Here is a 57671-nt window from a genome sequence, read left to right as displayed (position 1 = left end):
CATTTACATTCTGTTTTAAAGAATCTGTTTTATAGTGAATTCTGCTGTCTGCGAAATCATTCTTTTTCATCAGGCTGTCTCTTACAAGAGGAGAGAGGCTGTTCATAGGCTGGGATGCAATCTTCACTGTATCACCTCCTTTTCCTACCACCATATCATTGAAGATGGTTTTGTAGTGACCTGACGATACGTATTTTATACTGGCAATGGCAATGGCAATGATAATGAAAGCCGACCAAATTCTGCTGAGAACCATCTGATTGATTTAATTGGTTAAACTTATCAAAAATACTTCAAACCACAAAAATAACTAAAGTCTTTTGTTATTCTTTTGCGAAATAGAATTAATGATAGTTTTAGACCTTAAAGCCATTTTAACGCAATGCACGCAAAGGTTTTTAATGATAAAGTATGATTTTTTCGTTCGCGAAGACGTTAGCACTAAGCAAAAGGCCTTGATTTAAGGAATATTGCTGAATGAAATGCCCTTGCGACCGAAAATATGCATTAAGTTTTTAAATTTTCCTTGCGATCTTTAGCGTTTAAAATAAAAATAATTTACTCTTCCAGGTAAACAAGATGTCCTTCAAAATCATCATCGAGATTTTTCAGCACTTTAGCATCATCCATTTTTTTGATTAACGCATCTACAAAGAAGCTTTTTTCAAAAAACTGGCGGTGAATTCCCGGGAGAATTTCCATAAAATAATCCATTCCGATTTTATTATTATGGAGATCCATTTTGGTTTCCAAAGGTTCATTAGGGAAAAGTTCTTCGTGCATATCTGTTATTCTTTTGCAGAAATCCAGCACTTTTTTAGGAGAAGAAATTTTACAGCAGTACATCATAATAAAGCAGCACCAAAGTGCGTGTCTGAAAGCGTTTCCAATTCCGTTATTGGAGGCTGTTTCAGGAAATTTTTTCTGTGCAATGGTAAATGCTTTTACCGTGGCATAAAAACTGAGTAAAGCGAAAAGAGGATGGGGAAGGACAAGTGATAAAAGACGGATAATCTTTTTAAAACTCATACTTCTGATGGTATTGAAAAATATCTTAAAAGTCCTCATAAATAAAAATCTCTCCCTAATTAGAGAGAGATTGTATTGTTTTTGTTACAGATACTATGCTTTTACAGCTAATAAATTGACTGTTTTTGCTACAGTATCCTGAATTTCAGTTCTTTTTACGATGAAATCTACAAATCCTTTTTCCTGTAAGAATTCTGATGTCTGGAATCCTTCCGGTAAGTCTCTACCGATTGTTTCACGGATGACTCTTGGTCCTGCGAAACCGATCAGTGCTCCCGGCTCTGCCATAATGATATCGGCAGTCATTGCGAAAGAAGCTGTAATTCCTCCGAATGTAGGATCACAAAGGTAAGCGATGTATAAAAGTCCAGCTTCAGAAAGCTGAGCTAATTTAGCCTGAACTTTTGCCAGCTGCATCAACGAGTAAGTGGCTTCCTGCATTCTTGCTCCTCCGGACTGACAGATGATCATATACGGAAGTTTATGCTTGATACAGTAGTCTACTGCTCTTCTGATCTTTTCTCCCATTACAGAACCCAAAGATCCACCGATGAAAGCAAAATCCATACAAGAAACTACCATTTCAGTTCCTTTTACGGTTCCTACAGCATTTCTGATAGAATCTGTAAGCTTTGTTTTAGCTTTTACTTCTTTCAAACGGTCTTTGTAAGGCTTTGTATCTTTGAAGTTTAAGATATCAATACTTTCAACATTGGCATCCAGTTCGGTAAATTTACCACCGTCAAAAAGGATGTCAAAAAATTCTGCACTTCCTATTCTCACATGAAATCCATCTTCAGGAGAAACATAGTTATTCCTCTTTAGTTCATCATGTTCCACTACTTTTCCGGATGGAGTCTGATGCCAAAGCCCTTTGGGAACGTCCTTTTTCTCATCAGTAGAAGTGGTAATGTTTTTTGCTTTTCTTTTAAACCAGTCGAATGCCATTTTTGTTTGTATTAATGTATAAATGTAAAATGTACCAATGTAAATGTATTTCTATGAATACTTTTTACATTGGTACAAATTTACAGTTCTTATTTTAAAGTATTTACGTTATTTAAATCTTCAAATGCTTTCACCAATCTTGTAGAGAATGTATCCTCACCTTTTCTTACCCAGACTCTTGGGTCGTAGAATTTCTTGTTAGGTTTTTCTTCTCCTTCAGGGTTTCCGATTTGAGCTCTTAAATATTCAATATTGTTAACCATATAATCTCTTACCCCTTCTGTGTAAGCAAACTGAAGGTCAGTGTCGATATTCATTTTGATTACTCCATAATCGATAGCTTCTCTGATCTCTTCTAAAGTAGATCCTGAACCTCCGTGGAATACAAAGTTGATAGGTTTAGCAGATGTTCCGAATTTTTCCTGAACATATTTTTGAGAATTGTCAAGGATTTTCGGGGTAAGAACTACGTTACCAGGCTTGTAAACTCCGTGTACGTTACCGAAGGCAGCAGCGATTGTGAAGTTATCAGAAATAGCTTTTAATTTTTCATAAGTATAAGCTACGTCTTCAGGCTGGGTATATAATTTAGAATTATCAACGTCTGAGTTGTCAACACCATCTTCTTCACCTCCTGTAACCCCGATTTCTACTTCAAGAGTCATCTGAAGCTTAGCCATTCTCTCGAAATACTGAGCTGAAATCTCAAGATTTTCTTCTAAAGATTCTTCAGAAAGGTCTAACATGTGAGAAGAGTAAAGAGATTTTCCTGTCTGCTTGAAGAATTCTTCGTTAGCATCCATCAATCCGTCAATCCAGGGAAGTAATTTCTTTGCACAGTGGTCTGTGTGTAGGATTACAGTTGCTCCGTAAGCTTCAGCCAGAGTGTGAATATGCTTTGCACCGGCAATTGCTCCTAAGATTGCAGACTTTTGCCCGTCATTGTTTAATCCTTTCCCTGCATTAAAAGCAGCTCCTCCATTTGAAAACTGAATAATGACAGGAGCGTTTAATTTTGCTGCAGTTTCCATTGTAGCATTTACGTTGCTGGATCCAATTACGTTTACTGCAGGTAATGCAAATTTGTTTTCTTTAGCATACTGAAAGATATCAGTAACTAACTGACCTGTGGCAACTCCTGCCGGAAAAATTCTGCTCATGTTTTACTTTTTATTATAAATTTATTAGGTGTTTTAATTTCGTGTAAAGGTAATCATTTTTAAGAAATTACTAGTTTCTTTTATCTCGGCCCCATAGAAGCTTCTGACGGATGGTTTCATAGAAACTCAAACTGTTGGGCTGCACCAGAAGAAGCTGGAATTTTGCCTTTTTAATGATGATTTCCTTATCGGTTTCTATGTGTATCAGCCGGGAGTCTAAAGAAAGAGAGTATTGTGGTACACGGCTTTCCACCCTGAATTTTATTTCTACTTTATCGTTTACTACTAAAGGTCTCACATTCAGATTGTGTGGAGCGATGGGAGTAATGACAAAATTTTCGTTATTAGGAGAAATGATTGGTCCTCCGCAGCTCAGAGAGTAAGCAGTAGAACCTGTAGGTGTTGAAATAATCACACCGTCACCCCAGAATACATTCAGAAACTCATCATTGATATAAGAATCTACTGTAATCATTGATGTTGTTTCTTTTCTGGAAACAGTAACGTCGTTTAGTGCATAAGGGAAAGCTCCTTCCAGTTTGGGCGAAACAACCTCAATTACAGCACGGCGGCTTGTTTTTACATCGCCTTTTAAAATGGAATCCAGTTCTTTAAAAGCTTCTTCTTTTGTGAAAAAGGCCAAAAATCCAAGTCTTCCTGTATTTACTCCTACCACCGGAATTTCAAGATCCTCAATGAAGGTTAAAGAATTTACAATCGTTCCGTCTCCACCGAAAGTGAAGAAAAGATCCACTTCTTTATCCAGAAGATCCTGCTTAGAGTTGAAAGTTTCGAATATTTTTGAAAACTGAAGAGCTTCAGCCATTTCATCATACAGAACAGATTTTACATCTCTTGCTTCAAGTTCAGAGATAAACTTACTTAAATATAAAAAAGTATCAAGATCTTTTTTCTGAGAATATATGGCTGCCTTCATGTTATATTTCTATGAATTTTTGTAAAAAACCATAACGGTCTTTAAACAGATCGGATTTCTCATCAGAATAATATTTTTCAACAATTCTGTAATCATACCGGTCAAATGTAGCATCTATCGAGGCCAGATTTTCATTACTGATCTTTATTGTGACCTGAACTACCTCCTCAGACATAAAGCTTATAAATCCTCCGTAAAACTTTGAGTTGTTGCTTTCTACAATATTGGTGATTTCCGTCATTGAATATTTTCTGGCCGGAGTTTCTACGGTAAGAATGGCTCCTGTTTCTGAAAATAAAGGATAACGGGAAAGGTCCTGAAAAACATCTTCACAGGTAATATACCCCAGATATTTTTCATTTTTATTAATCACAGGAATCACATTGGAGCTGAAAGTATAAAACAGACGGATGCTGTCCATAACATTGTTGTCCTCCAGAATCGCAAACCGTTCAATCTGGTGCTCCAGATCCTTCAGTGTTCCGCCATCTTCCTCATACAGAAAGTCCATTGCAATAGCTCCGTAGAAGTGATGAGATTTTTTGATGAAAACATGGGAATATCCGAAATCTTCCAATATGTTTCTGGCCGACTCTATGGAGTCAGAAAGGCTAAAACATGGAAAGTCTTTTGAGATATAGTCCTTGATAAACATTGTGCTAATTTATAAAAAATTAAACGAAACTTTTTCTGAAAACCCGACTTTTTTTAAGATGAAACAAAAAAAATGCTGTCAAAATTTGTTTGTAAAAAAAAATAAAGTACCTTTGTCGCCTTTCATTTTTACTTTTTATTAGATTTATTTCAAACTGCACTGTCTACTAAGGACATATGCAGTTTTTTTATTTTAATGCTTTTGCAAATTCCCACATCACAATTCCGGCGCACACACTTACATTAAGAGAATGCTTTGTTCCAAGCTGAGGAATTTCTAAAAATACATCAATATTGGGAAGTACTTCATCACTAATTCCTTCCACTTCGTTTCCTAAGATCAAAGCATATTTTTTTGACCGGTCAATGGTAAAATCCGTAATAAGCTGGCTGCCGGTAGTCTGCTCAATCCCGATGATTTCATACCCATTGCTTTTCAGGTCTGCAATAGCTGTATTGGTTTCAGTTTCATGAGACCAGTCTACGCTTTCCGTTGCTCCCAATGCCGCTTTATGAATTTCACGGTGGGGTGGCTGTGGTGTAATTCCGCAAAGGATTATTTTTTCAATTAAAAAAGCGTCTGCTGTTCTGAAGGCCGCACCTACATTGTGCATACTTCTGATGTTATCTAAAATGATGACCAACGGAATTTTTTCAACCTTCTTAAATGTTTCTACATCTATTCTGTTAAGTTCTTCCAGTTTTAGTTTCTGTACCAATTGTATATTATTTGTGAGATTATTTTTTCTTTTTACTGACCTTTGTCTTTGCTATTTTTATAAGTATTAAGACATTTTCCGGTATCTTAATTCAAAAGTAGTAAATAGTTTTTTGGGGTCAAAATATAGACAGAAACATTTAGACAAGGTTTTATTTTCTGTTCATAATCTGATGCACATTCTTCTCAATATTCTGAGCTAAAGCCTCCATAGGAATATCATTTTCATCATTGTTGAAAGGGTCTTCAATTTCTTCTGCAATAAGCTCAAGACTCATCAAAACATAATAGACAAAAACAGTAAGCGGAATCATAAAAAGGCCAATCGTAATAACGTAAGCAATGGGCAGCGCAAAAACATACAGAATAATGAACTTTTTGATGAAAGAAGAATAGGAGTAAGGAATCGGGGTGTTTTTAATTCTCTCACAGCCTCCGCAAACATCTAAAAACCCGGAAAGCTGGGTATCTAAGTACAGCATTTCAACTTCAGAAATTTTCCCTTCTTTTTTTAATTGATTCAGTTTATGGCTTAGCAGGATAATGATTTCGCTTGGACCATGGTTTTTTAATGAACTTTCAATTTCAGAATAATCTTCATCCAAAGCCAGCCTTGTAGATTCCTTGGAAAGGTGTTTGGCTAAAAAGTGCGGGAAATATTTTAAATATCTAGCAATCTGCTCAGCATCCTGGCGGTTATCACCAAGAATAGTATTGATTTTTATGGCAAAGTTTCTGGTATCGTTGACCAGTTTTCCCCAAAGTTTTCGTCCTTCCCACCATCTGTCATAAGCGGTATTGGTCCTGAAAACAAGTAAAAGCGAAAGCACAAAGCCCAGCAGAGAATGAATCATACCTACATTGCTCACTCCTGATTTTGTGGTAAGGTGCAAATATTCAACTTCCAGATACTGAATTCCCCAGGAGTACAATCCTACAAGAATCATACTCGGAAAAAGAATTTTTAAGGTATCGCTTTTGTGTAAACTGAAAAGGATTTTAATGAAATGTTTGGTATTGTAGACTCTCATAAATTCACTTATTACCACAAATATAAATTTTTCATCTGAGCTTTGCTAATAAAGTATGGAAGTCTGAAGCTATTGAAGCAGATGAAGTCTAAGTTTTCTGTAAAAAGGTTTTATGGATTGATCTACAGACGTTTGCAGGCAAATCTTAACTCCCGGCATCGTTCCCCCAGCTTCCGGCTCTTTTAATCTTATTTTCTCAGGTTTCAAAAAAACACTATTTTTATTTCGCATTAAATACAAAATACATGATCCTCGAAAACGTAGATATTGTAAATGATATCAGTAAAGAAGATTTTCAGAACAATTATTTTAAAAAGCAGAAACCTCTTTTGATTAAGAATTTTGCCAGCCGATGGGATGCTTTTGATAAATGGAATCTTGCCTATATCAAAGAAAAGGCAGGAGATCAGGAAGTTCCGTTGTATGACAACAAACCGGCTGATGCTGCCAAAAGTTCCGATGCTCCGGTTACCCGTATGAAAATGAAGGACTATATTGATACCATCAAAAGCAAACCTTCAGATCTGCGAATCTTCTTTTATATCATTACGGACAGGCTTCCTGAGCTTCTTAAAAACTTCACTTATCCTGATCTTGGAATAAAGTTCTTTAAAAGGCTTCCTACATTATTCTTCGGGGGAAGTGAGGCACATGTTTTAATGCATTATGATGTGGATCTTGGTGATTTTATGCATATTCATTTCGAAGGAAAGAAAAGAATTTTATTATTTGACCAGAAACAGTCTCCTTTTTTATATAAAGTGCCTTTGTCTGTACACACCGTTTACGAGATCGATTATGAAAATCCGGATTACGAAAAGTTTCCGGCACTGAAATATGCCAGGGGATACGAAATTTTCATGGAGCATGGCGACGCCCTCTTTATTCCAGGTGCATTCTGGCATTTCAACAGATATCTGGAACCTGGCTTTTCTCTTTCACTAAGAGCGCTTCCCAATAAACCCAATGTTTTTGCCAGTATGCTGTATCATGTCTTTATTATGAGGTATACGGATAAGCTGATGCGAAAACTTTTCAAAGCCAAATGGGTAAATTACAAACAGAAATGGGCCTATAGGAAAAGTTCAGAGGCTTTGGAAAAACACCTTTCGAAAAAATAAACATTATACATTTGATAATTTTAACGCATTGAGCGCAAAGCTTAGGGATAGGTGCTGATAAAGGTTCGCAAGGGCGTTTCACTCAGCGAAGAAATTTCGCCAATTGCTAAGTGAAACGCCCCTGCGAACGAAAATAAGAAGAGCTAATATCAATTGTCTTTGCATCTTAGCGTTAGATTTTGGATTTATTTATTAATAAGCCCGAAGATGGTTGCATCCACGAATTTTCCTTTTTCAAAAAAATAATCTTTCAACGTTCCTTCTTTGCTGAAATTTAAAGAAGATAGCAGCCTTTCGGAAGAAATATTGGAAGGGTCTATGAAAGCATCTATACGGTGAAGCCGCATGGTTTCAAATCCATAGGTTAAAATGGGAAGAATGGCTTCTTTCATATAAGACCGCTGCCAGAATTTGGGATTGAGTTCGTATCCTATTTCAGCCCGGAAATGCCCTCTGTACCAGTTATGATAGCCGCAGGTTCCGATAACTTTTCCATTGCATTTCAGCTCCAGAGCCCATCTTAAACCCTTTCCTTGCTCGAATTCACTATTAAAATGCCTGATAATGTGTATTGAGTCTTCTTCTGTTTTGAAGGTTTCCAGATCATAATATTCCATAACTTCATCCAGAGAAAAATATTCAAACAGGTCCTGGGTATCATTAAAAGTTAGCTGGCGTAAAATAAGCCTTTCAGTCTCTAAGACAGGAAATTCCATAAATAATGTGATTTGATGGGTGAAAAGTACAATTAATTACTGATAAAGAAAAACCGGGAAGATTAACCTGCAAACAATTCCCTTACCCTGAATTTATTTTTTTAAATTTGGGGTTCATTTTTTACTATGGCAAAAACGAAGAAGGAAACTCCACTAATGACTCAGTATAATACCATCAAGGGTAAATATCCGGATGCGCTTTTACTTTTCAGAGTGGGAGACTTTTATGAAACTTTTGGGCAGGATGCCGTGAAAACATCCCAGATTCTGGGTATTGTTCTTACCAAAAGAAATAATGGAGAAGGCAGTGTAGAACTTGCAGGATTTCCACATCATTCCATAGATTCTTATCTTCCCAAGCTGGTAAGAGCAGGAATGAGGGTTGCAATTTGTGACCAGCTGGAGGATCCTAAGATGGTGAAGGGAATTGTGAAACGTGGTGTTACTGAGTTGGTTACACCTGGTGTTACCTTCAATGATCAGGTTTTAAATTCTAAAAAGAACAACTTCCTTCTATCATTACACAAAGAAAAAGAGAAGTATGGGATTGCTTTAGTGGATATTTCTACAGGAGAGTTTCTGGTAAGTGAAGGAAACCTGGAAAAGCTTTTGCACATTATCAATACCTTTGATCCGAGTGAGATTATTTTCCAGAGAAGCACACAGATTCCGGATCAGATCAAAAATAAAAATGCCTTTAAGCTTGAAGACTGGGCTTTCCAGTATAATTTTGCCTACGAAAAACTAACCAATCACTTTAAAACCAATTCTTTAAAAGGTTTTGGTGTGGAAAATCTTCCCTTGGCGATTACAGCTGCAGGAGCTATTTTTGCGTATCTGGTAGAAGATACCCATCATAATCTGCTTGCCCATATTACCAAACTGCAGATCATTCCGCAGGAAGATTATCTGATGATGGATAATTTCACCCTGAGAAATCTTGAAATCGTTTATCCAAGCAACCCACAAGGGAAATCTCTGCTGGATATCATTGATAAGACTTCTACTCCAATGGGAGGAAGATTATTGAGAAGGAGAATCATTCTTCCTTTAAAATCTGTGGACGAGATTATGAGAAGACTTTCCCTGATTGACTTCTTAAATGAAAATGATGCTCTTAAATATGAAATCTGCCAGCTTCTGAAATCCATTTCTGATCTTGACAGATTGATGGGAAAACTGGCCGCAGAAAAAATTTCACCTAAAGAACTGGGATATTTACGCCAAAGTTTAATTAATATTCATAAAATCAAGGCGTTATTGCACCCTTATGCAGATGTGCTGGCTTGGTTAGAGCCTTTATTTGATCTTGAAGAACTGATTAAATTTTTGCAGAATCACCTTAATGAAGAGCTTCCGGTAAGTATTGCGAAAGGAAATATCATTAAAGAAGGGGTTTCTGAAGAGCTTGACAGATTGAGAAACCTTCAGAGTAAAGGACGCGGTTTCCTGGATGAAATGTGCCAGAGAGAGATTGAAAGAACAGGGATTACCAGCCTTAAAATTGATTTTAACAACGTTTTCGGATACTATATTGAAGTCAGGAATACCCATAAAGATAAAGTACCTGATGACTGGGTGAGAAAGCAAACCTTAGTAAATGCCGAAAGGTACATTACCGAAGAACTGAAGGAATACGAAAATCAGATCTTAGGAGCCGAGGAAAAAATAGGCGTTCTGGAAACTTCCCTATATAGAAATGTATGTGCGGAAACCATGGTTTATATTGATCAGATTCAAGGGAATTCCAATATCATTGCCCAACTTGATGTGGCTGCAGGATTGTCTGAACTGGCTGTTTCTGAGAGTTATACAAAGCCTGTTCTGAATGACGGCTATGCTATAGATTTAAAAGAAGCCAGACACCCGATTATAGAAAATGCCCTTCCGTTAGGAGAAAAATACATCCCGAATGATATCTTCCTGGATAAAGATTCCCAGCAGATTATCATGGTAACAGGACCTAACATGGCCGGAAAATCGGCTATCTTGCGTCAGACGGCTATTGTATGCCTTTTGGCTCAGATCGGAAGTTTTGTGCCTGCAAAACATGCGGAGATCGGATTGCTGGATAAAATCTTTACAAGGGTAGGAGCTACCGATAATATCTCTGCCGGAGAATCTACTTTCATGGTAGAAATGAACGAGGCAGCCAATATTTTGAATAATATTTCAGAACGAAGCCTGATCTTATTGGATGAAATCGGCCGTGGAACTTCCACGTATGACGGGGTTTCTATTGCATGGGCCATTGCAGAATATCTTCACCAGCATCCAACGCAGGCTAAAACTCTATTTGCAACACATTATCATGAACTGAATGAAATGACAGTGAATTTCGAAAGGGTGAAAAATTTCCACGTTTCTATTCAGGAAAACAAAGGAAATATCATTTTCCTGAGAAAATTAGTTCCGGGTGGAAGCGAGCACAGTTTTGGTATTCATGTTGCCAAACTGGCCGGAATGCCTGCCAAAGTGGTCAACAGAGCGAATGAGATTCTTAAAACTCTTGAAGCAAGCAGAACGCAGGGAAGCGGTAGTACTTCTGAGAGTATCAAAAGAGTGACAGAAGAGAATATGCAGCTTTCATTCTTTCAGCTGGATGATCCTGTTCTGGAGAATATCCGTGAAGAACTGACGAAAATAGATATCAATACTTTAACACCCATTGAAGCTTTAATGAAGCTGAATGCGATAAAAAAAATGATTGGAGGATAATCCAATCATTTTTTTTACGGTTATTCTGTATTAGCAGCAAAATCCATCCTGCATCCCTGGAACTCCATACCGTTCTTCTCCGGTATTAGGATCTGTACAGCTTATTACTCTTGGGCAGACAGGCCTGTTAGCGCCGCCGCTGATTTTTTTCAGCTCCATTTTGTTTAATTTTCTTTTCTGAATGTTTGATTTTTTCATGGTAATTTAGTTTTTGATTCAACCCAAATATACAAAATCATTCATATAATTCTATTCATCGTGATAAAATTAATACAATATATTAATGGAAATAAAAAGAGTGCTTTAAGCGCTTACCTGTATTACAATGATTATATTCGTAAGTATACATTTCAATATTTGTAATACCCGTTCCTGCCTTTATTACAGCACGTTTTGACATTGTTTGTCTATTATTCATAAAAATATATAAAGGTTTCCCATTCAGTACTTCCGGCTCCGGTAGTAGCTATCTATCCGAATGATGTATCAGAATATTATGTACAGGATGTCTTAAATGCTCTGTCTGATGAAGGGAGAAATGTAAAACGACGGAAACTGCAGGCATAAGGTGTACAATCAAAGTAAAGAAATAATATATTTGCTCTTATAAAAATAAAATTGGCGTTCCTTAAATACCGATTTTTTATCCCTAATCCCAACTTGAAATGAAATTCCAGTTCAGCCTGAAGTATCTGCTTCTCACCGTATTTATTTTTCTTGTAGAAGTGTTGATTGCCAATAAACTAAGTGATATTTTCTTCGTGAGAGCTTATCTTGGGGATGTGATTGTGGTTATGCTTCTTTACACGTTTGTAAAAAGTTTTATAAAAGTAAATGATCAGAAACTGATTCTGGGAATTCTGATTTTTTCCTTTGCGGTAGAATTTGCACAATATTTCCATATCGCAGAAAAACTAGGCTTCCGTCCTGGAAGCCTGATGTATATTGTCATCGGAAATTCTTTCTCGTGGATTGATAATCTGTGCTACGCTGTAGGATGTCTGATTCTCTATCTTATCGTAAGAATGACAAACAGTGATGGCTTAACCTCAACCCCTAATCCCTAATTCCTGCTACCTAAAACCTATTCTCTATCTCCCAAAACTATCATATTTATCCTCAGCATATTGGGTAAAGCGGTTCAGTAAAGCTACATTTTCTTTTTCCAGAGGAGAAAGATCATTGTCTACATTATTAGAAACAGGAATATACCAGTCTGTTTGTTCAAAGAAATTCCTGTAGGTTTCTTTTTTAAAGGAATATCCATGTCTTGCAAATACTGAGTTTTTGATGATCTCAAGATCCAGCTTTCTTAAGTTTTTAAGGTCTTTTTCCGTCAGTTTTTGCTTCGATGCATTCAGTTTGAAGATGGCTTCCGATGCGAAACGGTTTTTAGTCGTTTTATAACTTTCCGTTTTTCCGGTTTCTTCATCTGTATATTTTTCGGTAAACTCTTTAGAATTTGACCAGTCTACCAGATCAGAATCCTTATCCAGCATAAAGTTAGGGTTATAAACAAATTCTTTTTTGGTAAGTTTAAGCGTTTTTGAAGGGGCTTTTACGGAAGTTTTATCAAAAGCGTTCCATTTTCCGGTTAAGCTGTCTCCTTTTAATTTTACTTCAAATCTTCCGTCAGTTTTATCGTTTCCTGGTTCATCCAGTACAAAAGAAGCGGTTGATTCATTGAAAACTCCTCTGAACGGACGCTGGTTACCATTAACGATACTTTGTCCGTAAACACTGTCTTTGGTGATTCTGTTGATCTTTAAAGAAATTCTTTTGTAGTTATTGACATCATATTCTGAGCCGTCCGTTTGGTCCACTACCTTTTCCATTCCGGCAAATTCACCAGTATAAATTCCGTAATATTCTTTGTGAACCTCGGGGATTACCACAGAGTCCTTCTTTGCGGTCAGAGAATCTTTTCCCGATTCAGTAGTCTTTCCCTCTTTTTTACAGCTTAACAGAGAAACTGTCAGCAAGGAAATCAGGGTGTAATTTAGAATTTTCATATAAGTTTTTTTGTGATTAAATATTCAATAATAAGGATGTTGGGAATCCAGCCCAGCCAGGCAATGATCTGATAAACGTCCATTGGGTTGGGATGAAATAAATATACAATAATTACTTTCCACATTCTCAGGGTAATAGCAGATAAAGTAAAAGCAAAACTCCGCCACATCCACTGCTTATGTTCTTTAAACCTTTTCTGTCTGGCCAGCTGATAGGCTTTCAATGTTGAAAACCACCATAAAAACCCTAAAATAACAAAGGAAATCTTCGACAGAAGGCCTCCATTGGCAAATATGCCCATATAAATACCTGAAGGTGCAGCAAAAATCAGAATGAGAATAATATATACTGTTCCCATATTCCTGTGGAAATTTTTTAAACCAAAATTCTTTCTGAGGAGGGCAATAAAACCTGAAAGAAGCACAAAAATACTCGTATAAACATGAGTATAGAAAAACGAAAGATATTCCGGTCTTTCTACCACTTCCGTCTGTTTGATCATCAGAAAGCTGACTTCAGGATTAAAAGGAATATATTCTAAGGTGATTTTCAGCATCAGCCAAAAGAAATACGCGAACCCTAAAACTAAAAGGATTTTAAAGAAAAAGGCAGTATTTCTTTTGGCGGATAACATTGTCCGTTATTCAAAGTTTATATTAAGAGGAAAGGTATAATAGCTGCGGACAATTATACCATTGGATTTTGCTGGTTTCCATTGGGCTTTCAAAGACTTTAAAGCTCTTTCTGTTTCTTTATTGAAATCGGCATTATCTCCGGTTACTATGATGCCATCTATTTTACCTTCAATATTAACTGTAAACTTTGCCCTCGCAGTGATTATTCCTTTACCTTTTATTCTTCTCATTCTTATTTTGTCAGCAATATCTTTTCGAAGTGCCATTAGTCCTCCAGGATATTCTGCAGATTTTATGTCTTTTGACAAAACAGGTTCTTCAGACTGATCTTTAGCCGGTAGAGTTTCAGTTTCCTTTACCTGAGAAAATGCGAGTCCAAAACCAAGACACAAAGCGAAGGTTATTATTTTTTTCATAGTTTATTTTGTATTCAGATTATTTATTTTCAAAGAAATCAATCACTAATTCATTAAACAATTCCGGTTTTTCTTCAGGAACATAATGGCTTGAATTAGGTATAATAGCCAATTGCCCATTGGGTATCGATTCTGCTATTTTTACAGTATGCTCTGTTTTTATAAGGTCTTTATCACCCGCAATAATCAATGATGGGCACTGAATTTTATTCAAGTCTTCATACTTCCATTGAGGATACTTCAAATCCAGATTCAGAAGATCAATAAAGATATCATTTTTGTGGTCTTTATTGTCTTTAGTAAGGTTCACGAGCATTTCTTTCATGGATTTTAAATCATGATCTTTGACTCCTTCCGGAAAAATATTGGCTCCTGAACAGGCAATTTTGTCTACCATTTCGGGATATTTCATTGCCATAGACAGTGCAAGAATTCCTCCGTCACTCCAGCCAAGAATTTTTGTTTTTTTGATGTTCAGCTTCTCTAAAAACTGTTTAAGATCCTCTGTCTGAATATCAAAAGTAAGTTCTTTCGTTTTGTCATAAGTAGACCTTCCCCGTTCACGGCAATCTACAATGATGACTTTATATTTTTTAGCAAAGGTGTCTTTCTGGTTCATAAAGGCACTGATAGATTGGCCATTGCCATGAAGCATAAGCACGGGTTCACCTTCTCCATAAACTTCATAATACAATTTGATGCCGTTAACATCCATAAATTTTCCATGCGGCATTGTACCGATAATGTCATGCCCCTTGATCAGTAATGACTTATTGCCGCTGAATGGCTTATAATCCGAAGCTTCAATGGTAAAATGTTTTACGTGCTTTATGTTCTGAGAATGGATTCCTTCAAACCAGCCACCGGATGTAATATCTTTCTCAAAACCTGAATTTTCCAGAGGGATTTCAATCCATTTTTTTGATTTTCCATCATTGATTTCCAGCTTAAAATCGTCAAAATAAAAATCACCGTTGTTTTGGGCAAATGCACCAATATTCATGGTCTTCGCAGAGGGGCTGATGGTTCCTTTTATTTCGTAGGGTTTCCATTCATGGGTAACTTTGATTCCGTAATATTGATTTTCAAAGAAACTAGTAGACTCGTCTTTATTGTCTATTCTGCACCATAGCCCGCAATTGGAACCATTATCCTCATTATCTTTCCTGATTTTTGCCGTTATACGGAAGTTCCAGTTTGGTTTATTCTCTACATTGACAGCTTGTGTAAAGGAAGTCCAGTCAGAAATAATTGTTCTTTCCTGATTATATCCTAAAAAGAACCAGAATAAAAAGAAAAAGGCGAAATTTTTTTTCATGTATTTAGTTTTTATTAAAAGTAATAATTTTTTTACAAGCTGTTGAGATCCTGTGCAATCAGCCATCCTTCACTCCAGCAAGCCTGGAAATTGAATCCTCCCGTCACGGCATCGATATTCAAAACTTCTCCGGCGATATAGAAATTAGGAAGTAGTTTTGAAGACATGTTTTTAAAGTTAATTTCCTTTAAATCAATACCTCCAGCTGTTACGAACTCATCTTTGAAAGTAGATTTTCCGGTTACCTGAAACTTTTTTCTACAAAGATTTTCCAGTATTTTCTGCATCTCTTTTCCGGAAATATTAGCCACCTGTTTATGAAGATCAATTTTAGAACTCTCTAAAATTTTCTGCCAGAATCGGTTGGTAATATCAAAGATCTTAGATTGCCCGATCGTTTTTTTAGGATTGCTTTGCTTGAAATTCTGGAACATTTCTTCCGCTTCATCTATTTCAACAGAAACGAAATTCACTTCAATTTCAAAGTTGTATTTCAACTTTGCCAGGCTTATCGCTTCCCACGCAGAGATTTTCAGAACAGCCGGTCCGGAAAGACCCCAATGCGTAATAAGCAATGGTCCGCTTTCTTCTGTTTTAAGCTTTGGAATTGAAATGCCAGCGTTTTCAAAACTGGTTCCAGGAAGATCTTTCAGCAATTCATCTTTAATATTGAATGTAAAAAGGGAAGGAACAAGGTCTACAATCTTATGACCGAGATTTTCGATAATTTTCAACGATTTTGGAGAACTTCCGGTTGTGTATACAATGTAATCTGCTTCAAAATCTCCGGAATTGGTTTTCACAATATACTTTGTATCCTGTTTTTCAATCTCTTTTACCGTACATTTTGTCTGCACAGTGACATTTTTCTTTTGAGTTTCATTCAGAAAAGTATTGATGATCGTTTGGGAAGAGTTGCTTTCAGGAAAAGTTCTGTTATCATTTTCAATTTTCAAAGGAACGTTACGCTGATCGAACCATTCCATTGTATCACCGGGCTGAAATTTAGTAAAGACACTTAGCAGTTCCTTGTTTCCACGGGGATAAAACTGAACAAGTTCCCTTGGATCAAAGCATGCGTGAGTCACATTGCATCGTCCGCCTCCGGAAATTTTAACTTTCTGAAGGACATCTGAGTTCTGCTCTAAAATCGTAATGGTATATTTCTTTTCGTCAAGATTAGATGCGCAGAAAAAGCCTGCAGCACCGCCTCCGATAATAATGATCTGTTTCATGTATATGTAATCCTATGCGGAAGATTATTTTTTCAAAAGTACAATTTTTATAAACCATCTTATTTGAGTATTTTTGAAGATTATTATTTTATAATACCCAAAAACGATTTTCAAATGATTTTCTACCATAAATTTGAAGTAAGATGGAGCGATCTTGATGCCAACAAGCACCTGGCTAATTCATCCTATGTACAATATTGTGCACAAGCCAGAATGGCTTTTATGACTAAAGAGAAAATGGGAGTTACCCAGCTGAGCAGATGGGGAATAGGCCCGGTAATCCTGCATGAAAGATATTCTTTCTTCAAAGAAATCTATGCAGATCAGATTGTCATTGTAAGTGTTGAAATAGACGGATGTGCAGAGGATTCTTCCATCTACCGTTTCGTACACAAATTCTATACTCCGGACGGAATGCACTGCGCTACAGCAGAAGCTACAGGGGTATGGATTGATATGATGCTTAGAAAAATGACCACTCCACCGGATGATGTAGTGGAAGCAATGAATAAATATAAAACCCCGGATACTGTTGTATTATCGAAAGAAGACTTCAAAAAGTTTCCTTTCCACCCACACAATATTGACCCGGCAGAAATTAATATATAAATGATGAATGATGGTTGATGCAGAATAAAAATCTGTATTCATGAATATCAATTATCATTTATCAATCATCACTTATAAAAAGAAATTTATGTTTGAAGATAAATCACAGGAGCTGACGCCCATTTCAAAATTAGGAGAATTTGGTCTTATTAAACATTTGACAGAACATTTTCCTTTATCCAATGAATCTTCAGAACTTGGAGTAGGAGATGACGCGGCAGTAATTAATCCGGACAACAAAAAAGTAGTTCTTACAACAGATGTACTGGCGGAAGGAGTACATTTTAACCTGGGCTATGTTCCTTTAAAGCATTTAGGATATAAAGCGGTGGTCGTGAACCTAAGTGATATTGCTGCGATGAATGCGACACCTACACAGATATTGGTTTCCCTTGCGGTATCCAACCGTTTTCCTGTAGAAGCTTTAGAAGAAATCTATTCCGGAATTCAGGCTGCTTGCGGAAGATACAAAGTTGATCTGATAGGAGGAGATACCACAAGTTCCAATTCTGGGCTGGTCATGAGCATTACGGCTGTAGGAATTGAAAATGAAGAAAATATCGTAAAAAGAAGCGGAGCAAAACCAAACGATCTTCTTGTAGTAACAGGAGATTTAGGCGGAGCCTATATGGGTTTACAGATTCTGGAAAGAGAGCACGCTGTTTATCTTGCTGATCCGAATATGCAGCCTGAAATGGAAGGCTATGATTATATCCTTGAAAGGCAGTTGAAGCCTGAAGCCAGAACAGATGTTAAAACAATTCTGGAAGGGTTGGATATTAAACCAACGTCTATGATTGATATTTCAGATGGTCTGGCTTCAGAAATCCTTCACCTTTCAGATCAGTCAAAGGTAGGTTTCAGATTGTATGAAGAGAAAGTTCCATTGGATAATCTTACCATCTCTACGGCAGATGAAATGAATTTAAATCCGGTAATGACTGCTTTAAGCGGTGGTGAAGATTATGAACTTCTGTTCACGATTTCACCGGGTGATTTTGATAAAATTAAAAACCATCCGGATTTTACTATTATAGGACATGCCGTAGAAAAAGAAGATGGGAACTTTATGGTAGCAAGAGGATCTAACCAGCTGATAGCGCTCACCGCTCAGGGATGGGATGCTTTTTTAAACCAATAAAACCGAAAAATTATATTTAGTTTTAAATATTGTAAGAGAACCGCAGCATTTTTTTGCTGTGGTTTTTGTTTCCAGTTAATTATTTTACACTTTAGTGATGACTACGCCTGAAAAAGAAATCCCCATTCACCATTTGACTTCTGAAGAATTTCAGATGAGTACACTAAGTGCAGCAGGTCCTGAAAATTTTCATGATGTTCACCGGCATAATTTTTTTGAAATTATCTGGTTCAGACAAGTGTATGAAAACAGCCGCTTAGAACTGGATTTTGAAAGCTATCAACTTGAAAACAACCAGATCTGCATCATTGCACCCGGACAGGCATTCAATATGAAACTGGAAGGAGAAGAAGGCTATGCAATGGCAATAAGCAGAGAAATTTTCAACGAAGTATGTGAAATCGAATCAGTACTTAACGGAGGTGAGCTTCCCTTTTTTTTAAATCCGGAAAATGAAAAAACCTGCAGTACCATCATATCACTGATGGAGCAGGAATATGAAACAGCTTCCAGGACAGACCTTTTAAAGGCTTATCTGAAAGCATTTTGCATCATCATCGGGGAGCAGATTATCCCTCAGGAACCTTTATTGAATGACCGCCAGCGTATTCAGGAACTGGTGGGATTTATTGACAGACACTATATAGTGCATAAAGAGACTGGTTTTTATGCCGATCAGTTAAAGATAAGTACCCATCATCTTAATGATATTGTGCGTATTTTGAGAGGAACGACTGTAAAAAAGATGATTTCTCAGCGTATTATCCTTGAGGCTAAAAGAGAGCTTAGCTTTGGAGCACTCACGGTGAAGGAAATTGCTTTTAAACTCGGGTTTAACGATGCTTCATATTTTTCAAGGTTTTTCAAGAAACATACAGGTCGGAATCCTGATAATTTTAAGAATAATGAAAAAAGATAATCCTCAATATTTACCATAATAATAGGGTTAAAATAATATTTTTATCTTTTATTGCATTTTTAATCTTCAGTTTGTCCTATACTTCCTTCAGTTCTTTTATTGAAAAACGATGCTTTTTACAGCAATTTTGCAGCTGAAAAAATCGCCTGCGAAGGCTTATCGTTATTTATGAAGAAGAATTTAAGTATAGTAGTGTTTATTCTTGCACTGCTCAACACGCTGGAGTCGTTAAGTATAGATCTTTATCTTCCCGCTTTCCCAAGCATGGCCGAAATCTTTAAAACGGATATCGGGCATATTCAGATATCTATTTCGGTGTTCTTTGCCGGATTTGCTTTCGGACAGCTTTTATGGGGTCCTTTATCGGACAAAAAAGGAAGGAAACCCATGTTGTACTGTGGGCTTTTACTTTTCATTATAGGAGCTACAGCCATCTACTTTACATCGGATATTTATGTATTATGGGCGATGCGTTTTGTGCAGGCGTTCGGAGGAAGCGCCGGGATTGTGATAGGAAGAGCAATCATTATAGACCTGTATGATAAGCATAAAGCAGTCACTATCTTTTCGCAACAGTCGCAGATCAGTGGAATTGCACCCATTGTAGCCCCGTTACTGGGAAGTGTATTTCTTAAATTCTGGGGCTGGAACAGTTCTTTTGCTTTTTTATGTATCATGGGACTGATCACATTTTTCATGGTCTACAAATATGTACCGGAAACCAATACCAGAATTAATCTTTCTGATGATGAGATACTGGATGAAAAAGGATTAAAAGACCAGTTGAAAATGATCATTTCCAACAGAGATTTTATCAATAGTACGATGGTAGGAAGCATTGCGTTTGCTTCTTTGATTATTTACATCTCCAATGCTCCGTTTTTATTCATGGAGATCCATGGGTTTTCGAGCAGTACATTCAGTTTTATTTTTGCCTTCAACTCATTGGCCTTGATAACGGCTGCTTATATTACGCCCAAACTGATCAAAAGAATAAGCAATGCCACCCTTTTATTCGCTGCTACCATTGTTTTGCTGATCGTATGTACACTTCATATTCTGATTGCTGCTGAAAACCTTTCTGTAGCATTGGAAATTGCTATGCTGTATCTGTCATTGCTGGCTATTGGTATTTTGTTTCCCATCACGTCTGCCCATGCCTTATCACCTTTCAAGGAAGGAAGAGGAACCGCTGCGGCATTACTTGGGTTTATGCAGCTGATGGTTACATTTTTAATGTCAGCACTGCTGGGCTTTTTGGAAGCGGATTCTATTATTCCGATGGTGGTAACACGTTCTGCAATGGCATTGATTGCAGTGTGGTTCGGGTATCATATTGCTAAGAAAACAAAAAAGAGTAAAAAATAAATTGAAAATATAAAGAAATAAAAAATGTATTAGTAATAAATGATGTTTGATGACCTTCATTCAAACGAACTTTATTCTCATATGAGGGTACAGGAATTAATAAAAGAGATGTTTTCATGAGCCGCCGGAAGAGGAGGACATTTTAGTATTTTCATATATTATGCTATGCATATATTATTACAAAAATATTTCCCTCATGTAAGATATTTTTATTTAATTTCACGATATAAAAACACAAATAAAATAAAACCAACAGATGAAAACAAATTACTATCTCCACCAACAAATCTCATAGTGGGGATTTTTCAGGATTTTCATATCCACAGATTTCACGAATTTTTCGGGACAAGATGCTTATAATTTTGGTAATAAAAATAAATAAGACCAAAAAATAAGGATATTTTAAATTAGAATTGCCATGAAATTGGACAATGATGTAAATTTAAAATATTCTGCAGATCTTACGAGTTGAAGCCATTAATGAAGCCTTAACTTTGAAGATTTCAGACATTTTATACACATAGGATAGCTGTTCCGAAGATCAGATAATGCATATCAGTCTAAAAATATAGGATTGTTGATTCTTCCTGTTTCATCCCTAATGATCAATATTAGCGGAGAGACTTTTATCATTTTATTTAATAAAAACTTTTTCTTTTTAGTGGTCAGATTGTAATCAATTTGAATTATTACTAGTAAAAAAATCCACCTGAATTACTACCTAATTCTCTAAAAGAGAAATATATATTATAATTTAATTATCAACAAAAACATAGATAATGAAAAAAATGCTATTATTGGCTTTAGCCTCTTTTTCCAATTTTTATTTTTCCCAATCCTGGAATATAACCGGAAATTCGGGCACAAATCCTCCGACCAATTTTATAGGTACAATTGATGATAAAGACCTTGTCTTTAAAACTAATAACAAGGAAAGGCTGAGGTTTCTTTCAGGTCCCTATGGTAATGGTATTGTGATAGGAAATGTTAATGCAACAGGGACGGCAAGTGGAAGATTAGAAATTTCGAGTGTGCTTTGTGATCATTGTGCATCTAACTGGTCTACAGCGTCTGATATTGTAATGAGGAATCTGAACAGCAGAAATATGGAGTTCCATATGCCAAACAATAATGCAATTGATCCTAATTCGGATGTAACTACTCCTAACTCATCGGGAATTACAAAAATAAAATTTTCAGATAGTGTTCATAAAAGTAATCTTGTTGTATTCAATACAGGAAAAGTAACAGTAGGTACAGATCAGTATGATAATGACCCTAATTATATTTTCTATGTAAGAAAAGGGATAAAGGCAGAGCAAGTCAAAGTTGAAAGTCCTGCTGCAAATGGCTGGGCCGACTACGTATTCAACAGAGATTATAAACTTAATAGTTTGGAAACAGTTGAAAAGCATATTGAAGAAAAAGGGCACTTACCCAATATTCCGTCTGCTAAAGAAGTGAAGGAAAACGGTATTAATCTGGGAGAAATGGATGCAAAGCTTCTGGAGAAAATTGAAGAACTTACGTTATACGTCATTCAATTAAACAAAGAAGTGAAGGAGCTTAGAGCCGAGAATGCACACCTTAAGACAAAAATGGGTACGGTATCCAGATAAGAGATCCGGAACGTTGATGAAATTATGAGGATACATTTTGCCGACTAGAGCACTGCGTATTTTTTCATAATACAGAATCTTTAATCCAACTGAAACATTTTATATCAGATGCAGAAAATCTATCATAAATCTATATTGGCAGCTTCTGTTTTTTTCTTTCTGTTATCCCAAGCTCAAATACGAGATACCATAAAGGCAAAACAAAAAGAAAGAGACCTATTGGCTTTTAAAAATAAAATCAGTCAATATGAAGACTATCAAAAAAAAGAAGTTCAAAGACTTAAAAGCTTAGGACATAAAGAATTCATCTCCGCAAACGGGAATGAAAAACAACTTATAGGGTCAGATGAAAATAAGAGACCCATGTATTACACTACTCTTAATGCGGGTGCTGCAAAGATGACAAAAGCAGACAATCTTTATACCGGTGGTGGTTTAGGGCTCAATATCACCGGAAGTGGTATGAAAATAGGGCAGTGGGATTATTCAAAGCCAAGAACATCACACGAATTATTGGCAGGAAAGATAAGCTATGATGCTTTACAAAATCAAACTATTTCGAGGCACAGTACGAATATAGCAGGAACACTTGCGGGAAATAACGGAGATCCGGATGCAAGGGGAATCGCTTATGGGGCTGCCATCAATGCTTATGACTGGAATAATGATGTTAATGAAATGCTGTCAGAGGCTTATGTGCCGGGAAACAATGGGGTATTAGTGGCCAATAACAGCTATGGTTTTGATCCTATGTATCTTCAGCCGTATCAGTTTGGTAAATATAATATGACTGCACAATCCTGGGATAATCTGATGTATCTGAAACCTTATCTGCAAATAGTAAAAGCTGCGGGAAATGCAAGGGAGATAGATCCTGCCATTGTGCCTCAGGTTTCTATCAAAAACGGATATGATTTACTTGAAGGAGCAGGAATTGCCAAAAATGTTTTGGTTGTGGCATCAGCAAAGAAAAATGTGAACATGAATTCTGATGAAGCATTTGATGTTTCATCATTCAGCAGCTATGGACCTACGGATGATGGAAGAATAAAACCCGATATCTGCGCTCCCGGAGAAAATATGTATTCATCCATTGAAACTTATGACGCTGCATATGGTACTTATAGGGGAACCTCCTCTTCAGCGGCTGTAGTTTCAGGTATTATCACACTGCTTCAACAGTATTATAAATCTGTAAGTCCTTCCCAAAGTTATATGCGTTCTTCCACAGTACGCGCATTGCTTGCTCATACTGCAAATGATAAAGGTTCTGAAGGACCGGATTATATATATGGCTGGGGACTGGTGGATGCAAAAAGAGCATCTGAAGCCATTCATGATAATATTGAGGGAATTATTAATAATGAAAAAAAATCGACTTTAATAAAAGAAGTTACTTTAAATCAGGGAAATAAATATACTCTGTATGTAGTTCCTTATGAAACTTCTCAGCCTTTATCTGCTACCATTTCATGGACAGACCCTCAGGGAAATATTGTAAATAATATAGTAGATTTCAGCAATCCGGACGTAGTTAATGATCTGGATTTAAAGATCGTAAAAATAAATGCTAATGGAACGGAAAGTACTTACTACCCATGGAAATTAGGAGGAATGAGCAATCTGACGGGAGCCGCTACCAATACATCAACAAACAATGTAGATACTATTGAAAGAGTTGATATTAAAAATCCTGAAAAAGTAACTTATAAAATTATTGTTTCACCAAAGACAAATACAACTCCTTTGTTACCAAATGGAAATCAGGCATTTTCAATTGTAGTTTCAAATGTCGATTTCTGTTACAAAGAAGATTTGAAAACATTAGTAAATCCAACACATAATATTACGACAACTCAAACAATTTTAGCAAAACAAATTGTTGCAAGTAATAAGGTTATAGCACCAGTACAGAATGTTGAATATATTGCCTCAAAGGATATTGTTTTAATTCCTGGCTTTCATGCTGAGCTGGGAACGGACTTTCATGCTTTTATAACACCATGTTTTGATGTTATTTCTGTCTTTACATACAGGGCACAGCAAAGGGTTGGGACAGAGGTTCTTTCGGTGTTAGAAAATTCTTCGGCAATTGATCATTTTACTTTATTTCCAAATCCAGCAAAAGAAGAAGTGAATATCAGATTCTTCTTAAAGAATGAATCAGCAATTACAATTTCTGTGTACGACGCTTCAGGTAAGCTGATATCCACTAGACAGAGTTCAACTCAATTTCCCAAAGGAGAGTTTATAAAGACAATAGATACAAGGAATTATTCTAAAGGAATTTATATGATTTCAATAGACACTGATGAATATAAGGAAACCAAAAAACTCATTATAAAATAAAAAACGCTCAATACATGAAAAAAATATTTACAGTCCTCAGCGTTTTACTGGCCTGCATATCAAATGCCCAGTCTCCCGGCGGGGTAGGTGGTATAAGAGTCTGGTATAAAACCAATTCTCTTCAGACTCCTTCTTTACTGTATCAGGATTATAGCGGTAATCAGCATCAAATACAGGCCTTAACAGCAGTTAATAAGCCCACTTATTCATTACTTAATTATAATGAATGTTTAAATTTTGACGGGACAGATGATTTTTTGAAGTTCCCTTTTGTCATAGAAACAATGGATAAGCTGAACTTTTTTACCGCTTATCAAAACAAGACAGCAAATGTTGAAACAGCACTGTTTACAACGGATAATACTGATGAAAAAGAACTGTTTTACGGAACGAAAAATGTGTTCAGATATAATAATGATCAGATCAATTACATCAATACTGCTACCATTGATACATTGGCATCATTCAGCCTATATTCTAAATTCGGAATGCCTTCAACTAAGATTACAAAAGTGATCGGAAAAACAGGGCTTTCATCTATGTATGTTGGCAAAGACGCCGGAAGTCATCAATGGCAGAATTTCAAAGGAAAGCTTCCTGAGTTTTTTGTATATAAAAAAATACTTACCCAGAACGAAAGAAACAGGGTAAATTCCTATATGGCTGTTAAATATGCCATTACAATGCCTTATACAGAATATTTAAGTTCTAAAAATAAAAAAATCTGGAAACAGGAAGATTTTACAGATTATCCTGCAAGAGTTACAGGAATAGCCAGAGATGGATATTCAGATTTATATCAGAAGCAGGCTACCAGTTCATCAGAAGAAAAAAGACTGGTCATTGCAGCCCAAAAATTAGCGTTGAATAACAGGTCCAATGATGCTCAGTTCCCGGATCAGAGTTTTTTGATTTGGGGTGATAATAAAAAGCCGCTGGAATTGGATAATATTACTTTTGGGTATAGACTTTTGAAAAGAAAATGGAAAATAAGATATACTTCTGAAACCTCTCAGACCATTCCTACAGAAGTGGTTTTCTCGATTAAAAATATCATTACGCAGATCCCTGCAGATAAAAAGCTGTGGCTTTTGGTGGATAAAACCGGACAGGGAAATTTCAGTTCTGCCAATATGGATGCTTATCCGATGGATCACATTGACGGACAGCAGAATGTCTATTTCAAAGATGTGATTTTTGACAAAGATCTCTCCGGAACTGATGTGTTTTCATTTGCTTTAGGAGACAAAATCCTTTCCGTGTATGATTTGATTCAGCCTACTTGTACCATTTTAAAAGGGACACTTGATTTAAATATAAAAGGAGGAAAAGCTCCCTTTAATGTTGTGCTTTCCGGAAATGGAACATCACAGAACATTACGGTGCAAACGTCACAAATATCATTTCCTAATTTAACAATTGGTAACTATCATCTTAATATTAAGGATGCGGATAATAATGTGACTTCTTATGACTTTACCGTAAATGATTTCAATTCGATCAACTTAGATCTGGGACCTGATGTGACCCTTTCCTCAGGAAATCCCGCACAGTTTAATGCATCTTCCCAGATTACAGATCCGAATGCAGCCTATTCATGGACTTCTGATAACGGCTTTACAAGTAATTCTCCGTCGATATCTGTATATGAACCGGGTGAATATACTGTAACGGTAACAACCTCGGATAATTGTATTAAAACAGATACAGTAAAAGTAACCAGAAAAAGAGAAAACGGAATTGGGATTTATCCTAATCCGGTACCGAAAGGACAGCCTTTCACCATTAGAATTGTTTCAGATAAAAAGGAAAACGTTGATATCAAAATACACGATGCTTCCGGAAGATTAGTAAAAGTCATTCAGGATAACGGTAAGGATTATTATGAAATCCAGGATACTTTACCAACAGAAGGAGTATATCTGATTATTGTAAAAACCTCATCAGAAATTAAAGTTTTCAAACTGATCGTAACCAGCTAAATAGCCATCTGAGGTTTCCTGAAAATCATCAGAAAATCTTGGGTTTAAAAAAAACACATCAATAATGAGAAAGCCACTATTAAGTGTTTTGAGACAAAACACAAAATTGCTTAATTCAATTATATTTTTTACCTGTTGGTCTCAATTACACGCTCATGCCAATTCAATTTTTCTGAATAAAGGAGACCATGTAACTCCTATTATGGAGGTATCATCCTCTCCGGATAGAAAGATTAAAAATAAAGAGCCGGAAAAAAGCAAAGATATACCAGACTCTTCTAATCCAAAGAGAAAAACGGGACACGGAAATAAAATTCAACCAGCCAATATAGCTCCTGCAATTACCACATTACATGAAAATGATATTGCTCATGCAGGAACATCCGGGAAAACAAGATATTACCTTTCAGATATTAAAGAAGGAATTATCGGAACAGATGCAGATCATCCGATAGACCAGGTGTATGATAATATCTTTACCATTTCGCTAAATGAAAAAATCAATCCAGCTTACCAATATACCCTAGAATATGATTTATATGGAGCCGCGAGTTATAAAGAAGTAAGTAAAGTTGTCAATGATGAATTGGCGGCAGGCGGAAATAACCTTCAAAAGGGTGAAGGATGGATGCATCAGTCAGAACCTATATCGGTAAGTTCTGTTCGTCATGGAATTAATACAATTATCTTTACCATACCTCATCTGTCGAAATACAGCTATAAAGTAAGGAATCTTCAAATAGGGGTTTCTGAAAAAAAACAAAATCTTGGAAGTATTGATGAAAAATATAATGCTGCCATTATTTCAAAGTTTATAGCGAATATAGGAGGAGCAGAAAAAATGAGCTTGGGTTCGGCAGAGCTTGTCATTCCTCAAGGAGCGTTGAAGAGTTCGGAAAGCTTTTCTATTACTGCCCTCAGAGATATAGATATGCCCGCCTTGTCACCGGAAATGGTGAATGTAACCTCACAAAATGCAGGATATCGGTTTCTTCCTCATGGTGAGCATTTCTCGGTTCCTGCAAAAGTGGCAATAGGATATGATAAAAGTAAGATCCCAACCGGATATACTGAACAGGATGTACGAACCTATTATTTTGACAAGCAGCAAAAAAAATGGATTGCTTTGGAAAAAGATACTTTGAATCACCAGCAAAGTGCTTTAATTTCAAAGACCACCCATTTCACCGATATGGTCAACGGAATTCTGAAAGTTCCTGAGTCTCCTGAAACAGGCAGCTATGCTCCCAATTCTATTAAAGATATAAAAGCGGCAAACCCCTCAGAAGGAATTGTAAGCATTGCTCCCCCTGCACCCAACAGTATGGGAAGCGTAACCACAAATTTTCCCATTAAACTTCCTGCGGGAAGAGCAGGAATGCAGCCCTCATTAAATGTAAGTTATAGCAGTGAAAGCGGAAATGGCTGGATGGGAATGGGATGGGATATGTCGATACCTGCCGTTTCTATTGATACCCGGTGGGGAGTGCCAAGATATGATAGCGGAAAGGAAACTGAAATTTATTCTTTAGGAGGCGAACAGCTGACTTTTGAAGTAAGTCCTGGTGTTTTTGCGATGCCGAACAGAAACGAAGGCTTTGAAAAAGGAAGACTGTCAGACAGACAGTTTTATCCTAGAATCGAGGGCGCTTATAACAGGATTATAAGAAAAGGGACTAACCCTACAAATTATGTGTGGGTGATAACTTCAAAAGATGGGACAATATCTTATTTCGGAGGGGATGAAACCGGAGTAAAAGATAATGCGGTTCTTAAAGACGCTAACGGAAATATCGGATATTGGGCATTGTATAAAACTATTGATACCAATGGAAACTATGTAAAATATAATTATGATAAATCTATCTATACAGGAACTCCGGGAAATGGAGGGCAGGAACTGCATATTTCCCAAATAGATTATACATTACACACTACACAGAATCCGGCAAAAAAATACAGCGTTTTATTTACAACAACATCTGGAAGAGAAGATGTCCAGATTAACGGAAGACTTGGTTTTCTTCAGGTTGAATCAAAAAGATTAAACAAGATAGACGTTAAATATGGCGATGAAAATGTGAGAAGTTATGAATTTGGATACAAAAGTGATGATAAAACTTTTAGAAAATCTTTATTAAAAAGTATTACAGAAAAAGATGCTTCAGGTGCCGATTTTTATACCAACATAATAGAATACAATGAAGCGCCGGATGCCGCAAATATGTTTGGGAAACCTCTACCATGGAAGGCACCAGATCAAGCTGGTTTTCCAGGCTTACTTTCTTCAGGACAATTGCTTCAGGGATATACTATGCTTTCAGGAAGTCAGGGTAAATCTACAGGAACAAATTTTGGAATTAGTGTAGGAGCATATAATTTATCCTCTCCTCCTACAAGTGAGACGAGCTTGTTTAGTTTTAGAAAAGGAACTGTAGGGGCACATGGCTCTATTAGTAACTCAACCTCGGAAAGTAAAATCACCTTAATAGATATAGATGGGGATAATCTGGCAGACAGAGTCTATCAGAATAATGGGGTTATTTCCTATTCTAAAAACCTGGCAACTGCAACCAATGGGATTCAGGCATTTGGTCCTCAGGTTACCGTTGGAAATTTACAGGATATAGGGAAATCTAAGAACTCATCTTGGGGAGTAGGAATTGATGCTAATTTTGGGGGAGGAAGCCTTGGATTCGACTATTCTAACAGTACCAATACGACGTCATCTTATTTTATGGATTTTAATAATGATGGATTGGTAGACTTTGTGAAAAATGGAAAAGTATACTTTAACAGCATTGTTGGAAATGTACCTTCATTTGATCCTAATAGCGGTTTGACGCCATATCCTATTAATGTTACTTCCATTGGCACACAACCATCAATTTCATTATTTGATGATCAGGATAAGGCAGAGAAAAAAATGATGTTGGAACAGAATCCATTACATGATGCTGTACGTGTATGGGTAGCTCCAAAGTCTGGAACTATCACGGTTAAGAATACTTTCAAGCTAAACCAAACAGTATGTAATCCGGAAGAAGACTGTAGTAAAGCAGACGGTGTTGCCATTTCTTTTCAATATAAGAATAATAATCCATTAGTAAATAATATTAATGCAGGAGACTATAGCCAGCATTCCTTTGCGAATCAAGTAATTAATATTAGCAAAGGTGAAAAACTTTATTTTAGAGTATCTTCTAAATATGATGGAACATTAGATCAGGTAACATGGAATCCTGAAATTACCTATTCAACATCAAACCTGCCGAATCTTGATAGTGATAACAGGGATTTGTCAGTATACAAATCTCAGGAAGATTTTGTGAATTCCGCGGCCAGTCCTTATGTTGTTGGAAATGCAGGAACTTTAAATTTATACTTAGATAAGACAATTCCATTGTCTGATGATGCTAAAATATTTCTTACGGTCAATGATGTAGATTACGCTCAATACCCAATGACAATAGCATCAGCATCTACTTATAATAATGCTGTTATTGGCTCACCTATAAATTTGAATCTGAACGATAAAGTATCCGTAAAGGTTTACGCAGATACTCAAATAGATTGGGCAAAATTTAAATTAATCCCTGAATTTACTGAGACTTCATCTGGAGAAAAGACCTACTTGCATGTAGAATATAGTATGTATAATGACAGAGGAAGTTTTGTAACCTACCCAGTTCAATCTGGAGATCTGGGGAAAAAGATTTCTGTAAAAGCATCATCTCTTCCCAACTTCAATGGGAAAAGTGGAAGAGTTACAATTTCAGCAAAAACTAAAAACAAATTATTAACTAAAACAGTTTATAATGTAATTAACGGTAATGCAACTCCAAATTTTGGTGCACCATATACTATAGTATCTCAGGATTTAAATGAGAACATCTATTTAGAAACAACAGTGGGGAGTGATGATAGGGACTTTATAAACAACATAACAAGTATTAGCGGGACTTTAATAAATAATGGTCTTAATTATATAAACAATCCGACTAACTTATCAGTACAGTTATCAGGTTCAAATACAGTACAGCAAACAGGAACAATTGTAATTAGCCAGGCTACAATGCTGAAATTTCAACTAGGAAATTATGTTGCAGGAACATCAGCTACGCTTGGTATCAATACATATTTCCCTAACGGAACCTTGTCCGGACAATCGGGAATGCCTGTGTATTCGGAAACAATGCTGAATCCAGGAACCTATACCTTTGTTTTAACATTTTCTCCTGGCGGAGCTCCTTCAGCTTTTACAAAACTATATATTGAAAATGCAGGTAGTGAAAATACTATAATAAGTTTTACCAACTCACCGCCACATAAACCAATATTAAGTTCACAAACACCAACATCTGCATTAAATTCAAATAAATACGACAGTAGATTTGGAATACTATATCGTGGTTGGGGTGGGTTTATTTTAAATGGAAATAATTTAAATAAGAATACCATTGTAGAAGCTTATGACATCAACAATAACTTCGCTAACGGAGGTACTGTTGCTGAAATGAAAGTGGATGAAACACTTTTGAAGTTAAATAATGCATATGGCACAGATCCAGGTACCAACCCTACCATTAATAATCCTACCATTGATCCTAATGGAAATGTTACAATCGTAGATAATGGTGGATCATTATCGAAGAATTACTTCCTAATGATCAATTCTAATGTTAATAATACCGACAAGGGAAGATTGGTAGATGTTGATCCAAGTATATACATTTCTCAAAATACGATCAATGCTTCACGTTTGGGAATACATAATATAGATTCTAATTTTGATAATCATTCGTTAAGCCAGGCAGTAGGATCTGAGCTGAATGCACCAAATATTCAGTTGAAAAATCAAAGTGTAAGTGTAGGTGCAGGAGTTAGTGCAGGACTTGCCGGAGTGAACTTCTCACAAACTATTTTCTCTGAAGCTAAATCTGTCCGAAACGTATTAGATTATAACGGAGATGGATTCCCGGATGATTTCAATAAAACCAATGTGAAAATAACATATCCGGTAGGGTTTTTATCAGGAAGTTCTTTAAACGTGGGAAGTCAGTCAATTTCAAAAGCCAGTTCAACGGGACTTTCGTCAAGTTATTCATTTGTGCATGGTGAATCCAGAAGAATGGCTTTTATACAAACAACAGGAGAAAAATCTGATAGTAGAGCCTTTAATGATAATTTAATAAGTAGTTCAGTTGACAGTAAGGTAGCTGCCACAAAGTTATCTGTAGGGTTAAATGGAGAAACTTCTTCTGAGAATTCAAAGCAAACATTCTTAGACATTAATGGAGACGGTCTTCCGGATAAATTTAATACAAATAGCTTTGCACTAAATGTGGGGAATAGTTTTGCCGGGAATAGTTCTTGGGGAACAGATTTTACTTCTGAAGGAGTAGGAAACGGATTTGGATTGGGCGGAGGAGTCAGTTTATTCAGAGGAAGTTTTGAGTTTGGAGTTAACTTTAGCTCTAATACAGGTACAACCACAAAAGAGCTGGTGGATATTAATGGAGATGGATTGGCAGATAAAGTTTTGTATGCAGGAAATAGCGCAACAGTATATCTTAACTTAGGAGATAAAATGTCCAGCACTCCATTAAACTTAAACTTTCAAAATGGAAATGATATTCATAAAGATGTATCTATCAGTGTTGGAGGAAATGCAGCAGGAACGATTTTAATTCCTATTCCTATTGTTGCAGGAGTAAGCGGATTGAAGCTGAATGTAACTTTAGGTGTTTCAAAAGGCAATTCAACTTCAAGGTCTCATGCTACATTTAAAGATATGAATGGAGATGGATATCCTGATTTTGTAACGTCTGATGATACGGATAAGGTTACTGTTCAGCTTAACCAAATCGGTATTACAAACCTCCTGAAAAAAGTGACAACTCCAATGGGAGGCTCATGGGAAGTTTCTTATGAAAGGAAAGGGAATACCTATGATATGCCTCAAAGTAAATATGTTTTGAAAAGCGTAGTTACTAACGACGGATTTAAGGGAGATAATGCATTGAGTCCGGATATTTCAAAAGTTACTGTGGATTATGAAAGCCCATTTTACAGCCGTAGAGAAAGGACTTTCTATGGTTTCAAACAGGTTATGGTGAATCAGATTGATACCAAACAGGGAGGAGCTTCTTCTAATACAATTTACAGAAAGACAAGACAAATATTCCATAACGATAGTTATTATTTAAAAGGATTAATGCTTTCAGAAGAGCTTCTTGACGTAAACGGAAAAATCTGGACTGTGAAGACGAATAAGTATGGGCTAAGGACTATAAAAAACACCAATACTGATTTTGTTGTCCAATACGGAGAAAAAGAAAAGTTAAATGTAAATTATGCTTGTTTTGTAGCTTTGCTCAACGTGGAATCTCTTTTCACAGAAGGAGGAACAGGATCAAAAAAATCATCCACAAGCTTCAAGACATTTGACCAATGGGGAAATGCGATAAAGGTAGAAGATACCGGAGACCTGGATATTGGTGCTTCTGAAGCATTAATCAGCACTATTGGTTATACATTAGTTAACCCATCTCTATACATCATCATGCCTACCTCTGTGAAAAATACAGCACAGGGCGTAACCAGAGAGAAAAAAGCGGAGTATGATTCCAAAGGAAATCTTTCAAAAATGACCATTCTTAGCCAGGGGACTAATTATTCAGTTTACGATTTTGAATATGATGCCTATGGAAATATAACAAAATCTACAGGGCCTGCAAATGCTCAGAACCAAAGATTCTTCCATCAGTATACCTATGATGATAATGTGAAAACGTATCCGGTAAAAGTTCAGGACGCCTTTGGGTACAGCAGCAAAACGAAGTATGACTTCCGTTTCGGAATACCTACCTATACTGAAGATATGAATCTGCAGCCTATGAAGTATGTATATGACGCCAAAGCAAGAACTACGGAAATCACCGGGCCATATGAACTCTTTAACAATATTCCGTGGACGATTAAGTTCGAGTACAACCCGATTACCAATGCACCGCTTAATGCTTCCAATGCACAGTCTTTTGCCGTTACGAAACATTATGACCCGGAATATACGGACAGCACCATCAATACCATTACCATCGCAGATGGTTTCGGAGGAGCCGTTCAGGTGAAGAAAACCGGAGATGTTCATAATCAGGGATTGAAATATATTGTAACAGGTAAAGTAGAAGAGGATGCGTTCGGAAGAGCATTAAAAACATACTACCCAACGGTGGAAAATGTCAGCTCATCTAATACGCTGTATAATGCTGGCGTAGATACTATTGAGCCAACCATCAGTCAGTATGATATTTTAGACAGGGTAGTGTATACAAAACTGCCGGGAGAAAATCTGTTCTCAACCATTAAGTATGGTTTCGGAACGGATGTTCAGGGAAGAAATATGTTTGAAACTATTTTCACAGATGAATTGGGAGGCGTTAAGAAAACCTTTACAGATATCAAAGGAAGAACAACCTCTGTTCATGAAGTTTCCAATACCGGAGATATTAAAACCCAATTCACCCATGATGCTATAGGAGAGATCCTTCAGGTAAAAGATGTAAATAATAATATTACAACATCAGTTTATGATGATTTGGGAAGAAGAATTACTTATACCCATCCGGACAGTGGAGTTACCACTTATAAGTATGATCCGGCCAATAATATGACTTCCAAAACCAATGCGGCTAATGAAACCTTAGAATATAAATATGATTATTCAAGGCTCAAAGAAGTTACCTATCCTTTATATCCTGAAAACAATGTAAAATATTATTACGGAAACGCATTGGATGCTTCAGCGATGGATAATAATGCGGTAGGAAGATTATGGTATCAGACAGACGCTACAGGAACACAGTACCTGAAATACGGAAGACTGGGAGAACTTACCTACCAGAGACGTTCAGTGGCGGTGCCGGGAGCAGGAGTGTATTGGTTTGGAACCGAATGGAAGTACGATACATGGAACCGTGTGAAGTCTATTATCTATCCTGATGGTGAAGTGGTGAATTATAAATATAACAAAGCCGGTAACCTGAATAATGTTTCTTCTGATAAGGATGGAAATCATTATAAAATGATCAATGGAATTGGCTATGATAAATTTGAGCAAAGAGTATACCTGGCTAACGGAAACGGAACGGAAACTACTTACGAATATGAAACCAACCGCAGAAGGCTGCTTAAAATGTATGCGAAAAACAGCAGCAGGTACTTTATGCAGAATACCTATCAGTATGATGTGATTTCCAATGTGATGCAGGTGCATAATAACGCACCTATTGTCAACGGATTATTAGGAGGAGGCACAAACTATGCCTATGGCTATGATGACCTGTACCGTCTTACTTCTGCTTCAGGAAACTGGAGAGGAATCAATACCCAGGCGCAGGAAGAACGCCATCGCTATACGGTTACCATGTCTTATGATAATATGCATAATATCATGAGCAAAACCCAGAAGCACGAATGGACTACCGGTGCAACCAATAATAACTGGGCCGCATTAGAACCCACCTCTTACAGATTGAATTATAAGTATGAGAATGCAGCACATCCGCATGCACCATCAAGAATTATTGATGAACCGAATATTGTACCGAATGCGACATGCTGTAATCCGGACGATCCAGGGGTTAAGTTTCAGAATTATCAATATGATGCGAAAGGAAATCCAACAGCTGTTTCACAGGAAACATGTACTTTTGCAGAAGAAAAGACTGTTTATCAATGGGATGAAGAAAATCGTTTACGTTTTGTAGATACCAACCCTTCCACTCCTGAAGTTGACGGAGCAGCAATCTACACCTACGACGCAGGGGGTGAAAGAATTATAAAAGACGTCCTGTCTTCAGGAGTTCTGTTTAGAACAGGAGGAGAGCAAACCAGCACCTGGCCTCAGCCGTTATATACCTCTCATTCTGCAACGATCTATCCTAACGGACTGGTAACGGTAAACTTTATATTTGATAATTCTCAGCTTGGAACGACAGCACCACGTTACACCAAACATTATTATGCAGGAAGCCAGAGAATCGTAAGTAAAATTGGAACCAGCCCGAATATCGGGATGTTTGATTGTAATTGGCTGATCATTCCTTTAGGCGGAACGACCCCACCGATAAACCCGGTGAATGTATCCAATACTATTCTGCAGACCGCTACCCAAAGCAGCCTGAATGTCATGCAGCTGAACAGCATTACTCCACCGCCAAATTATGGTCAAAATGCGGGGTATACCGGAAGTTGTGTCAATAATTACACAGGACCAAAAGAAGAACAGATCTATTGGTTTCACCCAGATCACTTAGGTTCCAGCAGCTATATCACCGGAGCAGATGGTGAAGTAACCCAGAATATAGAATACTTTCCAAGTGGCGAGGTTTTTGTAGAGAATCATAATAAGGCAAGTAATAATAGTCCATATAAATTTAATGGCAAGGAACTTGATGCTGAAACAGGGTATTACTATTATGGAGCTAGGTATTATAATCCGAGGGTGAGTTTATGGTTGAATGTGGATCCGCTGGCAGAGAAATTCGCAGAAAGATCACCATACGAATATACCTTTAGTAATCCAATAAAGTTTATTGATCCATTAGGTTTGGAAAGTAAAGGGGTTATAGAGGTAAAAAATGGTAAAGAAACAAAAATAAGCAATGTCGGAGATGATATAGGGGTAGACTTTTTAATCTATAGAGATGGAAAAAACAAAGGAAAGGTTGGGGTTAGAGATCAAAACACAGGAAAAATTAATTTAAATTTTAACCCAGGTATAAATTTAAATGTTGCTAAAAGAGGAAATAGTGTAGACTGGAACACAATTACAGATGAGTTTTTTGATGGAACAGGCCCTACACGATCATTATTTTCAGGGAATCATCCAGCCATTCAAGAACTTTCTTCTGATGAGTCTAATTTTGCTTATGAAGGCAGGTCCAATTTTATGGAAAAAGGCGGTGATTTTGGAGGGGTCTATATTAATTATACTCCAATTATTTGGAATCTTGAATCTGGACATAGAATGTGGGAACAAATGATGGGATCCACAGGAGTAGAATGGTACCGTTTAGGAGATAACATTTTATATATTATGACAGATCAAAAAAATAAAAGATCTTGGTTTCTTCATTTACCAGTAGATAATATTGAACGAACAAAAAGTAAAAACGGATCTTGGAAATATCCTGATTACTCTACTACGCATCAACTTTATATGTGGGTAGAACCAATTAATGTAACAGAAAAAAAATATAAAATTCGTGGAAGGAGTAATCGTTAAAAGAATATTTTTTTTAGGACTTATATCCACACTTGCGAGTTGTGGGTATAAGGACAATATAAATGGGACTTATGTAGGAAATTTTGAAAAACTGAAAGATACTATTAAGATTATTGATACATTATATAGTAGAAAAGTATATGATGAAAATAATAAATTAATATTTAAGCAGTCTGGAAAAATGGATTATTCTAAGAAACATAATAATGTTTGTTTTTATGGATTAAATTATGTAATAAAAAATCCTGATGAGCAATTGTCTAATGTGGATGGAAGGGGAAGTATAACAATGGCAAAAGAGGGACTTTTTACAATTAAATTAAGAAATACTGATGATACCTATTATGAGAAAATAAAATAGCCGTTGCGTAAATTTTGTGACTTTTAGCCACAATAAAAAAAGGCTGTCCTTTTGAGACAGCCTCTTTTTTATATCCCCCTTGGCGCGAGCGTCCCGCTCGTGCCAATAAATAAAAGCAAAACGCTAACTTTTCGGGTTAGCGTTTTGCTTTTATTATAAAGCGGCTACATTTTTATTAAAAAAGTCTTTAAATTTTTTGGTGGTAAGCATTTTGTCTACCATTTTAAAAATCATTGATTTATCATCTTCATCAAGTTGATTAATCAAATGCAACTTCTCAAAATCGGGTTTATCTTCAATAGAAATCTCTTTGGGAACGATATTCTCGTAGTTCAATATCTTGTCTGTAGTAAAGTTAAACAATTTAGATAGCTTAGAAGTTCTCTAAGGTATGCAAAGTTTGCAACTTTGAGCACTTTACACCAAACATTATTATGCAGGAAGCCAGAGAATAGTTACTAAAAATGGAACAAGCGATAATATTGGAGTTTTTGATTGTAACTGGCTGATCATTCCGTTTGGAGGAAGTACGCCACCTATTAATCCTGTCACCGTATCCAATACTATTCTGCAGACGGCAACACAAAGCAGCCTGATAGTAATGCAGCAGAACAATATTACCCCACCGCCAAATTATGGTCAGAATGCAGGATACACTGGAAATTGTGTCAATAATTACACAGGGCCGAAAGAAGAACAGATCTATTGGTTCCACCCGGATCACTTAGGCTCAAGCAGCTATATCACCGGAGCAGATGGAGAAGTAACCCAGAATATAGAATACTTCCCAAGTGGCGAGGTTTTTGTAGAGAATCATAATAAGGCGAGTAATAACAGTCCGTATAAGTTTAATGGCAAGGAACTTGATGCTGAAACAGGGTACTACTATTATGGAGCTAGGTATTATAATCCTAGGGTGAGTTTATGGTTGAATGTGGATCCGTTGGCAGAAGAATTTCCGGAATGGTCTCCGTACGTTTATACATTTAATAATCCTATCAATTTGGTGGATCCTGATGGTGTGGCACCGGTAGATCCTAAGCCTGGTTTTTGGAAAAGTTTTTTTGGATCTGTAGGAAGAGGGATTGTAGCAATTGGAAAGCATATAATTAATAATCCGAATCATGCAGGCTATGGATATTCTCCTAGTATGAAGACTCCTAGGGTTAGTGATTTTAAAGCTTATCAAATTAGTTGGAGTCAGCAGTTAGATCCTTACTATCAAATTAATAGCTTTTCTATGTCTTTAATTGGTGGAACTGTTAATTTTGTGGGAGGATTGTACACATTAGATGGAGCAAGAACTGCAAGAGCAATACCTGATGTTGCTTCCTCTTGGGGAGTTCTTTTTGGTTTTTCTAAGGCATTCTCTGTCAATAGTACGGGTGTTGCAAGAAGAGCATTGCTAGATAAAGCAAATGATATTTTATCATCTTCAGGTAAAAAACCGTATGTTATTTCAGCTGTTATAGATTCAGAAACAGGGAGAGTATTTTATGGAACGAATAGAACGATAAAGTCAATGGATGATGTGAATCCAAAACTAAAATCACACTTACCAAAACAGAGTTTAGAGGAATGGTCTACATTTAATTGTGCAGAATGTGATGCTTTTAACAATGCCTTAAATTCTGGAGCAAAATGGAAAAATTTGAAAGATATGCATACTATGCAGTTTAAAAATGGTAAATATATTGATTTTACAAGATGTAAAAATTGTCAACAAACATTTAAAAACAAAAAGCCAACCAGTGAATAAAAATATGAAAATTTCTGATTTTGAAAACATCTCAATTAGAGGTAGATATATTTATGGATATTTATGTCTAAATAAATATATAAGAGAGAAAAAATATCAAGCTTTACCCAATAAATTAGAAAGAAATATTGAAGATTTTGTGAGTTCAGGTCAATTAGATTTGTGGCATGAGAGTATTGAAGAAGTTTTGCCAGCAATAATTCTCAATAATAATTATAATTCTGGGTATTATGAGATAGTAGATTTTGACTATTATAATGAGCTTTTGAAATACTATTTAAGTTTGAGTCATGAATGTCTGATTTTAATAGATAATTTATTATATATTGGAATTAATAATTTGTATGGACAATTTAAATCGGAATTAACATTAGCTTATCTACAAAATATTATTGTAATTATGAATAGAAATAAAATGGATCTTCCCCAAGTGAATTATGTTTTTAATTTGACTGTTGATCAGAAAAATGGATGGGGGGATAGGGTAAATATGAAAGACTATCTCTATTTTTAGTAATAGTTTGGAACTTGGCGGGATTGCCCTGCTACCGTACGAATCCATTCGTGTGACAGATAAGAAACCCTCACTTTTGCGAGGGTTTTTGCATTATAAATTTCAAAAATTAAATCCTCAAAATGGAAATGTTCAATCTGGAAGAGCAACAAAATAATGTAATATGAAAAAAACTATTTTCAATGTATTTATTATAAGTATTATAGTATTATCAGTATTAGCCTATTTTTTAGGACTTACAGATAGTGCCTTCAAACAGGTTTATCCTTCTAAAAATTCATTATCATATCTTATGAACTCTGTAAAATATTTTATTTTTTGGGTTTTGCCTTATGGGTGGATAATAATATTGGGTGGGTCTTTATTAATAACTTTTTTATATTGGTTATTAAAAAAAATCTTTAAATAACTGATTGAAGATATTGTGATGATTAATTTGTTTCTAAACAGTATTAAATCCCCTCGCTACCGCACGAATTCCTTCGTGTGGAAGTATACTACCAATTCGATATCTATCATGTGTGGTATTGATATATTAATTGAGAATAATAAAAAGTTTCTGTTGAAAATATAAAATCATTAAAAAAAACAAAAGTTTTTAGGATTTCAATCTGATGTATTGAAGTATAATTTTTTAACCACACGAAAGGATTCGTGCGGTAGCAGGGGAGGTTTTTGTAGAGAATCATAATAAGACAAGTAATAACAGTCCTTATAAATTTAATGCTAAGGAGTTGGATGCTGAAACAGGATATTACTATTATGGAGCAAGATATGTCTTGTACTAAATAAAATAAGTTAACAATAAATCCTCTAATTTGATCCTGTTGTCATACAATCCTGGCACTTAATCAAGTAATTTTTGTAAAAAATAGTCAAAGGGTTCTCTTTGCATAAAATTTAAAATATGAAAAGAACCCTTTCGACAGCTTTATGCTGTATACTGCCATTAGGATACTGTGTGAATGCACAATCCGGGCTCTCTGCGGAGCTGAAAACAGAATATATTCCGGGCTCAAACTATATCCGCCCTGAAGACAGCACAAAGACTAATGCTAAAAGTGATTTTAAAAGAGTAGATCTTAATCTCAGCATTCCTTTATCTGTAAAAAAAGATTCCAATGGAAAAGTAAGAGCATGGTCTATGCTGCTGAGCGGATCTTACGCAAAGATGACCCACAAAAATTACGAAACAGGATTATTTCCGGACCAGATGCTGAATGCACAGGTCGGAATACAGCATATGAGACCTTTAGGCAAAAAGTGGAGTATGATGATGACGGCATCCGCAGGTGTATATACAGACCTTGAAAAAATAGATTTCGATGATGTGTTGGGACAGGGAGGAATTTTATTTATCAGACATTTTAATCCTAACCTATCTTTAGGGGCCGGGCCGGTGCTTACCACAGCTTTTGGTGTTCCTATGATTTTACCATGGATTTATTTCGACTGGAAGACAAACGGAAAGATTAAATTCAAGATCAATTTCCCGGAAGGGATGGAAGCCGGATATCTTTTCTCAGATAAGTTTACTTTAAAAGCTGTTGTAGAACTGAACGGAATGACGGCAGAGAGAAATATAAACGGAAAATCAATGCTGTTAGGGTATCAGCAGATCAGCGCAGGACTCAGGCCGGAATTAAAAATCAATGACAGACTTACATTACGTCTTACGGGAGGAACAGCCATATTGAGAAGCTTTAGTGAGAATGACCGAAAAATCAGCAGCATTTTCAGAGACAAAAAAATAGCTGATCCAAGATTTTCAAGTACATTTTACGCTGCAGTATCATTACGCTGGAATCTGCCATAAAAGAAGCCGGAAATCAGGAGTTATTATTCCTGTTTCCGGCTTCTTTCTTCCGGCTATTTGCTGATCAGTTTCTTATAAACCACCTGATTAAGCAATTCTTCTTTGCGGGTTCGGGAAATAGGAAGCTCAATTTTATTAATAAAAAGACGTCCTCCTGAGATCATGTCAATATGGGTAATATTGATGAGGTAGGATTTATGAATCCTGAAAAAATGATCCGAAGGAAGAGACTCCTCAATAGCTTTCATGGTCTGATGGATAACCAGTGATTTATCTTTAAAATGAAGCCTGGTGTAATTCTGCATGCTTTCAATATACAGGATATCTACCCATGAAATTTTAATGAAAGTATCAGACTGCCTTACATAGAGAAAAGGATCATCCAGTGGGGTATTGTTTTTTAATTTTTCACCAATGATAAACTGCTGCTGTGCCTTATTAACTGCCTGATAAAAACGGTTAAAAGCAATGGGCTTTAAAAGATAATCCGCTACCTGCAGACGAAATCCTTCCAAAGCATATTCTGAATAAGCCGTGGTAAGAATACATAAAGGAGGATTTTCCAGCTGTTCCAAAAACTCCAGACCTGTAAGATAGGGCATATTGATATCCAGGAAAAGAAGGTCTATTTCACTCTCTTTTACCTTCGCATCGGCTTCCAATGCTGTTGCGCAGGTTCCTTCAACGGATAAAAAGTCAATCTGGTCTGCCAGTTCTTTAAGATGAAATCTTGCCAAAGGTTCATCATCAATAATAAGGCATTTCATTTTAGGAATATTAGAGCTCATAAGTGTCAGATAGTGTTAATATTAAAGTTATTTTAAAGATTTGGTTATCCGACTCGATATTCAGATCGTGGGAATCCGGATATTGTAATTTTAGACGTTTTTTTACATTTTGAAGACCAATTCCACCGGTTCCGTCTTTCTTTTTATAGGTTGTCATATCCGAATAGGAATTTTCAACATAAAAATAAAGACTGTTGTTGCTTTCTTTACAGGATATTTTTACATAGCCTTTATGACCGGGAAGTCTGCAGACATATTTAAATGCATTTTCTATAAAAGGAACAAGAAGTAAAGGAGCAATAAACGCTTTCTTATTATTGATTTCCCAGGTTGCTTTTACATCCAGTTCATTTCCCCACCTCAGTTTTTCTACCTCAACAAGGTTTTGAAGGTATTCTATCTCTTTATCCAACGAAACCATGGACTGATTACAATGGTAGAGCTGATAGCGGAGAATGTCTGAGAATTTCATCAGCAGAAAATCTGCCAGCTGTGTGTCAGTCTTCATCAGAATATGAATATGATTCAGAATATTAAATACGACATGAGGATTGATCTGATCCTGTAAAAGCTTAAGCTGGTTTTCCAGATGGGCCTGCTGCAGGAGAATATGATCGCGTTCTATTCTTCCGTGCTCCTTATAAAATTTAATTCCACATGCCGCTCCATTAATTAGGAATGATGCCGGTAAAGACATATAAAAGCCCTGCCACAAAAAGGGCAGCTGATCCAAAAAATTTTGTGGAAGTTCTTCTTTTGGAGCCGTTTCGAGGTAAGTAAAAATAACAGAAAAAATAAGACTTAGTATGAATATAACCATTACCGCCTGTACCAGAAAACGTTTCATTCTTTTCTCCCGTAAAGCTTTTGGGAGAAGCTTATTGGTTAAAAAATGAGTGAATGTAAATGAAGAAACCACAATGATAACAGCTTGAATCATTGCAAGATATTTTTCTGTCATGGTTTGAAAATTACACCAAAGTGCAATAGCGAGAACAAACCAGAAAATAAAAGTAAATATGTATTCTTTTAAAAAAAAAGATTTTGTCATGGAAATGGAAATAGGTTGATAAAAAAATTAGAAACTGCAGGGCAACAGTTTCTAACAGGTAAAGATAATTTAAGTTTTTTAGAACAGGAAATAACCTATTCCAAGGGAAAAACTGTGGGGTTTGGATTTAAATTCTTTACTAATGCTTGTAAGCCCGGTCTCATACCTCAAATCTATCGTGAAGTTCTTATAATCTACTCCTACACCTCCCGTAATGCCAATATTGGATTTATCAAACTTTTTAAATCCCTCCTGAAGAGCCTGAGATGCAGATACTTTATTATTGAAAGCATAGCTGTAAACACCTCCGGTAAATACTCTTACATTAAAATCATCGGTTTTAATCAATTTATATCCTACTAGCACAGGAATATCAATAGCGTTCCATGAAAGTTTTGAAGAGCTTCCGTCTTGAGATTGGTATGATGCTTTTCTTTTGTTGAACAGAGCTTCTCCCTGCACATACAGTTTTCCGATATCCATTCTTGTCATTACACCTGCCTGATAACCGAATCCGTATTTCCCTTCTAAAGAAGATTCCGTGGATGTTTTTGTAAAGTTTGCCCCTCCCTTTACCCCAATGTGAAAAGCCGGAGTCTGCTGTGCTTTGGTTTCCATACTGTAAAAAATGCATAATAACAATGCACTTAAAGCGAAAAATTGCTGCTTCATAATTTTATTATTGTTAAAAATCTGGTGCAAAGCAACAACTATGGCGGATGGAATTAAATTTTATTTGATGAATGGCAGAGATGCTTTGACAACGATCTGTTTTAGGGTGAAAAATAAAACCGGAAGCATTACTACTCCCGGTTTTTATTGCTAATAGGGCTGTTCTTTATCCATTTTACAGCCCTTTCCAATTTGCCTTGTCAATCAGAATCTCCGTCTATATGATAGTTTTCTGAAGTGTCTGACATGATCTTTCTTAAAGGTGTTTTGTATAGGTAAATAAGTGGTATAAGTATTTATTTTTATCGAAAAGACTGAGCCGGGGTTCAGATCTAATTAATTCTTAATAAACTTTAAGCTTTTTCTGATGGCAGTACCGTCATATATATTGAGCATATATATACCATCCGGCAATGTAGAGATTGAAATTTCCTCTCCGCTTGTATGTCCGGTTTTAATTATTTTACCCTGTATATTCAAGATGCTGTATGAAGCCTGCTTACCTTCCAGCCCTTTAACCTGAATAAAGCTATGAGCAGGATTCGGTAACAATTTGATATTGTCGGCAATTTCGGTAACAGCTACACTACTTTGCTTCTGTAAAGGGGCAGCACCATTGCAATAGGGTAGGGCGTCCAGATTAATATTGGGAGTCTGTTGAGGAACAGCAATACTCAATAATGTATTAACTGGAGTATATTCATTGGTGAAAGCTCCGTTTCTTAAAAAGAACCTATTGTTAGTCGTTCCTCCCGAAGCATCTGCTCTCTGATTAGAGGTATAGGTTTCATCACCGTCAAAATTAGCCTTCGAAACAGGTAGCCATTGCCCTTTTACTGTTCTTACCCATTGATTTCCGAATTCGGCTTTTCTACCCAAATAGCCATTGTCTGGCTCAAAATTTTCAACAAAACTGTAAAAGCTTTTTAAATAGGTATTGGTATAGGGCCTCTTCCAGCTTGCAATCAGCTTCCAGCCGCCTGCATTAGTTGCAAAAAACCATGCTGTATAATCTGTATTACCAGCTCCATCTGGACTCGCCTTTAAAAGGAACTTATAGGTAAGCCCCGCTTTCCATGGAAAGCTCAGATAGCTCTGGCCTCCGGAACCTTCACCTCCAAATTTATCAACAGTAACATCCGTTCCCTTACAGTTTAATTTTACCTTTTTATCGTTCGGAATTGAATTGGGATTGTCTGTCTCGAACGGACTCCAGACCGAAAATAAAATCCGTCTTTCCGTTGCAGAATTTACCTGCATTCCAAAGTAACCTTCCTCAAATCCGTTTACCATAAAATAAGAACCCACCTTGTCTTGTCCTGCAGGTACTGTAACTTCATTGTAATAATAGGAAATATTTTCAGATGTAGGAACTACATATAATAAATGGCAGGAAGGACCTCTTCTTGCGAAATGAAAATTATTCTTTTGATTAGAGAAAACAGTATTTCCTGAGGTTGCAGATCCGTCAATCAGCAGATCAGATACGCGCCCGAAATAGAGTCCGTTTTTGCTCACACCCTGAAGATCTACTTTTACGTATCCTGCAGGTACATAAAAGCTTCCTGCAGAATAGGTATTAAAAGAGGTTCCCTTCATAAAGATCTTGTGTGAAACTCCATTGACAGTAACCTTAATTGTACTGCTTTTATCAAAGAATACCTTTGCGATTACTTTAATGTTTAGCATTCCACTGTTGCTTACTTTAAAATAGGTACTTACTATGGCTTGAGAACTCGTCCAGTTTGTCAGCCCGTAATCGGTAATCTTCTCCGTCCCATTACTTACCCGATGGGTTATAAAGGCATTTCCTCCAATAGGAATTTTGTAAGTGTTTCCGTTATAGGCAATGCCCGATCCTGAAGCCAAAACAAGATTGGCTGTGAAAAAGAATGTAATTAATGAAAAAATAGATTTTAATACGCTCATTTGTGTAATTTTTTTGTTAAAAATAATAACGTAAAAGATGAGAATCCAGAGAAAATTAATGAAAATTTAATTTTGATATAAATTCACTTTCATACGATCTTTTTTGTTAAAAATATTTTTATTTTTAGACTGTTAGGTTTAAAAATAAAACAATGGTAACTGCGTTTTTTAACTATAAAGAGTGTTTTTTTGTGATTTTACAGAGATACCAGGGGAGTGGTATCTTTTTGGATACAAACAGGAATAACAAAAACCCGGAAGTATTAATACTCCCGGGTTTTATTATTTAATAAGGTTGTTCTTCACAAATAGAAGGAGGAATACAGCCACCGCCGCCAGGGTTTCCTCCACCGCCTACAGCGATACATTGTCCAGGATTTCCGTCTTCATACATTTCACATGCATATCCCCAGGCGCATTGACAGTCGTCCTGACAATTATAAGAGTTGCCTCCCATATGACAGCCATCTCCACCGCTGCCCATAATGGCAGATAAGTCTTTTCTCAAAAGTTTTTTCATTGTTTTCATGATAATTGGGTATTCAATGTTATTGTTTAAAATTGTACATCCTTGTAAATATAATAAAATTGTCTTAATGTGTTGTAAATGAATTTTATGTGTAGCTTTTATATAAAGAAAAGCCACTGCAAAGGAGGTTTTCTTATGATAAAAAATGTATTAGAAACTTAAATTATTCTGATACAGCAGATACTCTTTTTTGAAAAGAGGGATAGTTCCTTCGTATCATAAAGGAGCGATAATAACATAATGAATTACGGTAATATTTTTAAATAGAGAAAAAGAAACCCGCTACCATCGTAGCGGGTTCTATATATTATTTTCTGAAGGACATTGTTAAGGGAACAGAAACATTGGAAGAAACTGGTTTCCCTTTGTCTTCTGCGGGTTTCCATTTGCCTTTATCTTTAATGCGGTAAAAAGCGGCTTCAATGAAAGCATTTACATCTTCATTATTTCCTTTTACATTGGGATTAAGAGCGTTCCCTTTAGAATCTACCACAAAACTTATTGTTGCTTTGTAAGTTTCCGAAGAAAAGTTCAGAAAGTCAAGATCTACAGCTTCATATAAAAGTTTTTGAAAAGCAGCTTTACCTTTATCGTATTCTGCTTCTTTACTCACTTTTGTTTTCGTAGGAGGATCTGCAGAGATCATTTTCTGATCTTCAAGAGAAGCTTTATCCAAAGCAGTCTTGTAGGCTGTTATTTTATCCTCTGTCAAAAGCCATTCTTTCTTGGTTCTTAAATCATTAGGCTTAGGATATTTATTATACAGAGCCGTTTTCTTTCTTTCATAGCGTGAATCTGCCCTTTGAAATTCAGAAATCTGGGCACTGCTGAAAATAAAAGAGAAAATGAATACTGATGCTAAGACCTTTTTCATGATTTATTACGCTTTAACAATATTAATAATAACTTCAGTTGCTTTTTCCATACTTTCCAAAGCTACATACTCGTAGGGTCCGTGGAAGTTGATTCCTCCTGCAAAAATATTCGGGCAAGGAAGTCCCATATAAGAAAGTTGAGCACCATCTGTACCCCCTCTGATTGCTTTGATCTTAGGCTCTATACCTGCTTCAGTCATTGCTTTTGCAGCAAGATCTACAATGTGCATTTTACCTTCAAACTGCTGCTTCATGTTTCTGTATTGCTCTTTGATCTCTACTTCAGCAGTTCCTTCACCGTGTTTTTGATTAAACTCGGCTACTTTTTCCTCCATGAATTTCTTTCTGGCTTCAAATTTATCTGCATCATGATCTCTGATGATATATTGAAGTTTAGCCTCAGAAATATCAGCTGTAATATCCATTAAGTGGTAAAATCCGTCGAAGCCTTTTGTTGTTGAAGGAGTTTCGTTAGCAGGAAGCATTTGAGCAAATTCAGCAGCTAAAAGAGCAGCATTGATCATTTTTCCGTAAGCATAACCAGGGTGAACACTTAATCCGTGGATTTTCACAACCGCTCCGGCAGCGTTAAAGTTCTCATATTCAAGTTCTCCCACTTCTCCGCCATCCATAGTATAAGCCCATTCTGCACCAAATTTAGCCACATCAAATTTATGGGCGCCTCTTCCGATTTCTTCATCTGGTGTAAATCCTATAGCAATTCTTCCATGTTTGATCTCAGGATGCGCAATAAGATATTCTGCGGCTGTTACAATTTCAGCACATCCCGCCTTGTCATCAGCTCCGAGAAGAGTTGTTCCGTCAGTGGTAATTAATGTCTGACCAATATATTTTTTTAAGCTTTCAAACCTTGAAGAAGATAAGGTGAATCCTGTTGTCTGGTTCAAAAGAAGATCATTTCCGTCATAATTTTCCCAAACCTGAGGTTTTACATTTTCTCCGCTGAAATCCGGTGAAGTATCATAATGTGAAATAAACCCGATAGTAGGCCTGTCATCATTTTCAAGATTAGAAGGAACATAGCCCATGATATAGCCATTGCTGTCTATAGAAACATCTTCCAGGCCGATGGTCTTCAGTTCTTCAGTAATATAGTTGGCAATATCCCACTGACGTTCAGTAGAAGGTGTTGTTTCACTTTCTGCGTCACTGGTTGAATATATTTTTACATAGTTAAGAAAACGGTTCAGTAATTTTTCTTTCCACAAAGGGTTGAATTCTATTGTACTCATCAGATATCATAAATTTTAACAAAGTTAGCAAATTTGATGCTGAGAATACGTTATTTGCGATTTAATATCAGGTATTGAAATTATAAATCAGATATAAATCTTTGAAAATCAAAATAGTGTTAGCTTTGTATGTACAGTATACTAAGTAGTTTAGTTTTATTATATTTGAGAAAATCAAAAAGTAAAAATGTTTCTTACCGAATGTCCTAGAGATGCAATGCAGGGATGGGGAGAATTTATCCCTACCGATAAAAAAATAGATTATATCAACTCCTTAATGGATGTTGGCTTTGATGTATTGGATTGTCTGAGTTTTGTTTCCCCGAAAGCGATTCCGCAGATGGCTGACTCTGATGAGGTGGCAAAAAATATCGACAAATCACGCTCCAAGACCAAAGTTTCTGCCATTATTGGTAATTACAGAGGTGCGGAAAAAGCATTGAAACATGAGTCTGTAGATATTCTGGGCTTCCCGTTTTCTATTTCAGAAACTTTTCAGCACAGAAATACCAATAAAAGTCAGGAAGAAGCTTTTGATGAAATTATTAAAATGCTTGAACTGGTAAAAAGCGAAGGAAAACAGCTTAATATCTACTTCTCGATGGCTTTTGGAAATCCGTACGGTGAAATGTGGAAGTGGGAAGATGTTGACCAATGGGCACAAAAATTCTCAGATATCGGTGTAAAAGATATATTATTATCTGATACAACCGGTGTGGCAACTCCGGAAACCATTGCTCTTTTGTTTGAAAAAATACCTTCAAAATATCCGAATATCAACTTCGGAGGACACTTTCATAATCGTTATGAAGATTCCTATTCAAAATTAAAGGCTGCTTATGATCAAGGCTGCCGAAGATTTGACAGTGCCATCAAAGGCATTGGTGGATGTCCTATGGCTAAAGATGATCTTGTAGGAAATATGCCTACAGAGCAGGTTATCAACTTTATGAGCGTTGAAAAAGCAGAACATAAACTGAATCTTTTGAACTTTGAAAGTTCTTATAATAAAGCGAAGGATATTTTTCATTTTTAAGAAGAATGAATTATAAGTTCATCTATTTAACAACTTACATAGATCTCTGATGTCCATAGCTAAATTTGAGATTCCTATGGAATGACAAAATACGGCTGAACGGTCTGTTTCATTAATATCTTCAGATATAATGGAGTGTGACCTGACTCAAATTTAAAATTTAACCCCAAAATCAACAAAATGTCTCCAATCATCTCACCAACCGAACTCAAAAAGACTCCAACCGAAAATCTTGTTATTCTTGATGCAAGAACAGGAAAAGACGTAAAACAAACTTACCTTGATAAGCATATTAAAGGAGCAAGATTTATTGATCTGGATAAAGATCTGGCTGAAATAGGAGAGAATGCAGCTTTTGGAGGGAGACATCCGCTTCCTTCCGTGAAAAAGTTTGCTGAAACACTTTCAGATCTTGGAATTTCAGAGGGTAATCATATTGTTGTCTATGATGATAAAAATGCTTCGAATGCAGCTGCACGTGCCTGGTGGATGCTAAGATCTTTCGGATTTGAAAAAGTTCAGGTACTTGATGGGGGAATGCATGCAGCGGAAAAAGCAGGTTTGGGATATGCTTCAGGAGAAGAGATCTTTGAGAAAGCTTCTTTAATTAAAAAAGATCATTGGAGTTTTCCGGTTTCGAGCCTGGAAGTTGTTGAAAGTGAATTGAAAAACAATTCTTCTACGGTGATTGATGTAAGAGACGCTTACCGCTATAAAGGTGAATCTGAACCGATTGATCTGGTTGCGGGGCATATTCCGGGAGCGGTTAATATTCCTTTTTCTGAAAATCTGGATGAAAACGGAAACTTTCTGAGTCCTGAAATTTTAAAAGGAAAATATAAGCAGTTGTTACAAAATAAGCCTGATCATCTGATCATTCATTGCGGATCGGGAGTTACTGCCTGTCATACTATTTTAGCTCTGGATTATGCAGGATTTCCAATCCCAGATCTGTATGTAGGTTCATGGAGTGAGTGGAGCAGAAGGGAAGGAAAGGAAATAGCAAAAGATATTTAAAAACAAAAACCCCGAAAATTTTTCGGGGTTTTATATTGTTAAGGGTAATTTTAAAGCATTCCCAGCTCAAACTTCGCCTCTTCGCTCATCATATCCTTATTCCAGCTTGGTTCAAAAGTAAGCTCTAAATCTACACTTTTTACGTTTTCTACTTCAGCCACTTTATCTTTTACTTCCTGAGGAAGGGTTTCTGCAACAGGGCAGTTGGGAGTAGTAAGGGTCATTATAATTTTTACGTCAGCATCATCGGAGATCTGGACATCGTAAATCAGCCCTAATTCGTAAATATCTACCGGAATTTCAGGGTCATATACGGTTTTTAGTACACTAATGATTTCCTCACCAATGTCAGCAATTTGATCGTCTGTAAATTTCATTTTTTAATCTAGATTGATATTCCTTTTCAACAAATCTTCCTGACGCATACGCCGGAAAATATTTGCCAAAGTTAAGACATCTTTTTCACAATAGTCAACAATTCTCTGCAAGTCTTTCTCTATGTAGTAAATTGATGAAACCATTGAGCCGTCAATATCATCCTTCGGAGTAGGAATACCAAAGACATGAGCCAGTAATTCCAGGGATACAAAACTTTTATAATCACCGAACTTCCAGAGTTCCATTGTATCGATATGCGGAATTTCCCAGGGCTTTTTCCCAAACATCTGAAACGGTGCCGGAGGCTGCATACCATTGATGAGGTATCGTCTTGCAATCCATGGGAAATCAAATTCTTTTCCGTTATGAGCACAGAGAATCACGTTATAAAGCCTTGGGCTGTTGAATATTTCTCCAAACTCCTGCAGCATTTTCTTTTCCTCATGCCCGGAAAAACTCTTTATTTTTAACGTTTCATTCTTTTCAACCATTCCGATGGTGATGCAGATGATTTTTCCAAACTCGGCCATGATGCCGGCTCTGTCATAAAACTCTTCTGCAGTCACTTCTTCCTTTCTCTGGAATTTTGTTTTTTTATCCCACAGGTATTGCTCTGTTTCGGATAACTCGTCCCATGATCCAGCCTGTGGAACGGTCTCAATATCAAGGAATAAAACTCTTTCTAAAGGGATGTTTTGTATCATATTGTGTTTTGTTGTCTATCCTACCTGCATTCCATTTTTTGTAGGCAATGAAGGTGTCAAAAGTGTAACATCTTTTTTGTCGTCTCCATACAATCCTAGTACAAGACATTCGCTGAAGAAATTGGCAATCTGTTTTTTAGGAAAATTGACAACGGCTAAAATCTGTTTTCCAATAAGCTCTTCTTTTTCATATAGAGAAGTAATTTGGGCGGATGATTTTCTTATTCCTAAGTCTCCGAAATCTATTTCCAGCTGGTAAGAAGGGTTTCTGGTTTTTTCAAAATCATTCACTGAAAGAATGGTTCCGCATCTGATGTCTATTTTTTCAAAATCTGCCCAGGTGATATCTGGTTTTACTGTCATGGTAATTCGTTAATTAAATGTTCTACTTCTGTTTTCTGCTCTGCATATTTTTGTTGTAATACTGAGCCTTCGCCCATTCTTTTGTAATATTCCAATGCTTTTTCTCCGAAGAATTTTTTATGGAAATCTGAAACTTCCGGTATCTGTGGGAATATTTTGTGAAAAAGCATTTCATAATACGCCTGAAATTCCCTTTCATTTTTGTCTTCAATAACCTTTCCGGGAGCTTTCTGTCTTACATGAAGCATTTCGTGGGCAACCATATTCAACACAAGGTTCAGGTCAAAATCAAATAAATTTCGTGGGATCATCACCGTTTGTGGTCCTCCCAGCTCCCCTTCTGCCGTAAGAAGCATCGAAGTAGGAGAGAGTTCTTCCCTGAATCCGAATCCTGCAAAGTTTTCATGTTCCAGGTCAAAAGAATGGATCAGATATTTTGCTGCATCCAGAATCTGGTTGTGTTCTTTGTATGCCTCAAGGTGTAAGTTGATCTGCTCGAAATTCATCTGAAATATGTTTTAAACAAATGTATTAAAATATTGAGAATACTAAAACGGTTTGTACCAAAGGTTTGAGAACAAAAAGTAAAAATAGTTTTTTATACGTCAAGTTCTGTCGCTTCCCTGATGGATATTTGCTTCAAGAAAAAACACAGCGTATGAAACTAGACTTCAAAATTTCAGGTGGACATCTTTTGCCGGAAACCACCTAAAAAAATAAGGCTAAAACCTGAAGACATTCTACTAAAAAGAGCTTCAGATCTTAACCTATTTTAAGACAAACACAAATTTTCAAAAACATGAGTGATATAAAAAAATTAGTAAATGATTTAGTATATAAAGGAGTTAAGGAACTTTGGTTCGATCCTAAGAATTATGAAACAAAAGAAGCGAGCAACAATTATTTTTATTCTCCTTTCTCTTCAGGCTATGTTGGTGATATTGATATCCCGTTCAAAGTAAGACTGCCTTTAAGCTTAAAAGAAAGAGAATTAAAAATCACCGTTGTATACGGTTCAGATACAGGATATATTACGATACAGCCAGGAAAAGAAATCAACTATGATATAAGAATAGATACTCAAGGTGAAGAAATTGAATATATATTAACATATCATTACACACAAAGTCTTACTAAAAAAACGGATATTGCTTTAATTCTCAAAACTTATAATGTTTTTGATTTTATTAATCTCTTAAAATATATTAATATAAAACCAGCGAATGAAACGTTTATCAATGACGAATTCCGGAAAGCATTTTCAAGAGTGGAATCAAGCGACAGCAAACTTAGCTGGCTTTATGAAAATGCGTATCCATCTTCAATAAAGGACAGAAAAGATGAGCAGCTTTGGAATGATCTCCTGAGGCTTTGCCAATATGATGGCGAAAAATGGTTTGTAGATACAGGTTCCGCTGTTATGAATATCGTTCAAAACTTCAGTGATATAAAATGGATTATTGATAAACTGAAAGCTAATCAGGAAATTCTGATGGAGATTTATGAAACAATAAGTGATTATGAAACCAAATCTGCTTTTGCAACTATTGTCAATGCTTTTATCATATTGGAAGGGAATAATCTTCATAAACCCGTTTTTTTGAAAGGCAGTTTATATCGTCTTAACAAGTTTACACCTGCGGCAGAGAATAAACTTTTTAGAATTACAAACCAAAAATTAGTTTCCACAAGGGTCATAGCTTCTAATATGGGAGCTGTTACCTCGCAAAACTTTGTAACTGTAGAAGATGCAAACCTCAACCCCTGTGATTTGGTGATCATTGAAGATACTGATATGAAAACGTCTTTAATAAAGCCTGTAAAAGCAGCACCCAATGCCGCTATTATGCTTTATTATATGGTAGATCATGCAAATCATGAGGAATTAGTAAAAATGGTCCGTATTACATTAGATGTAGCGGCTGTTTTGGCAGCAGCCTATTCAGGAGGAGCCTCTTCCGTATTAATAAGATTTGCGGAAGCAGGATTAGCTCTTACGGATATTGTGATGATGGATGAAGGGATACGTAAATTCCTATCGGAAAACGGAGGAGAATGGTTTGTGGAAAATTGGGATACTATTTACCTGATGGCGGGTTTAGGCTTTTTAAGTAAAGTAATAATTAACGGCATTCTTACTAAAGGTCCAGCCTTATTAGAGTCTTTAAGAAATGCAAAGAATATTCCCAGAAATTGGGTTCTCTTTAAAAGAGATTTAGAAAAGCTTATTAAAGAACTGGAAGACTATGAAGCAAGACAGGCTGCTATTGTTACTAATGAAATAGATGAAGTAGTAATAAAAGGAGACAGATATGCATTATGGAGAAAGATTCTTAATCTTTCCTCCTCTCAGGAAAAGTATCTTGAACAGGTAGTAAGAGAACTTCAGTTTAAAGGAATTTCACTGAAAAAAATTGCTGAGGAATCATATGAAGTATTTTATAATGGGGAAAAACTAAAAGTAGGTTCCAGCCAATCTTTGGGAAAATTATTACAGAAACTGTATTTTGTTTCTTCAAAAAACTTTGAAAGAGTTTTATATAGCTATTTTATTTCTGTAGAAGAAAGCATGGTTTTTATTGATGATGTGGCAAAAGAACTCTCAAAAAATGGATTGGGAGGTTATACCCGGGACATACAAAACCTGCAAAGAGATGAATTACTTATTGTAAAAACAGGAAATACTACAGAAACAGGTTATACAGTACTTTATAAAGGAGAAGAAATAGCGGCTGAAGTTTCAAAATCTCCAAAGGAAGCTTTTAAAAGGCTCATCGATAAAACCAAAAATATATGGAATAATAAGGGAGATATCCTTGCAGACCAAATGAAAAAGCTGCTTTTGCTCGTGAAGAAAAGCAAAACAATGGTCAACACATCTGCCAGAATAGGTGAGCAGGCCACAACTGAAACGATACAATGGGGAACCGTAAAAATGAAGCTGCATCCAAAGTTTGATGAGATGATGCAGTTTTTAAAAGAAAGAAATATAAAAATTGTAGAAATTACAGATATTACTCAGGATGTGGGATATACTGAAAAGTTTGTATTTACCCGGCAGCTGGAATTGGTGAGAATAGATAAAATTATAGAATGGCATCCCGAAATGCGTTTCCTTGATCTTGAACATGAGATAGACCATATTATCCAGTTAGAGAGGAATTTACAGGGAAAATATGCGACAGCAACGGAAATTATTAGAAGACCAGGCGTAGAAGTTCCACAAGATATGCCAAAGATGGGGTACTTAACAATAGTTGAAAGAAACTTTTTGGAATATGAAGTACGCATAAAAGAAGTGCTCAGACTAAAAGCAAATGGTGCACCAAAAGAGCTTATAAAAGAACATTTGGAAGGATTAAGAGACGCTTATAATACTTTTGATAATTCTAAACCTAATTACATTGGAGATAAATTAAAATATAGTGAATGGCAAAAAAAGCACTTTCCTGATTTTAATGAATTTGATTTTAATAACTTTATCTACTAAATTTTAAAACATGAATGAAAATAAATTTTACAATTATAAAATGGTAGTATTGTTTGGAAATAATTTCGGAAAAGGGCTTTATTCTAAGAATATGATAATGATTAGATTTTATGAAAGGGACTCTATTATTTTTATCCCTTCTTATGATACCAGTAAATACCCTTTTCCACCTTTAAACAAAGAGATGGATTACGTGGGTCCCAAAATAGAAGACAGAGGGACAAAGAGAAGGATAAAAGCTTTTACGGAAGCGCCTGTTATATTTTTTGAAGATAATAAAAGAGCAGGGAAGCATTTCAAACTTGAATATGAATATGATAAAGAGGGTTTCAGTGGAAAAATATATCACAATAAATATTTTCACATAATTTTTTGTGTAGATTCAGAAATGTACAAAAGGTTATATCAGACTTTAAGAAAAGATTTTTTTGAGTATCCTAGTGGGCATCGTTTTAATAGGGAAAACTCTATTCATAATGAAGCTTTACAGTTTATAGAAGAAAAATTGATATCATTTAAAAATGAGTTACCTGAAGAGTTTAGCAATAGGGTTTTTAGGAAAGATGAAAAATATGAGTGAACACGGATTTTATAATTATAAGCTAATAGCAATGTTTGGGAACAATTTAGGGAAACCTTATTCTAAAAATATGGTATTGATTCAATTTTACGAAAGAGATTCTATTTTGTTAATCCCTCATTATAATACGACTAAATATCCTTTTCCTCCGTTAAACGAAGAAATGGACTATATTGGACCAGAGATAGAAGACAGAGGGACTAAGAGAAGGATAAATGCTTTTACCGAAGCACCTGTTATATTTTTTGAAGACAATGAAAGAGCCGGAAAAAATTTCAACCTTGATTTTGAATATGATCTTGATAATTTAGATGGTAGAATTTCACATATCAAAAAACGTCATGTAGTTTATTGTGTAAATTCTCAAACATACAAATGGCTGTATCAGACTTTAAGAAAAGATTTTTACAGCCATCCATCTGGATATCGCCATAATAGGGAAAACTCAATTCATAATAAAGCTTTACAGTTTATAGAAGAAAAATTGGTATTACTAAAAGACGAGTTACCGGATAGATTTAGGGATAAAATTTTTAGAAAAGAAGAATAAATTATAGAGGGCATTTTTATGCTCTCTTTTTGTGTCGAAAAAGCTTACATTTAATTCTGAGCGATGAAAAATGAGCATTTTCCTGATTTTAATAACTTTATCTACTAAATTTAAAAAACATGAATGAACAAAGATTTTATAATTATAAGTTGAGTATGACTTTTGGAAATCGCTTTGGAAAGGGATATTATTCTAAAAATATGATTCTGTTTAGATTGTATGAGAGAGATTCTATTATTTTTATCCCTTCTTATGACACCAATAAATATCCTTTTCCACCTTTGAACGAGGAGATGGATTACGTGGGCCCGAAAATAGAAGACAGAGGGACTAAGAGAAGGATAAATGCTTTTACCGAAGCACCTGTTATATTTTTTGAAGACAATGAAAGAGCCGGAAAAAATTTCAACCTTGATTTTGAATATGATCTTGATAATTTAGATGGTAGAATATCACATATCCAAAAGCGGCATATTGTTTATTGTGTCAATTCAAAAACATATAAATGGCTGTATCAGACTTTAAGAAAAGATTTTTTTGAGTATCCCAGTGGACATCGTTTTAACAGGGGAAATTCTATTCATAACGAAGCTTTACAGTTTATAGAAGAAAAATTGGTATTACTAAAAGATGAGTTACCGGATAGATTTAGGGATAAAATTTTTAGAAAAGAAGAATAAATTATAGAGGGCATTTTTATGCTCTCTTTTTATGTCAAAAAGATAAAATGTAAGTTGAAATTTGTTTCTGTTAAAAAGAGAGGATAGAATATATGAGTAATCTCAAATTTTTTACTGGTGTTATCTTCAGCAAGTAATAATATGCAACATACATTTCAAGCCACCTATTGGGTGGTTTTTTTATTGTTGAAAAAAAATATTAAAATATTTTTATACGTCAAGTTCTGTCGCTTCCGTGATGGATATTTGCTTCAAGAAAAAACACAGCGTATGAAACTAGACTTAAAAATTCCAGGTGGACATCTTTTGCCGGAAACCACCTAAAAAAATAAGGCTAAAACCTGAAGATATTCTACTAAAAAGAGCTTCAGATCTCAACCTTTATAAAAACCAAAACAA

The 57671-nt window shown here is 36.0% G+C and carries 49 protein-coding genes (1 of these 49 only partly in view); 22 read left to right on the top strand and 27 right to left on the bottom strand.

Going from position 1 to position 57671, the window contains the following annotated elements:
* The 8 genes from ACODR7_RS12465 to ACODR7_RS12430 form a co-directional block, all read right to left on the bottom strand.
* Positions 1 to 256, bottom strand: partial view of a nucleoside recognition domain-containing protein gene (locus tag ACODR7_RS12465; protein ID WP_488839415.1) — the 5' end (the start) only. Its footprint begins 1148 nt before the window's first position; only the first 256 of its 1404 coding nucleotides appear in the window; its start codon is at positions 254 to 256; its stop codon lies off the left edge, out of view.
* A gap of 302 nt (positions 257 to 558) precedes the next feature.
* A complete protein-coding gene (locus tag ACODR7_RS12460) occupies positions 559 to 1068 on the bottom strand; it encodes a DUF6973 domain-containing protein (RefSeq protein WP_488839413.1) in 510 nt (169 codons plus the stop codon).
* 54 nt (positions 1069 to 1122) lie between these two features.
* Positions 1123 to 1977 (bottom strand): acetyl-CoA carboxylase, carboxyltransferase subunit beta, encoded by an 855-nt coding sequence (gene accD / locus ACODR7_RS12455; protein ID WP_047095043.1) that lies wholly within the window; start codon positions 1975 to 1977, stop codon positions 1123 to 1125.
* 89 nt (positions 1978 to 2066) lie between these two features.
* A complete protein-coding gene (gene fbaA, locus ACODR7_RS12450) occupies positions 2067 to 3137 on the bottom strand; it encodes a class II fructose-bisphosphate aldolase (RefSeq protein ID WP_488839411.1) in 1071 nt (356 codons plus the stop codon).
* Between the two features lie 70 nt (positions 3138 to 3207).
* On the bottom strand, positions 3208 to 4074 hold the full coding sequence (locus ACODR7_RS12445; protein WP_488839409.1) for an NAD kinase: 867 nt from the start codon (positions 4072 to 4074) through the stop codon (positions 3208 to 3210).
* Between the two features lies 1 nt (position 4075).
* Entirely contained in the window at positions 4076 to 4729 is a 654-nt protein-coding gene (locus ACODR7_RS12440; protein ID WP_047426603.1) for a CBS domain-containing protein, read from the bottom strand.
* 187 nt (positions 4730 to 4916) lie between these two features.
* Positions 4917 to 5447 (bottom strand): RNA methyltransferase, encoded by a 531-nt coding sequence (locus ACODR7_RS12435; protein ID WP_488839407.1) that lies wholly within the window; start codon positions 5445 to 5447, stop codon positions 4917 to 4919.
* A 151-nt stretch (positions 5448 to 5598) separates the two neighbouring features.
* Positions 5599 to 6477, bottom strand: coding sequence for a bestrophin family protein (locus ACODR7_RS12430; RefSeq protein ID WP_488839405.1), 879 nt, complete (start codon positions 6475 to 6477; stop codon positions 5599 to 5601).
* Between the two features lie 245 nt (positions 6478 to 6722).
* Between ACODR7_RS12430 and ACODR7_RS12425 the strand changes: the two genes are divergently transcribed.
* Entirely contained in the window at positions 6723 to 7598 is an 876-nt protein-coding gene (locus ACODR7_RS12425) for a cupin-like domain-containing protein (RefSeq protein ID WP_488839404.1), read from the top strand.
* A 185-nt stretch (positions 7599 to 7783) separates the two neighbouring features.
* Here the strand turns inward: ACODR7_RS12425 and ACODR7_RS12420 are convergent, their stop codons facing one another.
* Positions 7784 to 8314, bottom strand: coding sequence for a GNAT family N-acetyltransferase (locus ACODR7_RS12420; RefSeq protein ID WP_488839402.1), 531 nt, complete (start codon positions 8312 to 8314; stop codon positions 7784 to 7786).
* A 126-nt stretch (positions 8315 to 8440) separates the two neighbouring features.
* On the opposite strand from ACODR7_RS12420, the gene mutS reads away from it, so the two are divergent.
* Entirely contained in the window at positions 8441 to 11032 is a 2592-nt protein-coding gene (gene mutS / locus ACODR7_RS12415) for a DNA mismatch repair protein MutS (RefSeq protein ID WP_488839400.1), read from the top strand.
* Between the two features lie 30 nt (positions 11033 to 11062).
* Here mutS and ACODR7_RS12410 read toward each other — a convergent pair whose 3' ends face one another.
* On the bottom strand, positions 11063 to 11230 hold the full coding sequence (locus ACODR7_RS12410; RefSeq protein ID WP_488839398.1) for a hypothetical protein: 168 nt from the start codon (positions 11228 to 11230) through the stop codon (positions 11063 to 11065).
* Positions 11231 to 11697: 467 nt separating this feature from the next.
* Here ACODR7_RS12410 and ACODR7_RS12405 point away from each other — a divergent pair, with 467 nt between their 5' ends.
* A complete protein-coding gene (locus ACODR7_RS12405) occupies positions 11698 to 12099 on the top strand; it encodes a ribosomal maturation YjgA family protein (protein WP_488839396.1) in 402 nt (133 codons plus the stop codon).
* A 24-nt stretch (positions 12100 to 12123) separates the two neighbouring features.
* Here the strand turns inward: ACODR7_RS12405 and ACODR7_RS12400 are convergent, their stop codons facing one another.
* From ACODR7_RS12400 to ACODR7_RS12380, 5 genes are read right to left on the bottom strand one after another with little or no spacing between them, the layout of a single operon-like run.
* On the bottom strand, positions 12124 to 13044 hold the full coding sequence (locus ACODR7_RS12400) for a YARHG domain-containing protein (RefSeq protein ID WP_488839394.1): 921 nt from the start codon (positions 13042 to 13044) through the stop codon (positions 12124 to 12126).
* Positions 13041 to 13679 carry a DUF2306 domain-containing protein gene (locus tag ACODR7_RS12395; protein ID WP_488839392.1) on the bottom strand — a complete coding sequence of 213 codons (639 nt, stop codon included), beginning with the start codon at positions 13677 to 13679 and terminating at the stop codon, positions 13041 to 13043. The genes ACODR7_RS12400 and ACODR7_RS12395 overlap by 4 nt, the downstream gene beginning before the upstream one ends.
* A gap of 6 nt (positions 13680 to 13685) precedes the next feature.
* A complete protein-coding gene (locus ACODR7_RS12390) occupies positions 13686 to 14096 on the bottom strand; it encodes an energy transducer TonB (protein WP_488839390.1) in 411 nt (136 codons plus the stop codon).
* A 19-nt stretch (positions 14097 to 14115) separates the two neighbouring features.
* Entirely contained in the window at positions 14116 to 15414 is a 1299-nt protein-coding gene (locus ACODR7_RS12385) for an alpha/beta fold hydrolase (RefSeq protein WP_488839388.1), read from the bottom strand.
* A 32-nt stretch (positions 15415 to 15446) separates the two neighbouring features.
* Positions 15447 to 16649 (bottom strand): BaiN/RdsA family NAD(P)/FAD-dependent oxidoreductase, encoded by a 1203-nt coding sequence (locus ACODR7_RS12380; RefSeq protein ID WP_488839386.1) that lies wholly within the window; start codon positions 16647 to 16649, stop codon positions 15447 to 15449.
* A gap of 114 nt (positions 16650 to 16763) precedes the next feature.
* Here ACODR7_RS12380 and ACODR7_RS12375 point away from each other — a divergent pair, with 114 nt between their 5' ends.
* From ACODR7_RS12375 to ACODR7_RS12335, 9 genes are all read left to right on the top strand, one after another.
* Positions 16764 to 17258: an acyl-CoA thioesterase gene (locus tag ACODR7_RS12375; RefSeq protein WP_047427802.1), complete on the top strand. Its 495-nt coding sequence runs from the start codon at positions 16764 to 16766 to the stop codon at positions 17256 to 17258.
* 88 nt (positions 17259 to 17346) lie between these two features.
* Positions 17347 to 18399, top strand: a complete 1053-nt coding sequence (gene thiL / locus ACODR7_RS12370; RefSeq protein WP_488839439.1) for a thiamine-phosphate kinase — start codon at positions 17347 to 17349, stop codon at positions 18397 to 18399.
* 97 nt (positions 18400 to 18496) lie between these two features.
* Positions 18497 to 19318, top strand: a complete 822-nt coding sequence (locus tag ACODR7_RS12365) for an AraC family transcriptional regulator (protein ID WP_488839384.1) — start codon at positions 18497 to 18499, stop codon at positions 19316 to 19318.
* Between the two features lie 168 nt (positions 19319 to 19486).
* Positions 19487 to 20686, top strand: a complete 1200-nt coding sequence (locus ACODR7_RS12360; protein WP_488839382.1) for a multidrug effflux MFS transporter — start codon at positions 19487 to 19489, stop codon at positions 20684 to 20686.
* A 779-nt stretch (positions 20687 to 21465) separates the two neighbouring features.
* Positions 21466 to 22305, top strand: a complete 840-nt coding sequence (locus ACODR7_RS12355; RefSeq protein WP_488839380.1) for a cell wall anchor protein — start codon at positions 21466 to 21468, stop codon at positions 22303 to 22305.
* A 108-nt stretch (positions 22306 to 22413) separates the two neighbouring features.
* Positions 22414 to 24654, top strand: a complete 2241-nt coding sequence (locus tag ACODR7_RS12350; RefSeq protein WP_488839379.1) for a S8 family serine peptidase — start codon at positions 22414 to 22416, stop codon at positions 24652 to 24654.
* Between the two features lie 14 nt (positions 24655 to 24668).
* Positions 24669 to 26636, top strand: coding sequence for a DUF8202 domain-containing protein (locus tag ACODR7_RS12345; RefSeq protein ID WP_488839377.1), 1968 nt, complete (start codon positions 24669 to 24671; stop codon positions 26634 to 26636).
* 64 nt (positions 26637 to 26700) lie between these two features.
* Positions 26701 to 36927: a SpvB/TcaC N-terminal domain-containing protein gene (locus ACODR7_RS12340; RefSeq protein WP_488839376.1), complete on the top strand. Its 10227-nt coding sequence runs from the start codon at positions 26701 to 26703 to the stop codon at positions 36925 to 36927.
* Positions 36908 to 37288 (top strand): hypothetical protein, encoded by a 381-nt coding sequence (locus tag ACODR7_RS12335; RefSeq protein WP_488839374.1) that lies wholly within the window; start codon positions 36908 to 36910, stop codon positions 37286 to 37288. The genes ACODR7_RS12340 and ACODR7_RS12335 overlap by 20 nt, the downstream gene beginning before the upstream one ends.
* 153 nt (positions 37289 to 37441) lie before the next feature.
* On the opposite strand, the gene ACODR7_RS12330 is transcribed toward ACODR7_RS12335, so the two are convergent.
* The gene (locus ACODR7_RS12330) at positions 37442 to 37624 is read right to left on the bottom strand and encodes a hypothetical protein (RefSeq protein ID WP_488839372.1); all 183 of its coding nucleotides are present in this window, start codon (positions 37622 to 37624) and stop codon (positions 37442 to 37444) included.
* Positions 37625 to 37889: 265 nt separating this feature from the next.
* Between ACODR7_RS12330 and ACODR7_RS12325 the strand changes: the two genes are divergently transcribed.
* From ACODR7_RS12325 to ACODR7_RS12310, 4 genes are all read left to right on the top strand, one after another.
* The gene (locus tag ACODR7_RS12325) at positions 37890 to 39047 is read left to right on the top strand and encodes an RHS repeat domain-containing protein (RefSeq protein WP_488839370.1); all 1158 of its coding nucleotides are present in this window, start codon (positions 37890 to 37892) and stop codon (positions 39045 to 39047) included.
* A 4-nt stretch (positions 39048 to 39051) separates the two neighbouring features.
* Positions 39052 to 39561, top strand: coding sequence for a hypothetical protein (locus ACODR7_RS12320; protein ID WP_488839368.1), 510 nt, complete (start codon positions 39052 to 39054; stop codon positions 39559 to 39561).
* A gap of 163 nt (positions 39562 to 39724) precedes the next feature.
* Complete coding sequence (locus ACODR7_RS12315; RefSeq protein WP_488839365.1) at positions 39725 to 39970, top strand: hypothetical protein; 246 nt, start codon at positions 39725 to 39727, stop codon at positions 39968 to 39970.
* 498 nt (positions 39971 to 40468) lie between these two features.
* Positions 40469 to 41377, top strand: a complete 909-nt coding sequence (locus ACODR7_RS12310; RefSeq protein ID WP_488839363.1) for a DUF6268 family outer membrane beta-barrel protein — start codon at positions 40469 to 40471, stop codon at positions 41375 to 41377.
* Positions 41378 to 41430: 53 nt separating this feature from the next.
* Here ACODR7_RS12310 and ACODR7_RS12305 read toward each other — a convergent pair whose 3' ends face one another.
* The 7 genes from ACODR7_RS12305 to pepT form a co-directional block, all read right to left on the bottom strand.
* On the bottom strand, positions 41431 to 42165 hold the full coding sequence (locus ACODR7_RS12305; protein WP_488839361.1) for a LytR/AlgR family response regulator transcription factor: 735 nt from the start codon (positions 42163 to 42165) through the stop codon (positions 41431 to 41433).
* A complete protein-coding gene (locus ACODR7_RS12300; protein ID WP_488839360.1) occupies positions 42155 to 43126 on the bottom strand; it encodes a sensor histidine kinase in 972 nt (323 codons plus the stop codon). Before ACODR7_RS12300 ends, ACODR7_RS12305 begins: the two co-directional genes overlap by 11 nt.
* Before the next feature lie 168 nt (positions 43127 to 43294).
* Entirely contained in the window at positions 43295 to 43888 is a 594-nt protein-coding gene (locus ACODR7_RS12295) for a porin family protein (RefSeq protein WP_488839358.1), read from the bottom strand.
* Between the two features lie 336 nt (positions 43889 to 44224).
* Positions 44225 to 45817 carry a DUF3472 domain-containing protein gene (locus ACODR7_RS12290; protein ID WP_488839356.1) on the bottom strand — a complete coding sequence of 531 codons (1593 nt, stop codon included), beginning with the start codon at positions 45815 to 45817 and terminating at the stop codon, positions 44225 to 44227.
* A gap of 286 nt (positions 45818 to 46103) precedes the next feature.
* Entirely contained in the window at positions 46104 to 46346 is a 243-nt protein-coding gene (locus tag ACODR7_RS12285; protein ID WP_076595113.1) for a hypothetical protein, read from the bottom strand.
* A 307-nt stretch (positions 46347 to 46653) separates the two neighbouring features.
* On the bottom strand, positions 46654 to 47220 hold the full coding sequence (locus ACODR7_RS12280; protein WP_488839355.1) for an energy transducer TonB: 567 nt from the start codon (positions 47218 to 47220) through the stop codon (positions 46654 to 46656).
* Positions 47221 to 47226: 6 nt separating this feature from the next.
* Positions 47227 to 48474, bottom strand: coding sequence for a peptidase T (gene pepT, locus ACODR7_RS12275; RefSeq protein WP_488839354.1), 1248 nt, complete (start codon positions 48472 to 48474; stop codon positions 47227 to 47229).
* Positions 48475 to 48661: 187 nt separating this feature from the next.
* On the opposite strand from pepT, the gene ACODR7_RS12270 reads away from it, so the two are divergent.
* The gene (locus ACODR7_RS12270; RefSeq protein ID WP_488839352.1) at positions 48662 to 49510 is read left to right on the top strand and encodes a hydroxymethylglutaryl-CoA lyase; all 849 of its coding nucleotides are present in this window, start codon (positions 48662 to 48664) and stop codon (positions 49508 to 49510) included.
* 180 nt (positions 49511 to 49690) lie between these two features.
* Positions 49691 to 50527, top strand: a complete 837-nt coding sequence (locus ACODR7_RS12265) for a sulfurtransferase (protein WP_488839350.1) — start codon at positions 49691 to 49693, stop codon at positions 50525 to 50527.
* Positions 50528 to 50577: 50 nt separating this feature from the next.
* Here the strand turns inward: ACODR7_RS12265 and ACODR7_RS12260 are convergent, their stop codons facing one another.
* Genes ACODR7_RS12260 through ACODR7_RS12245 form a run of 4 tightly spaced genes read right to left on the bottom strand, consistent with a single transcriptional unit; the run spans position 50578 to position 52478 of the window.
* Positions 50578 to 50904, bottom strand: a complete 327-nt coding sequence (locus ACODR7_RS12260; protein WP_076352964.1) for an SUF system Fe-S cluster assembly protein — start codon at positions 50902 to 50904, stop codon at positions 50578 to 50580.
* A gap of 3 nt (positions 50905 to 50907) precedes the next feature.
* Entirely contained in the window at positions 50908 to 51609 is a 702-nt protein-coding gene (locus ACODR7_RS12255; protein WP_488839348.1) for a 3'-5' exonuclease, read from the bottom strand.
* A 15-nt stretch (positions 51610 to 51624) separates the two neighbouring features.
* On the bottom strand, positions 51625 to 51972 hold the full coding sequence (locus tag ACODR7_RS12250; RefSeq protein ID WP_488839346.1) for a tRNA-binding protein: 348 nt from the start codon (positions 51970 to 51972) through the stop codon (positions 51625 to 51627).
* Positions 51969 to 52478 (bottom strand): hypothetical protein, encoded by a 510-nt coding sequence (locus ACODR7_RS12245; RefSeq protein WP_488839344.1) that lies wholly within the window; start codon positions 52476 to 52478, stop codon positions 51969 to 51971. The genes ACODR7_RS12250 and ACODR7_RS12245 overlap by 4 nt, the downstream gene beginning before the upstream one ends.
* Positions 52479 to 52771: 293 nt before the next feature.
* Between ACODR7_RS12245 and ACODR7_RS12240 the strand changes: the two genes are divergently transcribed.
* From ACODR7_RS12240 to ACODR7_RS12225, 4 genes are all read left to right on the top strand, one after another.
* Positions 52772 to 55462, top strand: coding sequence for a hypothetical protein (locus tag ACODR7_RS12240; protein ID WP_488839342.1), 2691 nt, complete (start codon positions 52772 to 52774; stop codon positions 55460 to 55462).
* 10 nt (positions 55463 to 55472) lie between these two features.
* Positions 55473 to 56042, top strand: a complete 570-nt coding sequence (locus tag ACODR7_RS12235; RefSeq protein ID WP_488839340.1) for a hypothetical protein — start codon at positions 55473 to 55475, stop codon at positions 56040 to 56042.
* On the top strand, positions 56035 to 56592 hold the full coding sequence (locus tag ACODR7_RS12230) for a hypothetical protein (RefSeq protein ID WP_488839338.1): 558 nt from the start codon (positions 56035 to 56037) through the stop codon (positions 56590 to 56592). Before ACODR7_RS12235 ends, ACODR7_RS12230 begins: the two co-directional genes overlap by 8 nt.
* Positions 56593 to 56711: 119 nt before the next feature.
* Positions 56712 to 57272, top strand: coding sequence for a hypothetical protein (locus ACODR7_RS12225; protein ID WP_488839336.1), 561 nt, complete (start codon positions 56712 to 56714; stop codon positions 57270 to 57272).
* Positions 57273 to 57671 lie beyond the last annotated feature (399 nt).

The sequence above is a fragment of the Chryseobacterium sp. FG46 genome (assembly GCF_057809135.1).
Note: the sequence above shows the minus strand (reverse complement) of the source record. Positions and strands in the feature narration are given on the sequence as shown.

Coding starts and splice junctions, on each gene's coding strand:
- ACODR7_RS12445 (WP_488839409.1), bottom strand. CDS start 4,074: ATGAAGGCAGCCATATATTCTCAGAAAAAAGATCTTGATACTTTTTTA.
- ACODR7_RS12230 (WP_488839338.1), top strand. CDS start 56,035: ATGAGTGAACACGGATTTTATAATTATAAGCTAATAGCAATGTTTGGG.
- pepT (WP_488839354.1), bottom strand. CDS start 48,474: ATGAGTACAATAGAATTCAACCCTTTGTGGAAAGAAAAATTACTGAAC.
- ACODR7_RS12240 (WP_488839342.1), top strand. CDS start 52,772: ATGAGTGATATAAAAAAATTAGTAAATGATTTAGTATATAAAGGAGTT.
- thiL (WP_488839439.1), top strand. CDS start 17,347: ATGTTTGAAGATAAATCACAGGAGCTGACGCCCATTTCAAAATTAGGA.
- ACODR7_RS12420 (WP_488839402.1), bottom strand. CDS start 8,314: ATGGAATTTCCTGTCTTAGAGACTGAAAGGCTTATTTTACGCCAGCTA.
- ACODR7_RS12255 (WP_488839348.1), bottom strand. CDS start 51,609: ATGATACAAAACATCCCTTTAGAAAGAGTTTTATTCCTTGATATTGAG.
- ACODR7_RS12245 (WP_488839344.1), bottom strand. CDS start 52,478: ATGAATTTCGAGCAGATCAACTTACACCTTGAGGCATACAAAGAACAC.
- ACODR7_RS12310 (WP_488839363.1), top strand. CDS start 40,469: ATGAAAAGAACCCTTTCGACAGCTTTATGCTGTATACTGCCATTAGGA.
- ACODR7_RS12380 (WP_488839386.1), bottom strand. CDS start 16,649: ATGAAACAGATCATTATTATCGGAGGCGGTGCTGCAGGCTTTTTCTGC.
- ACODR7_RS12295 (WP_488839358.1), bottom strand. CDS start 43,888: ATGAAGCAGCAATTTTTCGCTTTAAGTGCATTGTTATTATGCATTTTT.
- ACODR7_RS12410 (WP_488839398.1), bottom strand. CDS start 11,230: ATGAAAAAATCAAACATTCAGAAAAGAAAATTAAACAAAATGGAGCTG.
- ACODR7_RS12340 (WP_488839376.1), top strand. CDS start 26,701: ATGAGAAAGCCACTATTAAGTGTTTTGAGACAAAACACAAAATTGCTT.
- ACODR7_RS12365 (WP_488839384.1), top strand. CDS start 18,497: ATGACTACGCCTGAAAAAGAAATCCCCATTCACCATTTGACTTCTGAA.
- ACODR7_RS12325 (WP_488839370.1), top strand. CDS start 37,890: ATGCAGCAGAACAATATTACCCCACCGCCAAATTATGGTCAGAATGCA.
- mutS (WP_488839400.1), top strand. CDS start 8,441: ATGGCAAAAACGAAGAAGGAAACTCCACTAATGACTCAGTATAATACC.
- accD (WP_047095043.1), bottom strand. CDS start 1,977: ATGGCATTCGACTGGTTTAAAAGAAAAGCAAAAAACATTACCACTTCT.
- ACODR7_RS12285 (WP_076595113.1), bottom strand. CDS start 46,346: ATGAAAACAATGAAAAAACTTTTGAGAAAAGACTTATCTGCCATTATG.
- ACODR7_RS12390 (WP_488839390.1), bottom strand. CDS start 14,096: ATGAAAAAAATAATAACCTTCGCTTTGTGTCTTGGTTTTGGACTCGCA.
- ACODR7_RS12355 (WP_488839380.1), top strand. CDS start 21,466: ATGAAAAAAATGCTATTATTGGCTTTAGCCTCTTTTTCCAATTTTTAT.
- ACODR7_RS12375 (WP_047427802.1), top strand. CDS start 16,764: ATGATTTTCTACCATAAATTTGAAGTAAGATGGAGCGATCTTGATGCC.
- ACODR7_RS12440 (WP_047426603.1), bottom strand. CDS start 4,729: ATGTTTATCAAGGACTATATCTCAAAAGACTTTCCATGTTTTAGCCTT.
- ACODR7_RS12395 (WP_488839392.1), bottom strand. CDS start 13,679: ATGTTATCCGCCAAAAGAAATACTGCCTTTTTCTTTAAAATCCTTTTA.
- ACODR7_RS12305 (WP_488839361.1), bottom strand. CDS start 42,165: ATGAGCTCTAATATTCCTAAAATGAAATGCCTTATTATTGATGATGAA.
- ACODR7_RS12400 (WP_488839394.1), bottom strand. CDS start 13,044: ATGAAAATTCTAAATTACACCCTGATTTCCTTGCTGACAGTTTCTCTG.
- ACODR7_RS12345 (WP_488839377.1), top strand. CDS start 24,669: ATGAAAAAAATATTTACAGTCCTCAGCGTTTTACTGGCCTGCATATCA.
- ACODR7_RS12360 (WP_488839382.1), top strand. CDS start 19,487: ATGAAGAAGAATTTAAGTATAGTAGTGTTTATTCTTGCACTGCTCAAC.
- ACODR7_RS12250 (WP_488839346.1), bottom strand. CDS start 51,972: ATGACAGTAAAACCAGATATCACCTGGGCAGATTTTGAAAAAATAGAC.
- ACODR7_RS12300 (WP_488839360.1), bottom strand. CDS start 43,126: ATGACAGAAAAATATCTTGCAATGATTCAAGCTGTTATCATTGTGGTT.
- ACODR7_RS12260 (WP_076352964.1), bottom strand. CDS start 50,904: ATGAAATTTACAGACGATCAAATTGCTGACATTGGTGAGGAAATCATT.
- ACODR7_RS12225 (WP_488839336.1), top strand. CDS start 56,712: ATGAATGAACAAAGATTTTATAATTATAAGTTGAGTATGACTTTTGGA.
- ACODR7_RS12430 (WP_488839405.1), bottom strand. CDS start 6,477: ATGAGAGTCTACAATACCAAACATTTCATTAAAATCCTTTTCAGTTTA.
- ACODR7_RS12290 (WP_488839356.1), bottom strand. CDS start 45,817: ATGAGCGTATTAAAATCTATTTTTTCATTAATTACATTCTTTTTCACA.
- ACODR7_RS12425 (WP_488839404.1), top strand. CDS start 6,723: ATGATCCTCGAAAACGTAGATATTGTAAATGATATCAGTAAAGAAGAT.
- fbaA (WP_488839411.1), bottom strand. CDS start 3,137: ATGAGCAGAATTTTTCCGGCAGGAGTTGCCACAGGTCAGTTAGTTACT.
- ACODR7_RS12350 (WP_488839379.1), top strand. CDS start 22,414: ATGCAGAAAATCTATCATAAATCTATATTGGCAGCTTCTGTTTTTTTC.
- ACODR7_RS12280 (WP_488839355.1), bottom strand. CDS start 47,220: ATGAAAAAGGTCTTAGCATCAGTATTCATTTTCTCTTTTATTTTCAGC.
- ACODR7_RS12270 (WP_488839352.1), top strand. CDS start 48,662: ATGTTTCTTACCGAATGTCCTAGAGATGCAATGCAGGGATGGGGAGAA.
- ACODR7_RS12460 (WP_488839413.1), bottom strand. CDS start 1,068: ATGAGGACTTTTAAGATATTTTTCAATACCATCAGAAGTATGAGTTTT.
- ACODR7_RS12315 (WP_488839365.1), top strand. CDS start 39,725: ATGAAAAAAACTATTTTCAATGTATTTATTATAAGTATTATAGTATTA.
- ACODR7_RS12320 (WP_488839368.1), top strand. CDS start 39,052: ATGAAAATTTCTGATTTTGAAAACATCTCAATTAGAGGTAGATATATT.
- ACODR7_RS12265 (WP_488839350.1), top strand. CDS start 49,691: ATGTCTCCAATCATCTCACCAACCGAACTCAAAAAGACTCCAACCGAA.
- ACODR7_RS12405 (WP_488839396.1), top strand. CDS start 11,698: ATGAAATTCCAGTTCAGCCTGAAGTATCTGCTTCTCACCGTATTTATT.
- ACODR7_RS12385 (WP_488839388.1), bottom strand. CDS start 15,414: ATGAAAAAAAATTTCGCCTTTTTCTTTTTATTCTGGTTCTTTTTAGGA.
- ACODR7_RS12235 (WP_488839340.1), top strand. CDS start 55,473: ATGAATGAAAATAAATTTTACAATTATAAAATGGTAGTATTGTTTGGA.